The 57,404-nt window shown below is 54.6% G+C and carries 53 protein-coding genes (2 of these 53 cut by a window edge); 24 read left to right on the plus strand and 29 right to left on the minus strand.

Annotation, left to right across the window (positions count from 1 at the left end):
• Together phoU and phoB are read left to right on the plus strand one after the other, a co-directional pair.
• A protein-coding gene (gene phoU, locus ACMZ66_RS12255; protein ID WP_416937491.1) for a phosphate signaling complex protein PhoU crosses the window boundary here: on the plus strand, positions 1-221 show its end. The gene continues 502 nt to the left of window position 1, outside the view; 221 of the gene's 723 nt are visible here — the last part of the coding sequence; the start codon falls outside the window, past its left edge; its stop codon occupies positions 219-221.
• A 17-nt stretch (positions 222-238) separates the two neighbouring features.
• On the plus strand, positions 239-937 hold the full coding sequence (phoB, locus tag ACMZ66_RS12260; protein WP_416937492.1) for a phosphate regulon transcriptional regulator PhoB: 699 nt from the start codon (positions 239-241) through the stop codon (positions 935-937).
• Positions 938-1,000: 63 nt separating this feature from the next.
• Here phoB and ACMZ66_RS12265 read toward each other — a convergent pair whose 3' ends face one another.
• The gene (locus ACMZ66_RS12265; protein WP_416937493.1) at positions 1,001-3,019 is read right to left on the minus strand and encodes a cation:proton antiporter; all 2,019 of its coding nucleotides are present in this window, start codon (positions 3,017-3,019) and stop codon (positions 1,001-1,003) included.
• 314 nt (positions 3,020-3,333) lie between these two features.
• Between ACMZ66_RS12265 and ACMZ66_RS12270 the strand changes: the two genes are divergently transcribed.
• The 6 genes from ACMZ66_RS12270 to moaE all read left to right on the plus strand — a co-directional run bounded on the left by ACMZ66_RS12270 (position 3,334) and on the right by moaE (position 9,232).
• Entirely contained in the window at positions 3,334-4,296 is a 963-nt protein-coding gene (locus tag ACMZ66_RS12270) for a calcium/sodium antiporter (RefSeq protein WP_416937494.1), read from the plus strand.
• Between the two features lie 78 nt (positions 4,297-4,374).
• The gene (locus ACMZ66_RS12275) at positions 4,375-5,145 is read left to right on the plus strand and encodes an SDR family oxidoreductase (protein WP_416937495.1); all 771 of its coding nucleotides are present in this window, start codon (positions 4,375-4,377) and stop codon (positions 5,143-5,145) included.
• Positions 5,146-5,247: 102 nt separating this feature from the next.
• Complete coding sequence (gene folB / locus ACMZ66_RS12280; protein ID WP_416937687.1) at positions 5,248-5,673, plus strand: dihydroneopterin aldolase; 426 nt, start codon at positions 5,248-5,250, stop codon at positions 5,671-5,673.
• Positions 5,674-6,112: 439 nt separating this feature from the next.
• Complete coding sequence (gene uvrC / locus ACMZ66_RS12285) at positions 6,113-8,050, plus strand: excinuclease ABC subunit UvrC (RefSeq protein ID WP_416937496.1); 1,938 nt, start codon at positions 6,113-6,115, stop codon at positions 8,048-8,050.
• 151 nt (positions 8,051-8,201) lie between these two features.
• A complete protein-coding gene (pgsA, locus tag ACMZ66_RS12290) occupies positions 8,202-8,753 on the plus strand; it encodes a CDP-diacylglycerol--glycerol-3-phosphate 3-phosphatidyltransferase (protein ID WP_416937497.1) in 552 nt (183 codons plus the stop codon).
• A 23-nt stretch (positions 8,754-8,776) separates the two neighbouring features.
• Positions 8,777-9,232: a molybdopterin synthase catalytic subunit MoaE gene (moaE, locus tag ACMZ66_RS12295; RefSeq protein ID WP_416937498.1), complete on the plus strand. Its 456-nt coding sequence runs from the start codon at positions 8,777-8,779 to the stop codon at positions 9,230-9,232.
• A 1-nt stretch (position 9,233) separates the two neighbouring features.
• Here moaE and ACMZ66_RS12300 read toward each other — a convergent pair whose 3' ends face one another.
• From ACMZ66_RS12300 to metX, 4 genes are all read right to left on the minus strand, one after another.
• A complete protein-coding gene (locus ACMZ66_RS12300; protein WP_416937499.1) occupies positions 9,234-9,521 on the minus strand; it encodes a hypothetical protein in 288 nt (95 codons plus the stop codon).
• Positions 9,522-9,536: 15 nt separating this feature from the next.
• Entirely contained in the window at positions 9,537-10,379 is an 843-nt protein-coding gene (locus ACMZ66_RS12305) for a hypothetical protein (RefSeq protein ID WP_416937500.1), read from the minus strand.
• Between the two features lie 127 nt (positions 10,380-10,506).
• Entirely contained in the window at positions 10,507-11,163 is a 657-nt protein-coding gene (gene metW / locus ACMZ66_RS12310; RefSeq protein WP_416937501.1) for a methionine biosynthesis protein MetW, read from the minus strand.
• Between the two features lie 2 nt (positions 11,164-11,165).
• Positions 11,166-12,275, minus strand: a complete 1,110-nt coding sequence (gene metX / locus ACMZ66_RS12315) for a homoserine O-acetyltransferase MetX (RefSeq protein ID WP_416937688.1) — start codon at positions 12,273-12,275, stop codon at positions 11,166-11,168.
• A 257-nt stretch (positions 12,276-12,532) separates the two neighbouring features.
• On the opposite strand from metX, the gene ACMZ66_RS12320 reads away from it, so the two are divergent.
• From ACMZ66_RS12320 to ACMZ66_RS12345, 6 genes are all read left to right on the plus strand, one after another.
• On the plus strand, positions 12,533-13,405 hold the full coding sequence (locus ACMZ66_RS12320; protein WP_416937502.1) for a chorismate mutase: 873 nt from the start codon (positions 12,533-12,535) through the stop codon (positions 13,403-13,405).
• Between the two features lie 54 nt (positions 13,406-13,459).
• Entirely contained in the window at positions 13,460-14,557 is a 1,098-nt protein-coding gene (gene hisC / locus ACMZ66_RS12325; protein WP_416937503.1) for a histidinol-phosphate transaminase, read from the plus strand.
• Positions 14,558-14,559: 2 nt separating this feature from the next.
• On the plus strand, positions 14,560-15,525 hold the full coding sequence (locus ACMZ66_RS12330) for a prephenate/arogenate dehydrogenase family protein (protein WP_416937504.1): 966 nt from the start codon (positions 14,560-14,562) through the stop codon (positions 15,523-15,525).
• A gap of 89 nt (positions 15,526-15,614) precedes the next feature.
• The gene (locus tag ACMZ66_RS12335; protein WP_416937505.1) at positions 15,615-16,496 is read left to right on the plus strand and encodes a DMT family transporter; all 882 of its coding nucleotides are present in this window, start codon (positions 15,615-15,617) and stop codon (positions 16,494-16,496) included.
• A gap of 49 nt (positions 16,497-16,545) precedes the next feature.
• Entirely contained in the window at positions 16,546-17,106 is a 561-nt protein-coding gene (locus ACMZ66_RS12340; RefSeq protein WP_416937506.1) for a gamma-glutamylcyclotransferase, read from the plus strand.
• The gene (locus tag ACMZ66_RS12345) at positions 17,106-18,053 is read left to right on the plus strand and encodes a DMT family transporter (RefSeq protein WP_416937507.1); all 948 of its coding nucleotides are present in this window, start codon (positions 17,106-17,108) and stop codon (positions 18,051-18,053) included. Before ACMZ66_RS12340 ends, ACMZ66_RS12345 begins: the two co-directional genes overlap by 1 nt.
• A gap of 102 nt (positions 18,054-18,155) precedes the next feature.
• Here ACMZ66_RS12345 and ACMZ66_RS12350 read toward each other — a convergent pair whose 3' ends face one another.
• From ACMZ66_RS12350 to ftsE, 4 genes are all read right to left on the minus strand, one after another.
• Positions 18,156-18,962, minus strand: coding sequence for a lysophospholipid acyltransferase family protein (locus ACMZ66_RS12350; RefSeq protein WP_416937508.1), 807 nt, complete (start codon positions 18,960-18,962; stop codon positions 18,156-18,158).
• An 89-nt stretch (positions 18,963-19,051) separates the two neighbouring features.
• Positions 19,052-19,771 carry a YdcF family protein gene (locus ACMZ66_RS12355; RefSeq protein ID WP_416937509.1) on the minus strand — a complete coding sequence of 240 codons (720 nt, stop codon included), beginning with the start codon at positions 19,769-19,771 and terminating at the stop codon, positions 19,052-19,054.
• A 117-nt stretch (positions 19,772-19,888) separates the two neighbouring features.
• Positions 19,889-20,791, minus strand: a complete 903-nt coding sequence (locus tag ACMZ66_RS12360) for a cell division protein FtsX (protein ID WP_416937510.1) — start codon at positions 20,789-20,791, stop codon at positions 19,889-19,891.
• 65 nt (positions 20,792-20,856) lie between these two features.
• Positions 20,857-21,534 carry a cell division ATP-binding protein FtsE gene (ftsE, locus tag ACMZ66_RS12365; RefSeq protein WP_101245378.1) on the minus strand — a complete coding sequence of 226 codons (678 nt, stop codon included), beginning with the start codon at positions 21,532-21,534 and terminating at the stop codon, positions 20,857-20,859.
• A gap of 360 nt (positions 21,535-21,894) precedes the next feature.
• Here ftsE and ACMZ66_RS12370 point away from each other — a divergent pair, with 360 nt between their 5' ends.
• Entirely contained in the window at positions 21,895-22,719 is an 825-nt protein-coding gene (locus ACMZ66_RS12370) for a DUF3426 domain-containing protein (RefSeq protein WP_416937511.1), read from the plus strand.
• A 90-nt stretch (positions 22,720-22,809) separates the two neighbouring features.
• Here ACMZ66_RS12370 and ACMZ66_RS12375 read toward each other — a convergent pair whose 3' ends face one another.
• The 4 genes from ACMZ66_RS12375 to argH form a co-directional block, all read right to left on the minus strand.
• Positions 22,810-25,242 (minus strand): DUF4175 domain-containing protein, encoded by a 2,433-nt coding sequence (locus ACMZ66_RS12375; protein WP_416937512.1) that lies wholly within the window; start codon positions 25,240-25,242, stop codon positions 22,810-22,812.
• A 176-nt stretch (positions 25,243-25,418) separates the two neighbouring features.
• A complete protein-coding gene (lysA, locus tag ACMZ66_RS12380) occupies positions 25,419-26,690 on the minus strand; it encodes a diaminopimelate decarboxylase (RefSeq protein ID WP_416937513.1) in 1,272 nt (423 codons plus the stop codon).
• Positions 26,687-26,833 carry an LPS translocon maturation chaperone LptM gene (gene lptM, locus ACMZ66_RS12385; RefSeq protein WP_416937514.1) on the minus strand — a complete coding sequence of 49 codons (147 nt, stop codon included), beginning with the start codon at positions 26,831-26,833 and terminating at the stop codon, positions 26,687-26,689. Before lptM ends, lysA begins: the two co-directional genes overlap by 4 nt.
• Positions 26,830-28,245: an argininosuccinate lyase gene (argH, locus tag ACMZ66_RS12390; protein WP_416937515.1), complete on the minus strand. Its 1,416-nt coding sequence runs from the start codon at positions 28,243-28,245 to the stop codon at positions 26,830-26,832. The genes lptM and argH overlap by 4 nt, the downstream gene beginning before the upstream one ends.
• Before the next feature lie 30 nt (positions 28,246-28,275).
• Between argH and ACMZ66_RS12395 the strand changes: the two genes are divergently transcribed.
• The gene (locus ACMZ66_RS12395) at positions 28,276-28,836 is read left to right on the plus strand and encodes a redoxin domain-containing protein (protein WP_416937516.1); all 561 of its coding nucleotides are present in this window, start codon (positions 28,276-28,278) and stop codon (positions 28,834-28,836) included.
• A 21-nt stretch (positions 28,837-28,857) separates the two neighbouring features.
• Here the strand turns inward: ACMZ66_RS12395 and rbsK are convergent, their stop codons facing one another.
• The 8 genes from rbsK to ACMZ66_RS12435 all read right to left on the minus strand — a co-directional run bounded on the left by rbsK (position 28,858) and on the right by ACMZ66_RS12435 (position 37,392).
• Entirely contained in the window at positions 28,858-29,781 is a 924-nt protein-coding gene (rbsK, locus tag ACMZ66_RS12400) for a ribokinase (RefSeq protein WP_416937517.1), read from the minus strand.
• A 146-nt stretch (positions 29,782-29,927) separates the two neighbouring features.
• A complete protein-coding gene (gene xylB, locus ACMZ66_RS12405; RefSeq protein ID WP_416937518.1) occupies positions 29,928-31,394 on the minus strand; it encodes a xylulokinase in 1,467 nt (488 codons plus the stop codon).
• 167 nt (positions 31,395-31,561) lie between these two features.
• On the minus strand, positions 31,562-32,449 hold the full coding sequence (locus ACMZ66_RS12410) for a 3-hydroxybutyryl-CoA dehydrogenase (RefSeq protein ID WP_416937519.1): 888 nt from the start codon (positions 32,447-32,449) through the stop codon (positions 31,562-31,564).
• A 69-nt stretch (positions 32,450-32,518) separates the two neighbouring features.
• Entirely contained in the window at positions 32,519-33,454 is a 936-nt protein-coding gene (locus tag ACMZ66_RS12415; protein ID WP_416937520.1) for an electron transfer flavoprotein subunit alpha/FixB family protein, read from the minus strand.
• A gap of 15 nt (positions 33,455-33,469) precedes the next feature.
• Positions 33,470-34,219 (minus strand): electron transfer flavoprotein subunit beta/FixA family protein, encoded by a 750-nt coding sequence (locus ACMZ66_RS12420; RefSeq protein WP_416937521.1) that lies wholly within the window; start codon positions 34,217-34,219, stop codon positions 33,470-33,472.
• A 245-nt stretch (positions 34,220-34,464) separates the two neighbouring features.
• Complete coding sequence (locus ACMZ66_RS12425) at positions 34,465-35,037, minus strand: cob(I)yrinic acid a,c-diamide adenosyltransferase (protein ID WP_416937522.1); 573 nt, start codon at positions 35,035-35,037, stop codon at positions 34,465-34,467.
• 44 nt (positions 35,038-35,081) lie between these two features.
• Positions 35,082-35,276, minus strand: a complete 195-nt coding sequence (locus ACMZ66_RS12430; protein ID WP_416937523.1) for a twin transmembrane helix small protein — start codon at positions 35,274-35,276, stop codon at positions 35,082-35,084.
• 169 nt (positions 35,277-35,445) lie between these two features.
• Entirely contained in the window at positions 35,446-37,392 is a 1,947-nt protein-coding gene (locus ACMZ66_RS12435; RefSeq protein ID WP_416937524.1) for a sigma 54-interacting transcriptional regulator, read from the minus strand.
• 210 nt (positions 37,393-37,602) lie between these two features.
• Between ACMZ66_RS12435 and ACMZ66_RS12440 the strand changes: the two genes are divergently transcribed.
• The 6 genes from ACMZ66_RS12440 to ACMZ66_RS12465 all read left to right on the plus strand — a co-directional run bounded on the left by ACMZ66_RS12440 (position 37,603) and on the right by ACMZ66_RS12465 (position 43,455).
• Complete coding sequence (locus ACMZ66_RS12440) at positions 37,603-39,042, plus strand: CmpA/NrtA family ABC transporter substrate-binding protein (RefSeq protein WP_416937525.1); 1,440 nt, start codon at positions 37,603-37,605, stop codon at positions 39,040-39,042.
• Position 39,043: 1 nt separating this feature from the next.
• Positions 39,044-39,874, plus strand: coding sequence for a nitrate ABC transporter permease (ntrB, locus tag ACMZ66_RS12445; protein ID WP_416937526.1), 831 nt, complete (start codon positions 39,044-39,046; stop codon positions 39,872-39,874).
• Between the two features lie 11 nt (positions 39,875-39,885).
• Entirely contained in the window at positions 39,886-40,800 is a 915-nt protein-coding gene (locus ACMZ66_RS12450) for an ABC transporter ATP-binding protein (RefSeq protein WP_416937527.1), read from the plus strand.
• 38 nt (positions 40,801-40,838) lie between these two features.
• Positions 40,839-41,279, plus strand: a complete 441-nt coding sequence (gene cynS / locus ACMZ66_RS12455) for a cyanase (RefSeq protein WP_416937528.1) — start codon at positions 40,839-40,841, stop codon at positions 41,277-41,279.
• 276 nt (positions 41,280-41,555) lie between these two features.
• Entirely contained in the window at positions 41,556-42,185 is a 630-nt protein-coding gene (locus ACMZ66_RS12460) for a glutathione S-transferase N-terminal domain-containing protein (protein ID WP_416937689.1), read from the plus strand.
• A 103-nt stretch (positions 42,186-42,288) separates the two neighbouring features.
• A complete protein-coding gene (locus ACMZ66_RS12465) occupies positions 42,289-43,455 on the plus strand; it encodes an adenosylhomocysteinase (protein WP_416937529.1) in 1,167 nt (388 codons plus the stop codon).
• A gap of 100 nt (positions 43,456-43,555) precedes the next feature.
• Here the strand turns inward: ACMZ66_RS12465 and ACMZ66_RS12470 are convergent, their stop codons facing one another.
• From ACMZ66_RS12470 to ccrA, 3 genes are all read right to left on the minus strand, one after another.
• Positions 43,556-45,655, minus strand: coding sequence for a methyl-accepting chemotaxis protein (locus ACMZ66_RS12470; RefSeq protein ID WP_416937530.1), 2,100 nt, complete (start codon positions 45,653-45,655; stop codon positions 43,556-43,558).
• A gap of 234 nt (positions 45,656-45,889) precedes the next feature.
• Positions 45,890-47,557, minus strand: coding sequence for an acyl-CoA dehydrogenase family protein (locus ACMZ66_RS12475; RefSeq protein WP_416937531.1), 1,668 nt, complete (start codon positions 47,555-47,557; stop codon positions 45,890-45,892).
• 162 nt (positions 47,558-47,719) lie between these two features.
• Complete coding sequence (gene ccrA, locus ACMZ66_RS12480) at positions 47,720-49,000, minus strand: crotonyl-CoA carboxylase/reductase (protein ID WP_416937532.1); 1,281 nt, start codon at positions 48,998-49,000, stop codon at positions 47,720-47,722.
• 290 nt (positions 49,001-49,290) lie between these two features.
• Here ccrA and ACMZ66_RS12485 point away from each other — a divergent pair, with 290 nt between their 5' ends.
• Positions 49,291-51,348 (plus strand): protein meaA, encoded by a 2,058-nt coding sequence (locus ACMZ66_RS12485; protein ID WP_416937533.1) that lies wholly within the window; start codon positions 49,291-49,293, stop codon positions 51,346-51,348.
• 46 nt (positions 51,349-51,394) lie between these two features.
• On the opposite strand, the gene ACMZ66_RS12490 is transcribed toward ACMZ66_RS12485, so the two are convergent.
• Complete coding sequence (locus ACMZ66_RS12490; protein ID WP_416937534.1) at positions 51,395-52,015, minus strand: TetR/AcrR family transcriptional regulator; 621 nt, start codon at positions 52,013-52,015, stop codon at positions 51,395-51,397.
• 105 nt (positions 52,016-52,120) lie between these two features.
• Between ACMZ66_RS12490 and ACMZ66_RS12495 the strand changes: the two genes are divergently transcribed.
• Entirely contained in the window at positions 52,121-52,861 is a 741-nt protein-coding gene (locus tag ACMZ66_RS12495) for a 3-oxoacyl-ACP reductase family protein (RefSeq protein WP_416937535.1), read from the plus strand.
• 15 nt (positions 52,862-52,876) lie between these two features.
• On the opposite strand, the gene ACMZ66_RS12500 is transcribed toward ACMZ66_RS12495, so the two are convergent.
• The 4 genes from ACMZ66_RS12500 to ACMZ66_RS12515 all read right to left on the minus strand — a co-directional run.
• The gene (locus ACMZ66_RS12500; protein WP_416937536.1) at positions 52,877-53,545 is read right to left on the minus strand and encodes a DNA-3-methyladenine glycosylase I; all 669 of its coding nucleotides are present in this window, start codon (positions 53,543-53,545) and stop codon (positions 52,877-52,879) included.
• 74 nt (positions 53,546-53,619) lie between these two features.
• A complete protein-coding gene (locus ACMZ66_RS12505; protein WP_416937537.1) occupies positions 53,620-55,944 on the minus strand; it encodes a putative bifunctional diguanylate cyclase/phosphodiesterase in 2,325 nt (774 codons plus the stop codon).
• A 303-nt stretch (positions 55,945-56,247) separates the two neighbouring features.
• Positions 56,248-56,697: a ribonuclease HI gene (gene rnhA / locus ACMZ66_RS12510; protein ID WP_416937538.1), complete on the minus strand. Its 450-nt coding sequence runs from the start codon at positions 56,695-56,697 to the stop codon at positions 56,248-56,250.
• Between the two features lie 11 nt (positions 56,698-56,708).
• Positions 56,709-57,404, minus strand: the 3' portion of a protein-coding gene (locus ACMZ66_RS12515; protein WP_416937539.1) for a homoserine kinase. Its footprint extends 273 nt past the window's final position; only the last 696 of its 969 coding nucleotides appear in the window; its start codon lies off the right edge, out of view; its stop codon occupies positions 56,709-56,711.

The following is a 57,404-nucleotide window of genomic DNA, read 5'->3' on the forward strand; positions in this document are numbered from 1 at the left end:
CGCTGTTCCGCGAATTGCTGACCTACATGATGGAAGATCCGCGCAACATCACCGCATCGACCCACATGCTGTTCATTGCCAAGAACATCGAACGTATTGGTGATCACGCGACCAACATCGCCGAAACGATCTATTACCGGATCAAAGGCGAAGACCTGCCGGCACTTGACCGGCCAAAAAACGACGCCGCGAATTTCGCAGTCGTCGAACCGAATGAGTGACACTGGAGCATAGGAAGATGGACCCAACGGTTCTTATCGTCGAGGACGAAGCTGCAATCGTAACCATGTTGCGCTACAACCTCGAACGCGAGGGGATGCAGGTTGTCGAAGCCGGAGACGGTGACGAAGCGTTGAAGATTTTTGCGGAAACGCATGTTGATCTTGTTCTTCTGGACTGGATGTTGCCGGTCATGTCAGGCATCGAAGTCTGCCGTCAGATCCGCCGCAAACCGGAAAGCCGTGACCTGCCGGTCATTATGGTGACCGCACGTGGCGAAGAAGGCGACCGTATTCGCGGTCTTGATACCGGGGCTGACGACTATGTGACCAAGCCGTTCGCGATTGGCGAATTACTTGCCCGTATCCGCGCGCTTCTGCGTCGTTCGGGTCCAGCGCAACCACAAGGGCAGTTGGTTTATTCCGATATCGAGATGGATTTGGCCGCGCACCGCGTCAGCCGCAATGGCAAGGCCATCCACCTTGGTCCGACCGAATTCCGTCTGCTGCGCTATTTCCTGGAACATCCGGGTCGTGTCTTCTCGCGCGAACAGCTTCTGAATGCTGTTTGGGGTCCGAACATTTATGTCGAAACCCGTACCGTTGACGTTCACATTCGTCGCCTGCGCAAGGCACTGAATGACGTCAAAGGCACCCGCGATATCATCCGCACCGTTCGTGCGGCGGGCTATGCGCTGGATTCCGAAACCGCTGCCTGATCTGGCCGGTTTCAATTTGCCTTACGAAAAACCCCCGGTGCCATGGGCATCGGGGGTTTTTGTTTAGTTGTCCTTGGGCTTGGTTGTCCGGGCCCTTGGTGATTTTGTCGCTGTGCCGGTTTTCGCGGTTGTGCCACTTGCCGTTGTTTTGCGTGCCGTTGTCTTTTTGGCTGCACTCGACCGCACTGTCGGTGTTTTCTTCGCCGCCGTCTTTCGCGTGGTCGTTTTCTTGGCAGCCGGTTTACGCGTAGCCGCCTTCTTTGCCGGGGCCTTGGTTGCCGCCTTTGCCGTTGGTTCTGCGAGCACTTCTGGCTCCGGCTTTGTCTCTGCTGCAGGCTTTGGCACAGGTGTCGGCACTGCAGCGCTGACTTCGGCAGCTTTTCTGCGTTGGCTTCTTGGCGCCAACTCGTTCATCAATAGCATATCGGCACGGCGGAACTTGGCGATTTCGGCATCGATATCTTCTTGTGGGACGTCACAGGCTGACAGGACGTGATCGGATAACCGAAGCCCGGTTTCGAGAACTTCGGGGATTGCCGCATCCGCCCCGCTGCGCGATAGCGACCCGATATGGGTGATGTCCTGGGCACGGGCAAAGATTTTCAGATGCGGATAGTTCTGGCGCAAAAGGGCGACGGTTTTCTCGGTCGCATGCGGGTTCCCCATGGCAACGACCGCAATCCTTGCTTCGTTTGTATGCGCGGCCCGGAAGGTTTCCGGTCTGGAGCCGTCAGCAAAGTAAACGGGTAATCCCTCGGCCCGACCACGTGACACCTGTTGAGCATCGCTATCAAGAACGATGAACGGGATATCGCGGGTCTTCAAAAGACGGGCCAGAACCCGACCAACACGGCCACTGCCGATCACGAGAACATGTTGTTGAATGCCATCGGTTCCCTCGGAAATAGGGCCAAGCTGATCTTCTTCTTTGGGGTGCAGTTTTTCTTCGATCTTGTGACCGATGCTGATCAGGGTCGGGGTCAGCGCCATCGACAAAGCCACCACCGGGATCAACATCGCCGCCATATCAAACGGGATCGCCCCGTTTTGGGCGGCTAGTGCGAACATGACAAAGGCGAACTCACCCCCGGCGGCCAAACTAAGTGCCACGCGAAGGGCTGATCCGGTATCGAAACTAACCGCGCGGGCCAGAATGAACAGAACTGCCGTTTTGATCGTGATCAGCATGATCAGCCAGAAAACAACACTGCCCAGCTGATCCCAAAGCACATTGGCATTGACCGACATGCCGACCGACATGAAAAACAGCGACAGGAAAACCCCACGGAACGGGGCAATGTCGGCTTCGATCTGATGGCGGAATTCGGTTTCGGCCAGCATCACACCGGCGATAAAGGCGCCAAGCGCCATGGAAAGCCCGGACACCTCGGTCAAGGTACTGGCAGCCAGCACGACAAACAGGGTGACAATGGCAAACAGTTCCGGGTTCTTAAGCGCCGCGATATAGCGATAAAGACGTGGCAGAACAAACCGCCCGACCAGAAGCAAAAGCGCGACCGAGCCAAATCCAAGAAGGATGCTGATCCACGGGCTGGTTTCCGTGCCCGCATTGCCTGCGGCTTGCACCATAATAAGGAACGGACCAACGGCGACGTCTTGCAGCAGCAGGATCGCCAGGGCCGCGCGGCCAAAACGGGTATTAAGCTGCCGGTCGTCTGAAAGCTGTTTCAGGATAATCGCCGTTGATGACAGCGCCAACGCACCAGCAATCACAAGGGCAGTGGGCAGTGCCAGATCCATCATGGCCAGAACCCCCAAAAGGGCCGCCATGGAAACAAGGATCTGCATCAGTCCAAGGGCGGCAAACCGCCCGCCAATCACGCGCAAACGTTCACGTGACAATTCCAAACCGATCATAAACAGCAGGAAAACAACGCCAAGTTCGGCAACAGTTGAGATATCTTCGCGTTCCGTAATCAGGCCAAGCCCGAACGGACCAATAAAGAAACCACCAATCAAAAAGCCGATAATCGAATTGGCGCGCAGGCGATGCGCGATGGGGACGGCCACAACAGCAGCAGTCAGGATCAGGAACAGCTCGAACAGAACGCTGTGATGCATGGTCAAAAACGATCCGGCAGGCAGTTAAATAACTGAAACAACGAGATTAACAGGATAACGAAAATAGCCCCGCCAGTCCTGTGGAAATTTGCTGTTTATAATGCAATTAACCCGCAGGGATTTGATCTGGTTCAAGGCCAGAAGGCTTTGACTATTCTAGCGCCATTCAAAAAAGGCTGCGTAACCACTGAGGGGATGGTGGTGTGACAATTGTCATCGCCAGATGACTTGCTATTGCCTGATTCCAATGCCATGTTCCCCACGCCCTGATCCGGGCCAATTTAAAAACGTTATTCAATACGAGCACACGCATCTTGGAACAGTTCATCCCCTATATTCAGATTGTCGCTGGTCTTATTCTTCTGACCGCAGGTGGCGAGTTTATTGTTCGGGGCGCAGTTGGCCTTGCCTTGCTGCTTGGGGTGTCCAAGGTGATTGTCGGTTTGACGATTGTCGCAGCCGGAACGTCGGCACCGGAGTTTGTTGTGTCGCTGAATGCAGCTCTTAAAGACACGGCTGACATCGCGATGGGTAACGTTGTTGGATCAAACATCGCCAACATCCTTTTGATACTGGGTGCTGTTGCATTGCTTAAGCCTGTTGCGGCCGGTCGTGTGACCGTGGTGCGCGATGGCGGTACGATGTTGTTGGGAACCGTCCTGTTTATCGGGCTTTGCATGTTTGGCATTATCGAGCGCTGGGCAGGTGCCCTGATGCTCGCCGTTTTGGTGGCCATCTGGTACTTCACCTACAAGCATGACAAAAACCAACCGAGCGAAGCCAGTAGCCTTCACGAAGACGAAGTCGATGAAGTCGGCGAAGTTCCGACCGGCTGGACCAAGCCGATCATTGCGACAGTCATTGGTATCGTTGCCCTGATGTTTGGTGCGGAATGGCTGGTGGATGGCGGTGTTGCAGTTGCCCGTGAATTTGGTGTGTCCGAGGCGGTGATTGGCCTGACACTGGTGGCGTTTGGTACGTCGCTTCCGGAACTTGCGGCGTCCCTTGTGGCGGCCTTCCGTGGGCATTCCGATGTCGCACTGGGCAACGTGTTTGGCTCGAACCTTTTGAACCTTCTGGTCATCATTGGTGGCGTATCGCTGATCTCGCCGATCCCGGTTCCGGATCAGATCATGAATTCTGATCTTTGGGTCATGCTGGCGGTGACCATTGCCTTGCTGATTGTTGCCTTTGCATGGCGCAAGATTGGCCGGGTTACCGGTGTTGCCTTTGTGATTGCCTATTTGGTCTATGTTTTCCAGCTCGTCGCAGCGTAAGATATTGAACTGCGGGCCGACTTGGCCCGTACGTCATCCAATTGCGATGCGGTGTGATGTAAAAGGATCAAGGGTTCAATGACAGCTCAGTTGCCACAAACGGTTTTGATTACAGGTGCGGCAAAGCGCATTGGCCGGGCTGTGGCGCTTGATCTGGCGGGGCAGGGCTATGATGTGGCCCTTCATTGTCACAGTTCGCGCAAGGATGCCGAACAGCTTGCCGATGAAATCCGTGCGCTTGGTCGTCGTGCCTGCGTCATTTCGGCCGATCTTTCCAAAGAAGAAGACACCCATCGCATTATCCGCGAAGCACAGGCGGCTTTGGGGCCGATTGGGGTTTTGATCAATAACGCATCGACATTTGAATATGACGATGTCGGGACCGCAACGCGCGATAGCTGGGATCTGCATATGGAAGCCAATTTGCGCGCGCCATTTGTCCTGTCCCAGGAATTTGCCAAACGTCTTCCAGATGATGCGCGAGGCCTGATCGTCAATCTGATTGATCAGCGGGTATGGAATCTAAACCCGCATTTCATGACCTATACTTTGTCCAAAGCAGGCCTTTGGGCCCTGACCCAGACGCTTGCATTGGCCTTGGCACCGAAAATTCGTGTGAATGCCATCGGGCCGGGGCCGGCATTGCCTAGTACCCGACAAACACAGGAAGTTTTCGATCAGCAATGCGCGAAAACGCCTCTAAAAGTTGGGACAAACCCGCAAGAGATTTGCGACGCGGTTCGATTTTTCCTTGCCGCGCCGGCCATCACCGGGCAAATGTTAGCCCTTGACGGCGGGCAGCACCTTGATTGGGCGCCCAGTGGCGAAGATGACAAGCCAATCGAATGATGCCCGGCATTGATGTCTGACATCAATGCCAACATCGGGCCGGATATGCATGGTGCGATCCATAGGACCCATGCACGAAAGCAGCACAAGGAAGACCGGAATATGACCGCAGGCCTGAAACAGGACGCAAAAATAACGACATTGCCGTTTGCCGATTTGGCAGGCAGCCTGCGCCGCGTCTTCGTGCGTGACATGGTTATTCATACCTCGATCGGGGTTTATGACCATGAAAAGGAAGCCCCGCAGCGTGTGCGCATCAATCTTGATCTTTCCGTGCTCGAAGGCGATGGCGTTCAGAATGACGACATCATGACCGTGCTAAGCTACGAAGATCTTGTGGTTGGCACCCGTCGTATTTGCCAGGATGGTCACACCAACCTTGTGGAAACCCTTGGGGAAAAACTGGCTGATATGTGCCTGGCTGATCCCCGCGTGCGCAAGGTGATCGTTCGGGTTGAAAAGCTCGACGTTTTTGAAGACGTCTCGGCGGTCGGGGTCGAAATCGAACGGCACAATATCGCCCGTTAATTTACGTCACATTCCGGTAAAAAATTTACTTTTGTAAACGAACGTCACAAGGGACTCTGTGATTCCTCTGGGGCGAATCGCGATTCGCCTTATGCACAAGCATTTGGCGAGTTGGAATCAAAGGAAAATATTCGATTTTTACGACTGTATTACCGAATGATTTCAGGTTGACAGTATTTTTACCTAAATAAAACAATGACTTAACAGTTTTGCTCAATAATTGGGCACTTCACAGAACGTTAAGACTCTCAAGGGGTGCAGACAATAGCCCCCCTATTACCCACATAGTTATCCACAGTCTTGGTGGACATCTTTTTTCCGGGGCGATTCCCTGTCACGCTGTTGCGATGTTAATCTTTTCGGGTATGTTCCAACCCCCTTCCTGTTTGTGACGATCGTCACAACTTTGGATGTATTTGTGTGATCGCGGAGTGTCCTGATGAAGCCACCAGTTTCCCCCGAAAACCCGACCGGGGATGATGCCCCGAAACGGGAAATCGGTTTGTCACTGGATGGTGAACCGACCGAGGGCGGAGCTGCGCGTGGTGTCGAGGCGATCAAACATGCGCTTAAAACCATGCCGGGGTCGCCGGGCGTCTATCGCATGCTTGATGACAAGGACCGGGTTCTTTATGTCGGCAAGGCCAAAAGCCTGAAAAAGCGCGTGGTATCCTATACCCGCATCATGCAGCTGCCGATCCGCATTGCCCGCATGGTGGCGCAAACGGTGCGGATGGAAATCATCACCACCCATACCGAGGCCGAAGCCCTTCTTCTTGAATCCAACCTGATCAAGAAGCTTAAACCCCGTTACAACATCCTGCTGCGTGACGACAAAAGTTTCCCATATATCCTGATCACCGAGGATCACGATTACCCGCGCATCGTCAAACATCGCGGCGCGCGCGCCAAGGATGGCAGTTGCTTTGGCCCGTTTGCATCGGCCTGGGCGGTCAACAACACGATTAACCATCTGCAGCGCGCCTTTTTGCTGCGGTCCTGCACGGATGCGGTGTTTTCCAACCGGTCGCGTCCCTGTTTGCTTTATCAAATCAAGCGCTGTGCAGCACCCTGTGTGGATCGCATTTCCAAACCCGAATATGACGGGCTTGTTGATATCTGTCGGGACTTCCTGACCGGGCGCAGCCAGAAGATCCTCAAGCAGCTTGAAGCTGACATGATGGATGCGTCGGAAAAGATGGAGTTCGAACAGGCCGCGATGTATCGCGACCGTATCCGCGCGCTTAGCCAAATCCGATCGCATCAGGACATTAACCTAGAAGGTGTTGAAGAGGCCGACGTCATTTCCCTTCATCAGGAAGGCGGGCAAAGCTGTGTGCAGGTCTTCTTCTTCCGGTCAGGGTCAAACTACGGCAACCGGTCCTATTTCCCGCGCCATGAACAATCGGCCGAAATTCCGGAAATCCTGTCGGCCTTTGTCGGGCAGTTCTATGCCGACAAACCGGCCCCCAAACAGGTTTTCTTATCCCACGAGATCGAAGGGCAGGAGCTGGTTGAAAACGCACTCGGCATTAACAATAACCGCAAGATCGAACTGCTGGTGCCCAAGCGGGGTGGCAAGCGCAAGCTGGTTGAGCATGCCCTGACCAATGCCAAAGACGCATTGGGCCGCCGCATGGCCGAAAGTGCGACCCAGCGCAAATTGCTTGAAGACCTTGCTGACAAGCTTGATCTGGAAACCACGCCCGAGCGGATCGAGGTTTATGATAACTCCCACACCCAGGGCACCAACATGGTTGGCGGGATGATTGTCGCAGGACCCGAAGGCTTCATTAAAAACGCGTACCGCAAATTCAACATCAAGGGTGATATCGCACCGGGTGATGACTTTGCCATGATGCGCGAAGTCCTGACGCGGCGCTTTGCCCGCGCGCAAAAGGATGACCCGGATCGTGAAAACGGCACCTGGCCGGATCTGTGCCTGATCGATGGTGGCTTGGGTCAGCTTGGCGTCGCGCGCGAGGTACTCGAAGACCTTGGCATCGAAGACGTGATGCTGGTTGGTGTTGCCAAGGGTGTGGATCGTAATGCCGGTAAGGAAGTCCTGCATATTCCGGGCAAGGCGCCGGTGCGTTTGGATATGAAAGACCCGGTTCTGTATTTCATCCAGCGCCTGCGCGATGAAGCCCACCGTTGGGCGATTGGCACCCATCGGGCCAAACGTGCCAAGCAGATCGGCAAAAGCGTTCTGGATTCGGTGCCAGGCGTGGGTGGGGCGCGCAAAAAGGCGCTTTTGCACCATTTCGGATCTGCGCGCGGGGTGGCGGATGCAGGCTTGGCCGATCTTGAAGCGGTCGAAGGCATCAGTGCCGCACTCGCCCGAAAGATTTATGATCATTTCCACGATCAAAAGTGATCACATCAGCAATTGAATGTTCATTGGTGAACAAAGGGAACGCAGCCCTTGTGGTATGCGCTTCAAGCCTTTAATAATTGCCCGGCTTTGGGCGAAGCATTGTCCGGGCCGCAGGATCATCGCCGTAAATACCCGCTAAACAGGCCCGTTTATGAAAAACCAGATTCCCAATCTGCTGACCTTGTCGCGCATCATCGTGATCCCGGCTTTGGTCGCATCGTTTTACATCGACGGTCCGGCGGGCAACTGGATCGGCTTTGCCCTGTTTGCCTTTGCCGGTGTGACCGACTTCTTTGACGGCTATCTTGCGCGTTCGATGAATGTGGTCTCCCCTCTGGGCCGGTTCCTTGACCCGATTGCCGACAAGCTTCTGGTTGCTGCTGCATTGATGATGATGGTGGCCCATGAACGCATTGCCGGTTTTTCGGTGCTGCCGGCCGTGATCATCATGTGCCGTGAAATCATGGTATCGGGCCTGCGCGAACATCTGGCCGAGCTTAAAGTACCGCTTCCGGTCACGGTGCTTGCGAAATGGAAAACAACGGCCCAGATCCTTGCGATCGGTTTCCTTCTGGTTGGTGATGCATCGCCGGACCTGATCCCGTCGATCCTGATTGGTGATATCCTGCTGTGGATTGCCGGGATTGTGACGGTTCAGACCGGTTATATCTATCTTCGCACCGGTTTGAAGCATCTCGATTAACCCACAAGGTTCGGGCGGTATTGATGGCGCGCGTTTCAGTTCAGGAACATGATTTTGATCCGGGTGCGGAGCTTGCCGCACTGACCGATGGGCGTACCGATATTGGTGCGGCGGTCAGTTTTGTCGGGCTGGTGCGCGATATCCATGGCGGGAATCAGGTATCAAGCCTGACACTGGATCATTATCCGGGCATGACCGAACGTGAACTTGAAAAGATCGCGGATGAGGCATCAAAGCGCTGGCCGCTTGATGATGTTCGGATTGTTCATCGCTTTGGCAAAATGCTGCCCGGTGAACGGATCGTTCTGGTCATCACGCTTTCGGCCCATCGTCGAGCGGCATTTGAAGCCTGCGACTTCATAATGGATTTCCTGAAAACCCGTGCGCCATTCTGGAAGCGTGAAGAAACGCCCGAAGGCGAAAAATGGGTAACGGCAAAGGCATCCGATGATGCCGATGCCGACCGCTGGAATAGCTAACTCAGACGAACTTCATCAAAAGCGAAACAAATGATGTCAGGGCTGTCTGAAGGGCGGCGGCCTCATTGACCTTGTTGCGCAGCTCCTTCATCTCCGCCACGTCCTGATCGCTGACCGTGATTGCGCTCTGAAGCTGCTTGGTCTGAAGGCTGACCAGAAGTTCGCCCGCTTTATCAAGCATCGGTTTGGTTGCGACCTGTTGATCAATGGATGCGGATTGATAGGTTACCGCTGCCTGCTGATAGGTGCGTTCGGCATTCATGATCAGCGTTTGTAAATTATCACTCATGATATCCCCCTTCATTTACTGTGTTGCGGTTTCAAGAAGGCTGGTGCCTTCGGTTACAAGTTCCTGCGGGCTGAGCTTGTTGATGCGATCTGCAAGACTGATGCCCTGTTCGACCGCCGCAAACAGGGCGGTGGCATCAAGCTTGGTGTAATTGTCGATCTGACCTTGCAGTTTGTCGCCAAGCTTGGTCGCGGTGACAAATGCACGCAACGTGTTGGATTGCATCAGCTTTTCGGTCGCGACCAAACCGTTCCATTTCTGCCACCATATTTGATAACGCAATGTCAGGGCATCTGGTTCGCTGGCGTCGTCCTTGCGGATGCTATTTAGTTCGGCAATTAGCGCGCTTCGGCGTGCGAGATATTTTGGCGGATTGCGGGCAAAATCATTGCTGATGGAGGCCAACTGAGTGCGCAGTTTTTCGAGGATCGGGCCAGATTGCGTGACGGCGGAAGCGCCGAGAGCCGAACCTGCTTCAATATTGTCAAAGATCGCGACGAACTGCTGATATTGCTTCCGCAAATCCTGCAAGGTCGCGTTCCACTGATCCTGTACACCCGGTGCAATCTTGACTGCGTCGGGATCAAGCAAGGTGTCGATATTGGCAGGCGTCACCTGTCCGGTGAAGGCGTCCATATTGGCAACGAACTCGGACCGCTTGGCGGTTTCCGATTTGCTGAAGGGAACAAATTGCTGCTCATGTGCTTTGGCATAACCATCAAAGGCCGCTTCGGTCGCTGTGCCAAATTGCGTGACCGACAGTTTGAGTGTTTCAGCCTTTTGGCTGCAGGCGGCCAAAACTGTGACAACCGCAATTACAAGGCCGTTGCGGAAAACCTGTTTAAATCTGGAAACCATTTTTATCCCCACCGAGTTGCCGTGATGGCAATCAGACGGGATGGTTTGGGATTTGTGACGGCAATAAAAAACGCCGCACAAGGATGCGCGGCGTTAAATGCTGTTCTAAGGCGGCTGTCTGGCGGCGTTACTTGCTCAGCATGAACAGGGCCTGATTGCCAAAGAAATTGGCAAAGCCGGAATGACTGTCCATGGAAACGCGTGATCCGCTTTCATTCAGCACCATGGATCGTTCGATCTTAAGGTTCATTTCTTCGCACATCGCGACGAAATCGCGCACGGTGCAGAAGTGAATGTTGGGTGTTTCATACCACATGATCGGCAAGTTCGGGTTCTGCGGCATGCGACCACGGAACATCAAATCAAACCGTGCACGCCAATGGCCAAAGTTCGGAAAAGACACAATCGCCTTGTTACCAATGCGCAGCAATTCCGACAGGACTTCTTTCGGGCGATGGGTCGCCTGAAGCGTCTGGCTGAGGATCGCGTAATCAAACGCCCCATCGGGATAATCGCCCAGATCGCGGTCGGCATCGCCCTGCATCACCGGAAGGCCTTGGGCCACACAATTGCGCACACCTTCGTTGGAAAGCTCAAGCCCGCGACCATCAACATTCTTGGTCCGGGTCAGGTAGCCCAGAAGTTCACCGTCGCTGCAACCAATATCCAAAACTCGCGTGCCCGGTTCGACCATATCGGCAATCAGCTGAAGGTCGACACGAATCCGATCACTATGGGTCACCGGTGCTGCGCCATTGGTGGCATTTGAAACAGTATGGTTCATGATTATTTCAGCCCCCGGCTTTCAGCAGCACCTTCGATAAAGCCGCTTAGCACCATATGGAAGTCCGGCTCATCTAGCAGGAAGGCGTCATGGCCCTTGTCGCTATCAATCTCGACGCAGCTGACATTGCACGATGCCGCGTTTAGCGCATGGGCAAGGGTGCGGCTTTCAGCGGTGGTAAAGCACCAATCACTTGAAAACGAAATGATGCAGAACCGGGTTTTGCAGCCGGTGAAGGCATCGGCCAAACGCCCATCATGCTCGATCGACAGATCGAAATAATCCATCGCGCGCGTGATATAGAGGTAACTGTTGGCATCAAACCGGTCGACAAAGCTTTTGCCCTGATGGCGCAGGTAACTTTCGACCTGGAAGTCATGATCGAAGCTATAAGTAATCGACCCGCGGTTCTGAAGCTTGCGGCCAAATTTGCGATGCAGGGCAGGCTGCGACAGATAGGTGATATGTGCTGTCATGCGCGCAACCGCCAAACCACGCGCGGGCTTTTTGCCTTCAAGCAGGTAATTGCCACCACACCAGTCCGGATCGGCCATAACCGCCTGACGGCCGACTTCGTGGAAGGCGATGTTTTGTGCAGAATGGCGGAAGGATGTGGCAATCGGAGCTGCGGCAAAAACGCGCTCCGGATAGCTTTTACACCATTCAAGAACCTGCATGCCGCCCATCGATCCGCCGATAACAGCAAACAGGGTATCGATCCCAAGCGCATCAATCAGCATGGTTTGCGCACGGACCATATCGGCAATGGTAATGACCGGGAAATCCAGTCCCCAGGGTTTTCCGGTGGCCGGATTGGTGTCCTTTGGGCCAGTACTGCCAAGGCAGCCACCGATCACGTTGCTGCAAATGACGAAATATTTGTCGGTATCAATGATCTTGCCGGGGCCAACGATCTCGCGCCACCAGCCTTCCTTGCCAGTGATCGGATGGACATCATCGGCAACATATTGATCACCGGTCAGGGCATGGCACACCAGAATGGCGTTGGATTTTTCGGCATTAAGCGCGCCGTATGTCTGATAGGCCAGTGTGAAGGGGCCGAATTCAACACCGCTATCAAGGCGCAGTTTATCCGTTTCCCCAAGCACCATGTGATGGCCGGGAAGCGGTGGGCGCTTTTCTGTATTGGCAGCGGTGGACATGGACGTTTGTTTCCCTGTTTTTCGTGATTCTTCGCGCGAACGGGTATCGATTTTTGTAATTGTTACCCGGTTTGCGGAAAATTCGCCTGTTCTAGCTATGAACCAGACCCGGTTTAGTCAATCTTTTCTTTGCATTTCTGCGGCCCTGTCCTAATACTGTGCGCCGTTCCAAAGAAGAGTAGATTATGGCGTCTGACGATAAAAATTTGGCAAATCTTGACCTTGACGGGCTGCGTGGCGAGATCGACGAGATCGATCAGGCGCTGCAATCCCTGATCATCCGCCGGACCAAAGTTGTGCAGGCCGTCGGGGCCTATAAGGACCGCGTGATCGCCGCAGGTGGTAAGGTAAAGGTACCTTATCGTCCGGCCCGCGAAGCCCGTATCATGCGCACATTGGTCAGCCGTCATGATGGTGCCTTTCCGAAAACAGCCCTTATTCAGATCTGGCGCGAAATGATCGCAGCCGGCACCCGGCTTGAAGCGCCTTATACGGTGGCACTATGCCGCAATGCCGATGGTCTGGATTGCTGGGAACTCGCACGTCTTAATTTTGGTTGCCTGAACGAGATTGTCGAATTTGATACACCGCGCGAAGCGTTCAGCGCGCTTGAAGAAGGCCGCGCTGCTGTTGGTGTGTTTCCGAAGCCTGAACTGGGCGAAGCCATGCCATGGTGGACGCTTCTGACCGATGACAGTGCGGTCAAGGTTGTCTCGAAACTTCCATTTGGCGGACGCCCGGTTGGCCGGGGTGAGCAGACCGAAGGCTTTGTTCTGGCAGCAATTGATCTTGAAGACAGTGGTGATGACCGGACTCTGTTCGTTGTCAGCCTGTCGCGAGAGATTTCGATGGATACCGCGCGCAAAAAAATTGCGGATGCCATCGACGGGGCGACAATCCTTGGCTTTTCTGATGATACGGCCTCGGAACGGCGTTTTGTTCTTGTTGATGTACCGGGATTCTTTTGTAATCGCGCCGATGCGTTCGACGCCATGCTGGCCGAGCAGGGGCTTAGCCCCGAAAGCCTGCGCATTGTCGGCACCTATGCTGTGCCGATCGCCGAAGACGCACTGAGCTGAAAAAATCATTGGAAGGCCATAATGGCCGCCACTTCCTCTGGGAGAATATACGTTATGTCTGCGCCCACCCCACGCCCCGGTATCCTTGATATTGCCCCTTATAAAGGCGGTAAATCCAGCTCTGGCAGCGCCCAGCGCGTGATCAAGCTGTCATCCAACGAAGGTGCCCTTGGCCCAAGCCCCAAAGCCATGGAAGCGCTTCGCAATACCGCAAGCCGCCTGCACCGTTATCCGGATGGCGGTTGCGATTTGCTGCGCAACAAGCTTGCTGAAAAATACGGTCTTGAAGTCGACCAGCTCGTTTGCGGTGCCGGTTCTGATGAACTGCTGACCCTTCTGATCCGTGCCTATGCCGGTCCGGGCGATGAAGTTCTTTATTCGCAGCACGGCTTTTTGATGTATCCGATTGCTGCCATGGGGGTTGGCGCAACGCCCGTAACCGCACCTGAAACCAACATGACGACCAATGTTGATGCCTTGCTGGCTGCGGTGACCGACAAGACCAAGATCGTCTTTGTTGCCAACCCGAACAACCCGACGGGCACCTATATCACCGATGCTGAAATGAAGCGTCTGCGTGATGGTCTGCGCGAAGACATCGTTCTGGTGGTTGATGCGGCCTATGCCGAATTCATGACCGGTCAGGAAGATTATTCTGCCGGCGAAGAACTGGTCAAAGCAGGCAACAACACGGTCATGACCCGCACCTTCTCCAAGATCTATGGTCTTGGTGGCATTCGTCTGGGTTGGTGCTATGCGCCGCCGGCAATTGCTGATGTGTTGCAGCGTCTGCGCAACCCGTTCAACGTTCCGCTGCCGACCCAGGAAGCAGGTGTTGCCGCCCTTGATGATGATGATTTCGTCAATGATTGCGTGCGCCACAATGCGGAAACGCTGGCCTGGTTCCGTGATGAGATCAACGCTCTTGCGGGCCTGAAAGCACATCCGAGCTATGGTAACTTCGTGATGGTCGAATTCCCGACCGTTGCGGGTAAAGACGCAGATGCCGCCAATGATTTCATGATGGAACGCGGTGTGATCCCGCGTAAAATCGGTGCCTATGGCTTGCCGCAGATGCTCCGTGTATCGATTGGCACGAAGGAAGAAATGGATATCTGCCTTCAGGCCATCAAAGACTTTGTGAACCAGTAAAAATGACCAATACCGCATCCCAACCGCTGTTTGAAACTGTCGCCTTTATCGGCATGGGCCTGATTGGCTCATCCATGGCCCGTCGCATCAAGCGAGACGGCCTTGCCAACAAAGTTACCTGTGCGGTTCGCTCAGAAGCGACCCGTGACCGTGTGCTTGAACTTGGCATTGCCGATGAGGCCTATTGCGACATCAAACAGGCGGTTGGTGACGCGGATCTGGTGATGATCTGTGCGCCGGTCGGTGCCAACGAAGCCATCGGCGCACAGCTTACGGGTGTTTTGAAAAAGGGTGCGATTGTTTCCGACGTCGGGTCGGTCAAACAGTCAGTCATTCGTGATATCGCCCCGCATCTTGACGAAGGTGTTCATTTCGTACCGGGTCACCCGCTTGCCGGGACTGAGCATTCCGGTCCGGATTCCGGTTTCCCGGAACTGTTTGAAGAACGCTGGTGCATCCTGACCCCGATCCCGGGCGAAAGCGACGCGGCCAGGGACAAGGTCAAAGCCCTTTGGGAAGCGTGCGGCATGTATGTTGAATGCATGGATGCCGATCATCATGACCGTATTCTTGGCATCACGTCACACCTACCGCATCTGATTGCCTACACCATTGTCGGTACGGCAACCGATCTTGAAGATGCGCTGCGTCAGGAAGTAATCAAGTTTTCCGCGACCGGTTTCCGTGACTTTACCCGAATTGCGGCATCCGACCCGACGATGTGGCGCGACGTGTTTTTGAATAACCGCGAAGCCGTGCTTGAGGTTCTTGGACGTTTTCAGGAAGACCTGATGGCCCTGCAACGCGCCATTCGCTGGGGCGAGGGCGAAAAGCTGTTCGAGCTGTTTTCGCGCACGCGTGAAATTCGTCGCGGCATTGTTGATGCCGGTCAGTATTTCGCGAACTTCTCGGCCGAGGGTGAAGACCGCCATAGTGACGAAAAGGGCAAGAAGAAGCCCGCTGAATAATTCTGGACTGACCGGCATACTGCGGGTCATCCTGTGCGGCCTATCAAGCAGCCCCACCAAGCTTGACGGACCGATCTAAGGGGATAGTCATGTCTGCCACCAATCATCCGGCCTTTGGCCGGATTATGCCGTTTGTGTTTGTGTTTCTCTGGAGCACTGGCTTCGTTGGCGCGAAGTTCGGCCTGCCCTATGCCGATCCGTTTGTTTTCCTGTTTGTCCGTTTCGTCATTGTCCTGATCCTGATGGTACCGGTTGTTGCCCTGATGGGTGGCAAGTGGCCCAAAACCTGGCGCGAAGCAGCCCATATCGGGACGGCCGGTGTGCTGGTGCATGGTGTTTATCTGGGCGGGGTTTTCTGGGCGATTGATACGGGGCTTCCGGCGGGCTTGGCGGCATTAATTGTTGGGTTGCAACCAGTTGTCACGGCATCTGTGGTTGGATCATTGTTGGGCGAACGGGTTTCGCTGCGCCAGTGGGGTGGTTTGATCCTGGGTCTTGTCGGTGTGGCCCTTGTGCTATTGCCAAAGATTGGTGACGGGGTTGGCATCACGGCCTTTGGCATCGGGCTTGCGGTTGCGGCCCTGTTTGGTATGACGGCCGGTACCCTTTATCAGAAGCGCTTTTGCACGGGCATGGACCTGATGGGCGGTACGGTGGTGCAGTATGTTGCCGCCAGCGTCTTTGTCGGTCTTGTCGCCCTGTTTAAAGAACCGCTGACCGTGGAATGGAGCATGGACTTCATTCTGGCGATGGCCTGGTTGGTGCTGGTTCTGTCGATCGGCGCGATCATGCTTTTGATGGTGCTGATCAAGCAGGGCGAAGCCACCCGTGTGGCGAGCATGTTCTATCTGGTGCCGCCGACGGCGGCCTTCTTTGCCTGGGTTCTGTTTGATGAACAACTGGGTCTTTTGGGCTTTGCCGGATTTGCCATTGCAGCACTTGGGGTGGCATTGGTGATCATGAAGCGTTAGGTTCCCGTAAATATCAGTTCTAACGAATGCTTGCCTGCCGGAGGAAAGAGTGACTGACGCCCGCGAAAAATGGGTATTTGGATATGGATCGCTGCTGTGGCGGCCGGGGTTTGACTTTGTCGAACGGGCCCGTGCACTGCTGCCGGGATATCATCGATCCTTCTGTATCTATTCGCATCATTATCGCGGCACCCCGGAAAACCCGGGCTTGGTCCTTGGCCTGAATGCGGGTGGGGAATGCGTTGGCAATGCGTTTCGGATTGATCCGGGCAAATGGAATGCGGTGAAGGCCTATCTCGACGAGCGCGAGCTTGTCACCAACACCTATATCCCAGTCGATGTTGAGGTCGAACTTGACGACGGCCGCAAGGTGATTGCGCATACCTATGTCGCTGATCCGACCCATGAACAATATGCCGGGAACCTTCCGGTCCGAACGGCGGTCGAGATCATCGTTGCGGCGCATGGCAATGTCGGCCCGAACCTTGAATATTTGGAAAACACTGTGTTGCACCTTGATCAAATGGGGATCGTTGATCCACCGCTGCATGACCTGATGGATTTGGTGCGCCGTGAATATGGCGAGATCAATATGGGGGCTGGCATCTGATGGCGCAGTCCAACAGTTCGACCGCATCGACCCAGTCTGCGGGCGATAACACGCCGATGACGGTTGCCTATTTGATGTTGATTGCGTGCGCGATGATGTGGGGTTCAAACCATGTCGTGGCGCGTGGTGTAAACGCGACTGTTCCGTTTGAGGCGCTTTCATTCTGGCGTTGGCTGATTGCAGCGATGCTGCTGTTCCCGGTTTGCTTCAAACATCTTGGCCGTGACCTACGCGTGATGGCGCAGCATAAAATGTCGATGTTCCTGATCGGCTTTACCGGCGTGTTTCTGTTCTCTGTCGTGATTTATCTTGCGGCCTATAACACCACGGCGGTCAATACCGGTCTTCTGAATGCGACCACACCAGTCTGGGTTTTGATCTTTGCTGCGGTTCTGACTGCGGATAAGCCAAAACTTGGCCAATGGGCCGGTGTTTTGATCGCAGGTGCCGGAACTGCGACCATTATTGCCAAAGGCGATGTGTCGGTCTTTGCGCGCATGGATTTCGTATCGGGTGACGTGTTTGCCACGATCTCGGCCATGGTCTGGGCGGCCTATTCCATGTTGCTCAAGCGTGCCCCAAAGGTGCATCCGCTTAGCCTTGTTTTCGTATCTGCCCTGATCGGTCTGGTCTTCCTGACCCCGCTTTATATCTGGTCGATTGTCGTTGATGGGGAACCGTTCTTTACCCATCTTGATCCGGCATGGCCTGATTTGCTGAAAATCTTCTATATCGCGGCAGGTCCGGCATTCCTTGGTTATCTGTTCTGGAACAAGGGTGTGTCGATTGTTGGTCCGGCCAATGCGGGCGTGTTCCTGTATCTGATGCCGGTCTTTGCCAGTGGTCTTGCGATCATCTTCCTTGGCGAAGAGTTGCATCTTTACCATTTGGGCGGCATCAGCCTTATTGCCTTTGGCATCTGGCAGGCAACGCGACGCAAAGCCTGATCAAGGACCATCAAACAAACAGCAAAAAGGCCGGACTGCTTGGTGCATGTCCGGCCTTTTTGTTTATGCGATCAGTTGGTGCTGATCAGAAATGCTTTGCGCCTATTCCGCGGTCTCAGCCTTGGCCTTGCTGTCGCTCTTGGCTTCTTCAGCTTCGATATCGTCGGAGGTCAACATCGGCAGATTGAATTCATGCTGCGCTTGGTTTTCAAGTTCCTTGGTGCGCGTATCAATCCGGGTTTTGATTTCCTTCATGAAGGTCTTGCGATCAAGATCAGGCTCAATCGGCTTCATGAGTTCCATGGTCACCTGACCACCATACTTCATAAAGCTGTGACGGCCCCAGAACATGCCGGAATTAAGCGCAACCGGGATGACCTTGTAATCGGGGAAGGCCTTATAAAGCGCATAGATGCCCGGATGATACGGGCGGTTTGAACCGGGTGGGGTGCGCGTCCCTTCCGGGAAAATGATCACCTGACGGTTTTCCTCAAGCGCCTTTTGCGCCCCCTTGATCATGTCCTTAAGGGCGGAGCCACCAGCAGACCGATCAACGGCAATTTGGCCTGAAAGGGTCAGGAACTGGCCAAAAACCGGGATCTTGGTCAGTTCTTTCTTCAGGATATAGGCCGGATCCTCAACCACCGTATGGAAGGTCAGCGTTTCCCATGCGGATTGGTGCTTAGCGACCAGAATGCAGGGGCCCTTGGGCAGATTTTCAAGCCCGGTGATGCGCCGACGCATCCCGACAGAATAGCGCAGCATGAACTGGACCAACCGGCACCAGGCATGACCAACGAACTGGTTGGCTTTGCGCCCAAACAGCATCAACGGGATCAGGCTTAGGCACAGAACAGCAGTTCCGCCGAAAAACAACACGTTAAACAGTAACGCGCGGAGCGCTCTCATTCAGAAAAATCCTTCATAGGTCTCGGGTCCGTGACCCTCAGTATTTCCTGCTTTGTAACAGCAATATGGCAATCGGAAAACGTTGATTGTCACCCGTCTTTGCCCGTCGCATTCGACGCTGAATAGTCCTGCTGCTGCGGGGCTACTTCGTTGGGGCCGCGCAATGCGGAGCGGTCACCGTCGGGCAACCAGGTCAGCAAAGTGTTGCGCAGGCTGGCAAAGACATACTTGTTATATTCGCTGGCAATCAGGGCCGTGCTGCCCGGGAAACGCCACCAATTGTCGATTTTGACGTTATCGGGGAAAACCGGGTGTGCAATGATTTCGACATCGGGCATCAGGCTTCTGAATTCCAAAAGCGATCGCGGCATATGGTAATTGGCCGTGACGATACGAAGGCTTTTAAACCCTTCTTCATAGACCCAGACAGCGGTTTCAATCGCATTGCCGCGCGTGTTTTCCGCAACATGGCCCAGCACCACACAGCAGGCCACAAGGCGTGGGTCGGATTTGCCAACAGACAGAAGTTCGTCGACCTCAACCCCGCGATAGACGCCGGAGATGAAAAGCTTTTTGGCCAGACCCCGGGTCAAAAGACGGCGTCCCTCGGACAGGCGTTCGCTGCCGCCGGTCAGAACGACAATCGCATCGGTGCGCTGATCGGGGTTGTCGACCGTGGTTGGGATGTAATCAACATACCAGATGAAACCGGCCGCCCAGATCAACCCGCAAAAGATCAGGGTCGATAGCAAAAAGCGAAAACGGCGAAAGCGGCGACGTTGCTGCACACTAAGTGGTGGCTTGCTCATGAATGCGTGCCCAAAAGTCGGTGTGCTGGCATGTATTCTGATCTCCTGAGGTGGCCAAACCCATGATCCCAAAAGGGAAGATGTTTTCAAAAGGACTATACGGAGGCCGGATCGACGTTACAACATCCGGTGTAGGACACGCAGCACGGTGCGGGTGGCGGTGATGCCTGCGACCATGGCAACGATAAAGGGAATGGCGACAATCAGGGCAATGAAAGTCGGGCTTAAAACCAGTGATGGGATCGGCCAACCGGCCCGCATGCCAAGCCATGCAATCAATGCCGAAACCGGAAGCGCGATCAAAAGACCCAGAAGCGCACCAAAGAACGCCAATCGCTGATTATGACGCCCGAACTGACGCGCGATATAGCCATCCTGTGCGCCGATCAGATGCAGCAATTCAATGATGCGATGATGGATCGAAAGCCCCGAACGCGTGGCAAAAACGACAGAAAGCATGGTCGCGCCAAACAGAACAATGATCAAAACGGCCAAGGCAAGTTCGACCGAAAAGGCGACATCGGCAATCCGTTCGATCCAGATGCGATGATCATCAAGCACGGCTTCGGGCGCGATCATGCCCAAGCGGCTTTCCAGCGCATCATAGTTAAAACCGGTTTCAGGCGTGATTTCGATGATGCGCGGGATGGGAAGTTCGCTGACAACTTCATCGGGGCCCAGCCACGGCTCCAAAAGGGCTGCCATGGTATCGGGGCTCAATTCCTCGATCCGGGCGATGCCGGGCAGGGTTGAAACCTGTTCGATGATGCTATCGACTGTGCCTTGCAAAGCTTCTTCGCGTTCAATCGGGCTGCGATTGGCAAGATCAGTTGGCGGTACCTGGATCGACAGGCTGCCTTCAATCTGGCCGGACCACTGGCCGACACTGTCATGCAACGCAGCCAGGCCGACGATGGAAAACGTCAGCAGGGCAACCATCAAAGCAACGATACTCGGCAAAAAGCGCGAGGATGAATTGCTTTCAAGCGGTAGATGCGATGGTGGTGCGCGAAAAGCCATGATCGTGTGTTGGTCCTGATGATCTGGTTGATCTTGTTGTCGCGAAACTCGGGTACCGAAAGTCTTCAGCCGCTATGGGTGACGTCGTGTAACGTGCCACCTTCCAGCAGCCACTGGGTATGACCAAACCGTCTGACCAGTTGCCGGTTATGGGTGGCAATCAGAACGGTCGTGCCCAGCTTGTTCAGTTCTTCAAACAAATATAGCAAACGCATGGCGATTCGATCATCAACGTTCCCGGTTGGCTCATCAGCCAGAAGAAGGGCCGGGCGACCAATCACGGCGCGCGCGATGGCAACACGCTGCTGCTGACCACCCGAAAGCCTGGATGGTTGCGCATTGATGTGATCGCCAAGACCAACCCATTCGAGAAGCTCGGTCACGTTTTTGCGGATCTGAAGGTCTTCGACCCCGGCAACGCGCAATGGCAACGCGACGTTTTCAAACGTTGTCAGATGGTTGATCAGACGGAAATCCTGAAACACGACGCCGATCTTGCGGCGAATTGCCGGCAATTCTTCGCGCGGGATGCGGATGTTATCGCGGCCAAATATGTTGATCTCGCCGCGCGTCTGGCGAAGTGCCAGATATAAAAGACGCATCAGTGTCGATTTACCCGCACCCGATGCACCGGTCAGGAAATGGAAACTGCCGCGACCCAGCGAAAAATTAAGGTCGCGCAGAATTTCCGGTCCGGATTCGTATCGGACCCCGACATTCCTGAAACTGACAACTTCGGTCAAAATCGGTGCTCCATCTGGCAGAATGACGGTTTGCTTGGGCCGTGGCCTTTGCAATTGTTAACGGGTTTCTAAATGGTTTGACAGGGGGATAGGCCCTTGCTGTCATCACATTATCGAATATGAATGTAGCAGATTGGCTGGCTTTTCCTTTGCTTTGCGATGCCATGATCGTGGCATTTAGGCAATGGTTTGACACCCAAATCCGGGCAGCTTCTGTTATCTGTGCTTAACAGTCTGTTAAATCGCGGCTATTTACATATAGTGTAGATCACAACTGACGGGTTTGGGGGAACGTCAGTCGGTGATAGTTTTATGCCCTCCCATGTTTGATGCCGCTGTCATCGAAATGCCAGGTTTGCAATGATCATTACTTGCCCAGAGTGTTCCAAGAAATACTCAGTTAAGACAGAAGCCATCGGCCCCAAAGGCCGAACCGTGCGCTGTAAAAGCTGCGGCAATAGCTGGTATCAGGACCCGCCCGGCGTAAAGAAAGCTGCGCCAAAGCCCGCACCGCAGAATGATCTTCCGCCGCCGTTCAACGAAGACGGCGCGCTTGGGGCTGATTTCAATGCCGACCAGATGGGGGGCGGTCAGGTTGACCCGGGCTTTGAAGATGCAGACAAAATTCCAGATCCGCCTCCCATTCCGCAGCAGCTGATCCGCAATAATCCGAAGCCGGAACCCAAAAAGAAAAAGGGTATCATCGGCTGGCTCATCTTCCTGCTTTTGTTGGGCGGGATTGGTGCTGGTGGTTATTTTGCCAAGGATCAGGTCATCGAAATGTGGCCGCCAATCGCCAAGGTCTATGACATGGTGGGCCTTGATGTTCCCCATGTTGGTGAAGGTCTTGATATCCGCGAATTGCCGCCGACCCGTGAAGACGAGGACGGTGTCGATGTTCTTGTTGTCCGTGCCGAGATCGTCAATATCAGCGAAGAGCCGCGTGCTCTGCCCTATCTTCTGATCGAACTGCTTGATCCGCTCGATCGTGTGGTTCAACGCAAGAAAGTCCCGCTGATCTATGATGAGACGATGGTCAGCACAGGTGCAGAAATGCCGATGGAACAGCAGTTCCTGCCGGTTGGTGAAACGCTGACGGTGGAAACCAAAATCCGCCGTCCGAACCCGACCGCGACCCGCTTGCAGGTTACCTTCCTTGATCCGCGTGAAGCGGTCGAGCCATAAGGTCAGACCCGATATTCATCAAAAAGGCAGCGTTTGAAATGCTGCCTTTTTTGTTGATGACGTTAGGATGGTTCGTTCCGGGAAAGGGCATCAGAACCGTTTTAACAGCCGGTCGATATATTCCTGTTCGATCTGCGGGCGATCCGGGTCGCCGGACCGACGACGAAGTTCCTGCAAGATGCGCCAGGCGCGTTCGAGCGTGTTTACATCCGGGATGATTGTTGTGCCATCGCCCCCAACCGGACGACCCAGTGGGTCACGGCGACCAGATCCTTCAAGGTCTTCAAGCATCGGTGCCATCTGGCTCAGCCCTTCAAGCGCGCGGCTGATTTCACCAATACCTTGTTGCAGGGCATCCATGGCTTGGCGCTGATATTGAAGGGCCTCGTGCGATCGGTTGTGTCCTAAGGCCTCTGCCGCGCCGCGCATCGCATCAATGACCGAATTCATGCCACTGACGTCACCAAATTGGCCGAGGCCTGGATTCTGCATGATGTCACTAGCGTCATCTGCCAATCCTTGTTGCTGATTGGCGCGTGGGCCGGGGCCGCTCTGATTGTTTGAAACGTCACCCTCATTCATCAAATCTTGCTGGCGGCGTGACAGATCGCGCATGCCATCAAGCATCTCACGAAGTGTGGATGTGATATCCATGCCGCCTTCACCCGTGGTGACCTGCATGTTTTCAACCAGTTCCCGCAACCGGTCGATCAACTGGCGGGCTTCATCACGTGCACCGGCCCGCATCAGGGCATCGATCTGATCAATGATGCGTGACAGGTCTTGTTGTTCAAGGGTGGCGGCTGCCTGTGGTTGGTCCTCAGATGCCTGCGGGCTTTCACGGGTGAGTGCTGCCAGATATTCGTTCAGGGCTTGGCGATATTCATCAATCAGGCGGGCAATTTCGGCTTCGGTCACATCCGGGTTGGCCAAAGCTTCAAGCAGGCGTTCTTCGGCCTCCATCAGATTGCGTTCAGCAATGCCATAGCTTCCACGTTCAATCTCTTCGGCGATATGCCACAGAAGCCCTGCAACATCCTGATGGACGGCGCGGTCATACATATTGGCAGCCAACCGGTTCTCGGCCACCGACAGGGCCAAAAAGACGCCGATATGGCCATTAAAGGCCTGCGGGGCATAGAGGACGGGCAAGATCGCCTGATGCATCTCCAGCGCCCGGTCGGGATAGCGCAAAAGCCCCCGACGAATGGCAATCAGCTTTTGCGCGACCGGGTGGCTAAATTCCCGCTCAGGCAACATCAGAGATCTGACATCACTTTCGGCACTTTGATCGGCATTGTCGCGCGATACCATCTGGATATTGACCGGAAGGCCCGCCCATGGATGGGCCACCAGATCGACAAAGCGCGGTCCTTCAATCCGGGTTGGCATCGCCGATGAAGAGGTACCTTCGCCCTTCAGATCAATCGAGATCTGCTCAATCGGGCCATATTGGCCAATCGCACCGTCTTCCGGGGCGGGGGTAATGATCAGATCAAGCTCGGCCAGGCCGTAATCGTCATTGGCAATGTAATCAAGGCGCAAATGATCGCGGCGGGTCACTGTGGGTGGGCTAACGAATGACAGGCTGGGTGCCTTATCTGCCAGAAGCTCGATATTCAGTGTCAGGCGGTCATTGCCCCAGACCGATATCTTCCATTCACCCGATTGTTCGATCGCGGTAGACAGCACATAGCTGTTCTCACTGCTTTCGGTAAAGGCACGTTCGCCATCCGGTGCGGTCAGGGTCGGGGCCCAGATGCTTGAGATACTGCCATCAAGTGTCGATCCGGCGGGAACCTGAACCGAAATTACCTCGCTGGTTTTGCCATTTTGACCGTCGGTGGTGTCGGTCGTGCCGGTTTGCGGCGTATCACCTGATAAGGCACTAAAGCGTAAAACACGCGGTACCTGCCCTGTATAAGCCGGTGGGGTCACCCAAAGGGTTGCGCTGAAGTCCGCTGCCCCAAGACGCTGAAGCGGGCTGAAGGCCTTTGAAAAGCGTTCCGAGACATGGTTAGCACCCGCCATCAGACCAACAAACAGCAACAACACCGGAATGGCGGTCAGGCCAAACCGGTCAATGCGGGTAATCGCCGGGATCGGATGGGGCAGGCGCAGTTTGGCAATTGCTGCTTCATGCAGGCCAAGCTGGCGTTGCCACAAATAGCTGGTCAGCGGATCATCGGTATCCTGAATATGGTCTTCAAGACTTTGCAGCGGATTGTTTTCAAGGCGGTTTTCAATCTCGATCCGGTGCAGGATGTCACGTCTGGTGGGCCAGCGGAAATTGCGCCATGGGGCAACCACCGTCACCATCGTTGCCACCGACAGGACCGAAAGCAACATTATATGACCGGTCGCAGGTAGGAACTCAAACGCCCCGGTCAGCGTCAAGCCAACCGTGAGCACCACAACAGAAAGCGACGGAATCAAGCAGGGCCAAACCGATTCCCACAGCATAATCATGCGCGTCTTGCGCACATGACGTTCCATTCCGGGATACGGTGGTATCAGCGACATGCGTTAGCTGGCCCTTGATTGCCAATGCGCTGCGCGGGTAATCGCAACGCTTACCCTTTAAAACTTGGGGTTTTGACAGGGCGGGTCAAGCTGTTCGATGCGGGGACGGTCAAATAAAAAGGGCAGCTCAGATGGTCTGAGCTGCCCTTTTTGAATTTTAAAATGCGCGGCAAACGTTATTCGTTGCTCAACCATGCCGGGACCTGATCCATTTTGATCAGATCTTCGATTTCCTGACGCGGACGGACGATGGCAAAATTATTGCCCTTCACCAGAACTTCCGGGGTCAGCGCACGGGTGTTGTAAGTCGATGACATGACAGCGCCATAAGCACCCGCCGACATCACAGCAACCAGATCGCCAGCCTTCAGGCTATCGGGAAGCTTGCGGTCCTTGCCAAACGTGTCACCGGTTTCGCAAACCGGGCCAACCACATCGACAACTGCCTGTTCTTCGCCTTCGACCAGCTCATCCACCGGGATGATTTCGTGATAGGCGCTATAAAGGGTCGGGCGGATCAGATCGTTCATCGCCGCATCAAGAATGACAAAGCGTTTTGCTTCACCGTCTTTGATATACATAACGCGCGAAACCATGATCCCGGCATTACCGGCAATCAGACGACCCGGCTCAAGCGTGATGTGACAACCAAGATGGCCGACCGTTTCACGCACCATCTGCCCATAGGCGTCTGGAAGCGGCGGGGTTTCACCCTGATAGGCGATGCCAAGACCACCACCAAGATCAAGATTGCGGATTTCAATGCCTTCGGAACGAAGCTGTTCCACCAGATCAGCAAGGCGGGTGAACGCTTCGCGGAACGGTGCCAGATCGGTCAGCTGTGATCCGATATGCATGGCAATACCGGTAACCTCGATACCGTCCATGGCGGCGGCATCACGGTACACTTCAATCGCACGGGTCCAGTCGATGCCGAATTTGTTTTCAGCCTTTCCGGTTGCGATTTTCTCGTGGGTTTTGGCATCCACATGCGGATTGACGCGCAATGCAATGCGGGCCTTTTTGCCCATATCGATGGCAACGCGGTTTACTTCCTGAAGTTCAGGAATGCTTTCAACGTTGATCTGCGCGATATCGGCTTCAAGTGCCTCGCGAATTTCGGCTTCGGCCTTGCCAACGCCCGAAAAGATCACTTTGCTGGGGGGCATGCCTGCACGCAATGCGCGGCGCATTTCACCAACCGAAACAACGTCCGCACCCGCACCCTGATTGGCAAGAGTCTTCAGAACAGCTTGGTTGGAGTTGGCTTTAACCGCAAAGCATACGGTCGCATCCAGTCCTTCGAACGCATCAGCATAAACATGATAATGGCGTTCAAGCGTTGCCGTCGAATAGCAGAAGAACGGAGTGCCGACTTTCTCAGCCATCTCCGGGATCGAGACACCTTCAGCGTGAAGGACGCCATCAATATATTCAAAATGGTTCATTTTGCCGGGTAGTCCCTTGGATATTCGTAACCTTTGTCGGTCGGCGGTTCGAGCGGACCTTTTTTGCCGCAGGCCGCAACCGAAAGACCCAGCATGACTGCCAGCGTGATCACGGTGCCGCGTTTAAGCAAAGCGACGTTCATTTCAGAAACCTTTCCTTTGCTGCCACAACGGATTCCTTCACGCGAACCGGTGCAGTACCGCCAAAGCTTTGGCGGGCGGCAACCGATGCTTCGACGGTCAGGACGTCATAAACCGCATTGGTGATTTTCGGCTCAATGCCCTGAAGGTCTTCAAGGGCAAGCTGATCAAGATCGCAACCTTTGCTTTCTGCCAGTTTCACGGTCGCGCCAACCACATGGTGCGCATCACGGAACGGCATGCCAAGTTCGGCCACCAGCCAATCGGCAAGATCGGTTGCGGTGGTGTAACCGGCACCGGCTGCAGCGCGCATGTTATCGGCATGGACCTTCATATCGGCAACCATGCCGGTCATGGCAGCAACGCACAGACCCAGATGGTCATGGGCTTCAAAGACCGGTTCCTTGTCTTCCTGCATGTCCTTGGAATAGGCCAGCGGAAGGCCCTTCATCGACAGCATCAAGGAATTATAGCACCCAACGATGCGGCCGATCTTGGGGCGGATCAGTTCGGCGGCATCCGGATTACGTTTCTGCGGCATGATCGAAGAGCCGGTCGAAAACTTGTCAGACATGCCGATGAAACGGAACTGGGCGGAGCACCAGATCACCATTTCTTCGGCCAGACGCGACAGATGCATGGCGGCGATCGATGCGGCATTGAGGTATTCCAGCGCAAAGTCACGATCCGATACCGCATCCAGCGAGTTCGCGGTCGGGCGATCAAAGCCAAGCGCGCTTGCCGTCATGTGACGATCAATCGGATAAGGCGTACCGGCAAGGGCGGCCGAGCCCAGCGGGTTTTCATTCACACGCGTGCGGCAATCGGCAACGCGTCCACGGTCACGACCAAACATTTCAACATAGGCCAGAAGATGATGGCCAAAGGTGACCGGCTGGGCTGCCTGAAGGTGGGTGAAGCCCGGCATGATGGTTTCAGCATGGGTTTCAGCCTGCGTGATCAGGGCATCCTGAAGGCCCTTAAGACCTGCTTCAAGATCGCCCAAGGCAACGTCACGCACCCACAGTTTGAAATCAGTTGCGACCTGATCGTTACGCGAACGTGCGGTATGCAGGCGGCCTGCCGCCGGACCGATCAGCTCGCGCAGGCGGCTTTCAACATTCATGTGGATATCTTCAAGCGCGCTTGAGAACTGGAAATTGCCACTCTCGATTTCTTGAAGAATTTGGTCTAGACCGTTGGTTATCTTTTCGCCATCTTCTGCAGGAATGATGTTCTGCTTGACCAGCATGGCGCAATGGGCTTTGGAGCCCTGAATATCCTGGGCGTAAAGGCGCTTGTCGAAACCGATGGAAGCATTGATTTCTTCCATGATGGCCGACGGGCCAGCTTCGAAGCGGCCGCCCCAAAGGGAGTTTGCGTTTTTCTGGTCGGTAGCGTTTTGATCGGTCATTGTGATCCGCAGTCTGGAAAGGTGGGTGTTGTGAAGGCTTTGCTTCGTTACGTAAAACTTGGCGTGATTGTCGCGATATCGGGCATTTATGCAACCCCTGCCTTTGCAGATACGCAATTCCCACAAGAACTTTCAAAGATGGTTGCCCCATCCGATGATGGTTCTTTGCCCCAAGACATCATCTTTGTCGACGAAAATGATCAGCAAGTCCCCCTTAATAGCCTGAAAGGGCAGGTTATTCTGGTCAATCTGTGGGCGACCTGGTGCGTGCCATGCGTCAAAGAAATGCCCGAACTTGATCAGCTGGCCGCCGAGATGGAAGGCAAACCGTTCAAGGTGCTGGCACTTAGTCAGGATCGCGGTGGGGCTGCAGCCGTGACGGAATTCTTTGAAAAGAATGGAATTGGCAATCTTGACGTCGCCCTGGACCCGCGCGGCGCCATTGCGCGCAAGATGGGTGCACGCGGCCTTCCGACCAGTTTTGTGATTGATGGGAATGGTTTTGTTCAGGGCAAGCTTGAAGGCATCGCAAAGTGGGATGCGCCTGCCGTCATCGATTACTTCGATGCCTTGATCGCCCAGACGTCCTGATCGGATTTTATCAGCCGGGTATTAAGTCCGGCCTTCAATCAGTTCCAGAACCTGTTCAAGGTTTGGCGCGGCATCCGCCGCCCCGTTGCGTGTCGTTGCCAATGCGCCGGTTGCGCAGGCAAAACGCACAGCATCTTCCAGGGACTGACCGCCATGAAGCGCAACCGCAAGGCCACCGTTAAAGCAATCACCGGCTGCCACCGTATCAATTGCTGTGACCTCGAAGGCCGGAACCAACCCGGTTTGACCAGCGGATGAATAGAACGCGCCGTGACGTCCCATTTTAATGATCACGGTTTCCGGGCCCATGTCATGCAGCTTCTGGGCAGCGGCACGTGCGGTTGGCATATCAACCGGTTCAATCCCGGTCATGGCCAGACATTCGCTGCTATTAGGCGTTACGATGTCGCTGATCGCCAAGAGATCGCGCATCACGACATGATCCTGCACCGGGGCCGGATCAAGAATGATCTTGGCTTTGCCTTCGCGGGCATATTTGATTGCGCAATCAATCGCGACCACCGGGCATTCCAGTTGCAGCAGCAAATAATCGCATTCGCGCAGCAGATGCTGTTTTTCATGCAGGTCCGCGCGCGTCATGGTCATGTTCGCCCCGCCAACCACCGTGATCATGTTTTCACCGGCATCATCGATTGATATCAAAGCCGTCCCGGTCTGGGACTCCTCGGCAATGATCAGATGATTGGTATTCAGGCCCTCGGAACGTAGCGTATCAATCAGCTGCCGACCCAAAAGATCATCGGCGATTTTGGAAATGAAGGTCGGGGAAACGCCAAGCCGTGCGACCGCAATCGCCTGATTACAGCCTTTGCCACCGGGGCCGGTTTTATATTCGCGGGCCGAAACCGTTTGGCCGGGTTGTGGAAACTTTGCCACGCGTGCGGCGAAATCAACGTTCGAGCTTCCAACGACTGCAATACTCATGGTCTATCCAAATGGCGTTAAACTAATACCTCATGCTAATATGAGTACTAGATCAGTGGTTTAAATAGGGTAAGCGTCCAAAATGCTGTGCGTGCAAAATTGGATCATTGAAAGGTCAAAGCTAAGGGATTGATATGCAGGGCTGCTCAGTCAGGGGTGAATTCATCTGACAGGGCAGCATAGATGCGCTGGAATTTGGCAAAACGCGGCGCATAGGATGCATGGCGGGCCTGATCGGGTTCGATCACTTCCTCGATTGCCGGTTTCTGACAGACATCTTCTACCGCCTCGTTGGTAAGTGCCAAGCGCCCCAATCGCGCCGCACCGAATGCGGGCCCCTTGGCGGCCCCTTCATAACGGGCAAGCGGGGTTCCCATGATGTCGGAAATCAGCTGGATCCAGTATCGACTGCGTGCACCGCCGCCAATCACACCAGGCAAATCACAATGTGTGCCTGCGGCATGCAGGCGAGATTGCGCATCGCTGAGCGCAAAGGCAACACCTTCAAGCACCGCCTGAACCATGGTTTCACGCCCTGTGTCACTGCCAAGGCCAAAGAACACACCGCGCGCATAGGGATTGTTATGCGGGGTTCGCTCCCCATTCAGATAAGGCAGGAACAAAACGTTGGACGGTGCCTTATGCTGGGCTTCAACACGGCTCAGCAACGCACCGATATCCGTTTCCCCCAGAAGTCCCGCCGCCCATTGCAGGCAACTTGCGCCGTTCAGCAAAACCGCCATCTGGAACCAATGTTCGGGCACGGCATGGGTAAAGCTGTGAAGGAGTTCTTCGGGTTTGGGGCGATATTTGTCCGAGGCGACAAAAATCTGTGACGACGTCCCAAGCGAGATAAAGCCATCCCCATGGCGCACAGCCCCGACCCCAATGCCACCGGTCGCGGCATCCCCGCCGCCACCCGCAATGACAACAGTGCTGCCCATGCCCCAGCGCTCCGCCAATTCAGGGCGCAGTATGCCGGTTGGGTCTGATCCTTCGACCAATTTTGGAAGCTGCGCCATATCAAGACCGCAGGCCGCAATCGCATCTGCATTCCAGCTGCGGCTTTCTTCATCCAGCCACAGCGTGCCAGCAGCATCAGACATCTCGGTCGCCTTGTCGCCCGAAAGGTGAAGGCGGATATAGTCCTTGGGCAGCAGGATGGTTTTGATCTTGGCGAAAAGTTCGGGTTCATGCTTGCGCAGCCAGATCAGTTTGGGTGCGGTCATGCCGGGCATGGTGGCGACCCCGGCGCGCATCCCAAGGTCAGGCAAGGCAGCATCAAGTTCCGCACATTCACGCATGGCGCGGCCATCATTCCACAAAATGGCGGGGCGCAATGGTTTGTCATCATCGCCCAGCAAGGTTGCCCCATGCATCTGCCCCGATAGGCCAATCGCGCGGGTCGCGGCAATGGCGGCGGGATTTTGGGCATGAAGGGCGTCAATCGCGCGTAAGGTAGCATCCCACCAATCGGTCGGGTTCTGTTCGCTCCAGAACGGTTTGGGGGAAGATAGCGACAAAGGGATATCTGCCTCGGCACGGGTAGCCGAGTTTTCGTCGATCAGCAGTGCCTTGACCGCTGATGTACCGACATCAATTCCGAGAAACATATTCGGACAGCCTCCAGACGCCTTTTGTCATTTAATCCCGGCATCACGATTGTGCGGGTTGAAGTGTTCTATATTCCAGATGGTTGGCGAGCTGATTGCAACAGAAAAAAGCCGCTGCGATCGGCAGCGGCTTTAATTTCAAAATGCGAATATTTTCAAGCAAGTCCTTAACGGGTCGGGACCGGCTCATCCCCGCTATAGTCATAGAAGCCGCGGCCGACCTTACGGCCAAGCCAGCCTGCTTCGACATATTTGACCAGAAGCGGGCAGGGACGGTACTTGGTATCGGCCAGACCATCATGCAGCACATGCATGATCGAAAGGCAGGTATCCAGACCAATAAAGTCTGCCAGCTGCAGCGGGCCCATCGGGTGGTTTGCACCCAGACGCATTGCGGTATCGATGGATTCGACGTTACCCACACCTTCATAAAGCGTGTAGATCGCTTCGTTGATCATCGGAAGCAGGATGCGGTTGACGATGAAAGCCGGGAAATCTTCAGCACTTGCCGTGTCTTTGCCCAGTTTCTTCACCAGTTCATGAATGGTGCGATAGGTGGTTTCGTCCGTGGCAATACCACGGATCAGTTCCACCAGCTTCATCAGCGGCACCGGGTTCATGAAGTGCATGCCCATGAACTTCGACGGACGGTCCGTATAGGACGCCAGACGAGTTACCGAGATCGACGAGGTGTTGGTCGCGATAATGGCTTCGGGGCCAAGAACCGGGCACAGAGCTTTAAAGATCTGTTTTTTGATCTCTTCATTCTCGGTTGCCGCTTCGATCACCAGATCGCAGTCCGAAAGGAACACATATTCCGTTCCGGTTGAGATGCGGGCAATCGCCGCGTCTTTTTGCGCTGCGGTAATCAGCTCTTTTTTGACCTGACGGTCCATGTTCTTTTCCATCACGCCGATGGCCTTATCGAGGGCATCTTGCGCAATGTCGAGAATTCGGACGTCGTAACCGGCAAGTGCGATCACATGTGCAATGCCATTGCCCATCTGACCGGCGCCAATTACGCCAATGGTTTTGATATCTTCCAACGAAGCCATTTGTTCCCCACTCGTCCCCTTAGGGTCAAAACAATAGAATTCACTGCTTTGACCCTAAATGGGATCAGATTATTTGTCGAGTTCACTCGCCAGAGCGGGAAGGGCCTCGAACAGGTCCGCGACAAGTCCGTAATCAGCTACCGAGAAGATCGGTGCTTCTTCGTCCTTGTTGATCGCGACAATGACCTTACTGTCCTTCATGCCGGCAAGGTGCTGAATAGCACCCGAAATGCCTACAGCAATGTATAGCTGCGGTGCAACAACTTTGCCGGTTTGACCGACCTGCCAGTCATTCGGGGCATATCCGGCATCAACTGCAGCGCGTGATGCGCCAATGGCAGCGCCGAGTTTGTCAGCAATCGGTTCGATCAGGTGGAAGTTCTCACCCGAACCCATGCCACGACCGCCAGAGATCACAACGCTTGCCGCGGTGAGTTCCGGACGCTCCGACTCGGTCAGTTCCTGACCGACGAAGCTCGACTTGCCTGCATCAGATGCGATGGAAACGTCTTCGATCGATGCAGAACCACCTTCGCCAGCAACCGGATCAAAGCCCGTGGTACGAACAGTGATCAGTTTCAGTGCGTCAGAGGACTGCACGGTCGCAAGTGCGTTACCGGCATAGATCGGACGAACAAAGGTATCGGCACTTTCAACATCGGTGATGTCGGAAATCTGTGCGACGTCCTTCATGGCCGCAACACGCGGCATGAAGTTTTTGCCCGAGGTTGAAGCCGGAACCAGAACGTGGCTGTAATCGCCAGCCAGTTCGCTGACCAGGCCAGCCAGGTTTTCAGCAAGGAAGTGGCCATAGGCTGCGTTATCAGCAACCAGAACCTTGGCAACGCCAGCAACCTTTGCGGCTGCTTCGGCAACACCGCGGCAGTTTTCACCAGCAACGAGGATGGTGATGTCGCCACCGATTTTCTGTGCAGCAGCAACGGTGTTAAGCGTGCCACCCTTCAGTTCGGTATTGTCGTGTTCGGCAATAACAAGAATGCTCATTTGATTGATCCCCGCTTAGATTACTTTTGCTTCGTTGCGGAGCTTGTCGACAAGCTCAGCCACGTCGGCAACTTTGACACCTGCCTGACGAGCCGCCGGTTCGGTGACTTTCAGGGTTTTCAGGCGCGGCGCGGTATCAACACCAAGATCAGCCGGGGTCAGGGTATCGAGCGGCTTTTTCTTGGCTTTCATGATGTTTGGCAGCGACGCATAGCGCGGCTCATTGAGGCGCAAGTCGGTGGTCACGATCGCCGGAAGATCGAGCTTCACGGTCTCAAGACCGCCATCGACTTCACGGGTGACATCCATTTTGCCATCAGCAATGACGACCTTGGATGCGAACGTACCCTGCGCCCAACCAAGCAGAGCTGCCAGCATCTGGCCGGTTTGGTTGGCATCATCGTCGATTGCCTGTTTGCCGAGGATCACAAGATCCGGGCTTTCCTTGGCAACGACTTCTTTCAGAAGTTTTGCAACGGCCAGCGGCTGCAACTCGTCCTCGGTTTCGACCAGAATGCCGCGATCGGCACCCATGGCAAGGGCGGTGCGCAGAGTTTCCTGGCACTGTTTAACGCCGAGCGATACAGCAACCACTTCGGTGGCGGTACCAGCTTCTTTGAGGCGGATGGCCTCTTCAACGGCGATTTCGTCAAACGGGTTCATGGACATTTTGACGTTGTTCAATTCAACGCCAGACTGGTCCTGTTTGACACGGATCTTGACGTTGTAATCCACAACGCGCTTAACGGCGACAAGAACCTTCATGACAGACCTGTTCGTTTTTGTTGTCGAAACTATGGGCTTTCCGCTTCCTGCCGCGGGGCAGGTTGCCAAAGGCCCGGATGTTACTGTTTTCCCCGCGATGCACAATAGGGGGTGCATTACGGGTTGTCAATTTACGTAAAGAGGTTGACGTTAACGATAACTTCTTTACTGAAATTTTGATGCCCTTCGAAACCTTGATACGGCACAAATCCGCCAATTAACAGGGATTTGTCCAATATTTTTCCCTAACGGGTCAGGCCCGGCTGCCACAAAATATCGTCTTTGCCGCCATTATTGGCGTGACGGGCCAGCACAAACATATGGTCTGAAAGCCGGTTGATATAGCGGACTGCCTCGGGATTGATTGCCTCGATTCCGGCAAGCTCGACAATTAGACGTTCGGCGCGGCGCGACACAGTACGGGCAATATGCAATTGAGCCGAAAGCGCGCTGCCACCCGGAAGAACAAATGATTTCAACGGATCAAGGTTGGCGTTGATCTGATCGATCTCATGCTCAAGCCGCTCTGTCTGCTTGGCTGTAATGCGAAGGGCGGGTTGTTCGGGATTGTCATCCGTACCGTCACCGGGCGTACAAAGGTCCGCGCCCAGATCAAACAGATCGTTCTGGATTTGCGCGAGCATCGCATCGACCTCGCCTTCGGAATGCAAACGGGCAACACCAATCACGGCATTGGTTTCATCAACGGTGCCATAAGCCTCAACCCGGACCGAGTTTTTCGGAACGCGCGTGCCATTGCCAAGGGCGGTTTTGCCCTTGTCGCCTGATTTCGTATAGATGCGTGTGAGCTGAACCATATGCTGTCCGTCTTATTCAAATATCGGTTTTGGGTGGCGTTGCTTTATTTGCCAAGCGCCATCAGGGAAAGAATGAAAAGCAGCACCAGTGCAACGGCTTGAAGCAATACGCGCAACTGCATCAGCTTGTTTGATTTGCGCGCATCCTTGCCGCGCGCCATGGAAATGATGCCCATCACAAGCACCGCGGCAACCGCCACCATGGCAATCAAAACACCGATTTGTAAAAACGCAGTCATTCTTGTTCTTCCCTGTTCCTGCCCATGGATTTATCGCGTCAGACCCGCTTTGCAATCATGATTGGGTCCAAAGACCTTCACTGCTTGCAGGTGGTTGGCATTGTTTAAGGCGGCGACATGCTGCGCCAATCTGATCGCGCAGGCAACCAGACGATGGAAATTTTCGCAATTATTGCGTGGTTTCAGTGCTGCCAAAGCTGCGGCGATCGATTTTGAGCTTCTTGATACGCGAGGCAAGTGTGGTTGGTTTGACATCCAAAAGCGCGGCGGCACCATTTGCGCCAAAGATTTTGCCCTGCGTCGTTCTAAGAGCCTCGACGATGTTGTCATACTCGGTCTTGCGCAATTCATCGCGGGTCAGAATGCCTTTTTCCGTCTGTCCAGATGCTTTTGTATCGGCATTCGCCATGCTGCGTTGATCGCGTCGGCCAAGGTCGGGCAGATCAAAATGAAGCTTGCCATCCCGTGCGAGAATGGCTGCACGTTCAATGACATTTTCCAATTCGCGGGCATTGCCCGGCCAGCCATAGTTTTGCAGATTTTGGACCTGTCCCTTCGTCAGGGTCGGCTGGGCAATATTCAGGCGCTGACAAATGTTGCGCAGGAAATGTGATGCCAATGGCGGGATATCATCGGGGCGTTCGCGAAGTGGGCGGCATTCGATGGGGAAGACATTAAGTCGGAAATAAAGGTCTTCGCGGAACCGGCCCAGACGCACTTCTTCGCGAAGATCGCGGTTGGTTGCGGCAATCAGGCGCACATTGACTTCACGTGTACGTTCTTCGCCGATGCGTTCGAACCTTTGATCCTGCAAAACGCGCAGCAACTTGCCCTGTAGTTCCAGCGGGATTTCGCCGACCTCATCCAAAAACAGGGTGCCGCCATCGGCCAATTCAAACCGCCCGACACGGTCGCGCACGGCCCCGGTAAAGGCCCCGCGCACATGGCCAAAGAACTCGCTTTCGAACAGTTCATGGGGGATGGCCGCACAGTTCACGCGGACCAGCACGCGATCAGATCGCGTGCTGGCCTGATGAATGGCGCGCGCAATCAGTTCCTTGCCCGTACCAGACTCGCCCGTGATCAGGACGTTGGCGTCGGTCGGCGCGACAAGGTCGATCTGCTTCAATGCACCTTGAATGGCGTCGGACTGGCCAATGATCTCGTGGTGATTGTTGGTCGACAGGATTTCTTCCTGCAGATAGGCATTTTCAAGTTCAAGACGTTCCCGAAGCCGGTCAACTTCGGCTAATGCGGCATGCAGCTTTTCCTCGGCGATTTTACGTTCGGTGATGTCGCGGAAAACGATCACGGCGCCAACGACAAGGCCATGATCACGAATGGGGGTGGATGTATATTCAACCCGGATCGGTTTGCCGTCGCTGCGCCAGAACACTTCATCATCAACCCGTCTGACGATGCCTTCGCGAAACGCGTTGTAAATCGGGCAATGTTCAGCGTGATAGGGTTCGCCATCGACATGGGAATGGTGAATGATCGAATGAATTTCGCGACCAACCAGATCCTCGGCCGTCCAGCCTAGCATGCGCTCGGCCGCCGGGTTCACAAAGGTCGTCACCCCGTCGCTATTAACCCCATAAATACCTTCGCCAGCAGCCCCCAGAATCAATTGGTTTTCGCGTTCGATCTCGCGAAAGAAGCGCTCAGCACGTCGCCATTCGGATATCCCTTCGCGCAGGTAATCATCTGCTTCGGAATCCACATCGCGGCGATGGCGGGCATCCAGATCTGAAATCGTCACGGTCAGATATTCCTGATCGTTCAGGATGACGGACCTTGCTTCGTGTTCGAGCTTAAGTTCCGTCCCGTCCGGACGCGTCAGATCAAGTCCGCGCGTCCAGGCAAAGCCGTGATAAAGGGCGGCCTCGCTAAACACCACAAGGCTTGGAACCTGTCCCTTGTGCAATGCACTCACAGAGCTTGATTTCAGCTCCTCGATCGAGCGTCCCAGAAGTGCAGCAGCGGCTTGATTGGCAAAGACAATGCTGTCGGTTTTGGGGTGAATAAGCAGTGTGGGATGAGTATGTGCCAAAAGTGCCTGCAAATGCAGGTTGTCGATGATTGCCTCTATCGGCTTGATTTCACTCGGGCTCATCACGCATTCCTACGAAATTTCGTAATAAGTGTTACGACTTTTCGTAAATTACGAAATTTCGTATTTACTAACGTTCTCACCCTGTGAACCAAGAGTCCAGCATTTTCAACGAAAACTGCTGCGTTGCACAAACTGGCACGTCGGTTGCTGTTGTTGATCCGAACATCTGGTGCTGCCAATGGGCGGCTTAACAACACAGGGGGTGATCACATGTCAGTCAAAAGTCTGGGCGATCCGTTTAGTGGTGATGTCGATTTGCGTCATAGCAAATCATGCGGCTGTGAAGTTTGCGCATCGAAAGGGGATCACAAACACGCGTCCCATGCTGACCACGATCTTGCCAGCATGCCAGCGCACAGCGACATGGTCGCGAAAACGCCGGAAAGCAGCGAAGAAATTCTCGACCGCGCCATCGACAGCGCAATTGTCCGATCCGTTTTCGGTCATAACGAGATTTCACGTCGATCCTTCGCCAAGATGGTTGGCGGCGGCACCATGATGGCGGCCTTGGCATCGGTTCTGCCGATCGACAAGGTTAAGGCAGCCATCCTTGATGATCTGGGGACGCCGGAAAAGGCAAAGCTCAATATCGGTTTTGTTCCGATTACCTGTGCAACACCGATCATTATGGCCCAGCCGATGGGCTTCTATGAGAAATACGGCCTTGATGTTGATGTCATCAAGACGGCTGGCTGGGCGGTTGCCCGCGACAAGTCGCTGAATAATGAATATGACGCGTCACACATGCTGACCCCGATGCCGCTGGCCATTTCGATGGGGGCGGGTTCGACCGCAACGCCGTTCCTGATGCCAGCTGTTGAAAACATCAATGGTCAGGCCATCGTTCTGCATAACGACCATCTGGACAAGCGCGATCCGAAAGACTGGAAAGGCTTCAAGTTCGGTGTGCCGTTTGAATATTCGATGCACAACTTCCTGCTGCGCTATTACGTGGCCGAGCATGGTCTGGACCCGGATAAAGACATCCAGATCCGTGTCGTTCCGCCGCCCGAGATGGTCGCAAACCTGCGTGCGGGTAACCTTGATGGCTATCTGTCGCCAGATCCGTTTAACCAGCGTGCGGTTTGGGAAAAGATCGGCTTCCTGCACACCCTGACCAAGGATATCTGGGAAGGTCATCCGTGCTGTGCGTTTGCGTGCTCCAAGGCGTTCTCTGAAGAACTGCCAAACACCTATGGCGCGCTTTTGAAGTCCATCGTTGATGCGACCCAATACGCTGCCAAGCCGGAAAACCGCAAGGAAATCTCGGCTGCCATCGCACCGGCCAACTATCTGAATCAGCCGGTTCCGGTGATTGAGCAGGTCCTGACCGGCCGCTACGCCGATGGTTTGGGCGAAGTGAAAAACGTTCCTGATCGCATCGATTTCGATCCGTTCCCGTGGCATTCGATGGGTGTCTGGATCCTGACGCAGATGAAACGCTGGGGCTATATCGAAGGCGACATCGATTACAAGAAAATCGCCGAAGAAGTCTATGTCGCGACCGACTGCGCCAAGATCATGAAAGAGCTTGGCTACGAAGCACCGACCGAGACTTACAAAAGCTATTCGATCATGGGCAAGACCTTCGATCCGGATCAGCCTGAGGCCTATGTCAACAGCTTCGCCATCGGCAAAGGGGTAAGCTGATATGCTGGCATCCTTGAATGCCAGGGCTTTGCTTTTGTCGCTCGTGCTTTTGGCGGTCTTCCTCGGATTTTGGGAGGCCGCCAGCCCAAAGCAGGAGCTTGCTGGCGAACTTACCGAATATGAACTTCTGATGGGTGGGGCAGAGCCAAAAGCCGCTGTGCCCCCGCCCTCAGCCGTCATTGCCAAGGCATGGGAAGAACTCAGCAATCCATTCTATGACGCCGGTCCCAACGACAAGGGTATTGGCATCCAGATTGGCTATTCGCTGTATCGCGTTCTAAGCGGTTATTTCCTTGCAGCGGCAATTGCCATTCCGGTCGGGTTCCTGATCGGGATGTCACCCCTGATGTACAAGGCGCTTGATCCGTTTATTCAGGTCCTTCGCCCGATTTCCCCGCTGGCATGGATGCCTTTGGCCCTGTTTGTCATTCAGGACAGTCAGGCATCGGCGATCTTTGTGATTTTTATCTGCTCGATCTGGCCGATGTTGATCAATACGGCCTTTGGTGTGGCCGGGGTCCGCAAGGACTGGGTCAATGTGGCCCGCACCCATGAATTGGGAGCGTTCAAAACCGCCTGGATCGTCATTCTTCCGGCAGCAGCGCCAACCATCCTGACCGGCATGCGGATTTCAATCGGCATCGCATGGCTTGTGATTGTGGCAGCCGAGATGCTCGTGGGTGGCACCGGGATTGGCTACTACGTCTGGAACGAATGGAACAACCTTGATCTGACCAGCGTGGTGTTCTCGATCTTGATGATCGGCGTTGTCGGCATGTTGCTTGATACCGCCTTCGCCTATTGCGCACGTCTTGTGCAGTACCAGGAATAAGGAGACCTGATATGTCGACACCATTCCTGAGTTTGCAAAATCTCTCGAAACGTTTTCAGGCGCCAAAGGGCGGCGAGCCGCTCACGGTGTTTGAAAACGTCAATCTGGGGATTGAGAAGGGCGAGTTCGTTTGCATCATCGGCCATTCTGGCTGTGGCAAATCAACCATCCTTAATATCCTTGCTGGTCTTGATGAGCCATCCGATGGCGCAGTCATCATGAATGGCAAGGAGGTCTCTGGCCCCAGCCTTGATCGCGGGATCGTGTTTCAGAACTATTCCCTGCTGCCATGGTTATCAGCGCTTAAGAACGTCACCTTTGCCGTTCAGGCCCGCTACAAATCATGGAGCAAGAAGCAGGTCCACGAACATTCCATGAAGTATCTGGAAATGGTCGGGCTGGCTGGCGGGGCGGAGCTTCGCAAGCCATCGCAACTGTCGGGCGGGATGCGCCAGCGTGTGTCGATTGCCCGTGCCTTTGCCATTCAGCCGGAATTGCTGCTGCTTGATGAACCGTTTGGTGCACTTGATGCCCTGACCCGTGGCAGCATTCAGGATGAGTTGATCCGCATCTGGTCGGGGTCTGATCAGACGGTCTTCATGATCACCCATGATGTGGATGAAGCCATTTTGCTGGCCGATCGCATTTTGCTGATGACCAATGGGCCCTATGCCCGGGTGGCTGAGTTCGTTCAGGTCGATATCCCGCGCCCGCGCGAACGGGCCAACATTATCCACCATTCCGATTACTACGACATCCGAAACCATCTCGTCGAATTCCTGGCAACGCGTTCCAAGGCGCTTGCGGGCAAGCAGGAAGATGGTGTGGCGACCGAGCCGTCCATTGTGCGGTTCGGGGCCCATGGTGACGGTGTCATTGCCGGCAAGTCCGACAATCGCAAACCCGCAACAAGCCGCGCGAAATAACCCGATACGCACGCTGATTACAGAGTAGGAGAAAAGCTGTGAAAAAAGCAGATGTCAAAGAACTGATCATCGAAGCCAAAAAAGCCAAAGGCCTTGGCTGGGAAGAAATCGCCAGCAAGATCGGCATGTCGCCGGTCTGGACGACGTCCGTATGCTTTGGCATGAATTCCGCGCCAAAGGACAAGGCCGACATGCTGGTTGCCTTGTTTGATCTGCCACCAGAAGCATCGGCCGTGCTGCAGGAGTGCCCGATGAAAATCTGGGATCAGGCGGTTCCGACCGATCCGGCAATCTATCGCCTTTATGAAATCGTTGGTGTGTACGGCGAAACCATCAAGGAAATCATTCACGAGAAATTTGGCGATGGCATCATGAGCGCGATCGATTACGAGATGTATATCGAACACAAGGAAGACCCGAAAGGCGACCGCGTTGTCATCACCCTTGATGGTAAATTCCTGAAATACCGCGCCTGGTGAAATGATGGCCTGATGTCAGGCCCCATATTTGGTGCAGCCCATTTGCACCCGTCAAACCGGTCTGCATCGCGCAGGCCGGTTTTGCTGTGATGTCACAAAGAAACAGTTCGTTGACCGATTACCGCTGGCGGAATTGCAAACATGGGCTAAATGTTATGGTCAATGATACTTGTTAATCTATTGACCCGAAAGGAACCTTTCATGGCCGACCTGTCAACGTTCGACATCACAAAGCGCTGGCCTGCGAAGAATCCCGATGTGATTTAGCTCTATTCCCTGCCGACCCCGAACGGGGTGAAGGTATCGATCATGCTTGAGGAAACCGGCCTTGCCTATGAGCCGCACCTGATCAATATCGGCGAGGACGAAACCTGGACGCCTGAATTCCTGTCTTTGAACCCGAACGGCAAAATTCCGGCGATCCTCGATCCGAATGGTCCGGATGGCGAGCCTTTTGCCCTGTTTGAATCCGGTGCGATCTTGCAGTACCTGGCCGAGAAATCGGGCAAGTTCCTGTCGACCAATCCGGTCAAGCGCATGGAAACCGTGCAGTGGGTCTATTTCCAGATGGCGGCAATTGGTCCGATTTTTGGCCAGCTTGGTTTCTTCCACAAATTCGCTGGCAAGGATATCGAGGACAAGCGCCCGCGCGACCGCTATGTCAATGAAAGCAAACGTCTTCTGGGCGTGCTTGAAACCCGTCTTGATGGCCGTGACTGGATCATGGGCGATGAATACACCATCGCCGATATCGCAAGCCTTGGCTGGGTACGTAACCTGATTGGTTTCTATGATGCTGGTGATCTGGTCGAGTTTGATCAGTTTCCAAAGGTTGCAGCATGGCTTGAACGCGGTCTTGCCCGTCCGGCGGTTCAGCGTGGCCTGAACATTCCGGCGCGCGACTGATCTGAATTTTAGTTTGACCGGATGGTCAGAAATGCTTTCCATCCGGTCAGGCTGGCTTTAACTAGTGGGGCATTATTCGCCCACGAAGTTAAGAGACATACCCATGACCAGCCGCATCAAGGACCCATCCCTTGCCCAACAGATCAATGACGAGACGCTTGTATGGCGCGAAGTCATCTGCCCGGTAACGGCGAAATACGGCAATTACGTCGCCAAGCGCGACCTGCGCGACAAAACCATCGTCAGCTTCCAGCATGTTCTTGAAGACACCATTCCGACCCTGCTTCCGTTCGTAAAAGCCGGTGCAAAGGTCAAGGTGGGTGCGTGTAACCCGGACAGCACCGATGACGTCGCTGCGGCCTATCTTGCGGCCAACGGGGTTGAGGTCCATGCATTTTCCGGCATGACGCCTGAAGAATACGCCAAAAGCATCGATATCCTGTCGTCCGAACCTGCCGACATTGTCGCCGACATGGGCGGGGAGCTGATCGAGGCGTTTGTCAAAAAAGGCCACAAGGTCGATGGCGCGCTTGAAGCCACCACGACGGGTGTGCACCGCGTTGAAAAGCTCGATTACTCCTTCCCGGTGTTTAACTGGAACGACATCGCCATTAAAGACCGCCTGCATAACCGCCACCATGTGGCACAGGAAATGTGGCCGGTCTTCTCCAACGTCACTGGATTGGCGCTGTATGGTCGTTCGGTTCTGGTGATCGGTTTTGGTCCGGTTGGACGCGGTGTTGCCGAACGTGCACGCAATCTGGGTGCGGTGGTCTCGGTTGCCGAACGCGATCCGGTCCGCGCCCTTGAAGCACAGCACCATGGTTGCCGCGTTGTTGCCCTTGAAGACGGGCTTAAGGAATGCGCGATCATTGTCACCGCGACGGGTCTTTCGGGCATTTTGGGCGAAAAACAGATCAAACAGTGCCGCCGTGGCGCTATTCTGGTCAATGTCGGCCATTCCAATACCGAGATCGATGTTGCGTGGCTTGATACCCAGAAACAAACCAAGATGCGCCGCTATATCGAACGGTTCGAGTTCGATAACAGCCGCGAAGTTTACCTGCTGAACCGTGGTAGCCTTTTGAATCTCGCACCGGGCATGGGGGGATCGGGCAAGGATCTGTTTGATCCGTTCTCAGCCATTTTGATCCGGGGTATTGATTGGCTGGCATCAGGTGGTGCGGCATCGTTCAAGCCTGGCTTCTATGATTACCCGGTGGAGATCGAACGCGAAATTGCCGAAGCCATCCTGCATTCGCACAGCTAATACCGCCCATAAGGGCATGGCCCGTTGAATGCCAAAATTGAAACACCCCAGCCAGATGACCGGGGTGTTTTCTTTTTATCGTTTGCTCGGTTCCGAGGCCTTACGCGCGGTAGCCGATCCGCAAATTGCCCCACTGTTCCCCATTCACCATGATCGGAACGTCACATTCCTTCATAAAGACGACACTGTCGCCCATATCACGGAAATAGGTTTGCAGCAGATGGGGCTTGGTGTTTCGGGCTGCCATCAAACCGGCACGGTCATCAAAGATGCGGCGGTTGCGGCAATTACCCATGTTCCATGCCGGTTCACCCGGACGCTGCGGCTGGCTATAGACCTTGTTATGGGTCGGAAGGAAGCCGTTGAAATCGACCCCGGCGGCAAAGACGATATGTTTGTCTTTTTCAAGAATGGCTTCCTGAAGCGGGGTGAAGTTGCGGTCCGTGAACGCGATATAGGGCGTCATGAACTGTTTCGGATCACTATTTGCAATTGGCTCATAGCGCGGGCTGAACAGGTCTTCGCGTTTGATCTCGTTGTTGCGAACACCGGTCTCAAGAACCTTGCCCAGATCAATCGCCAGCTGTTTGCCAAGCTCGGCAATCTTGCCATCATGATCATGGGTTTTCTTGAGGTTGCCCAAAATCACCTGGGTTGCCCGTTCATCAACTTCGGTAAACTGGATATGCGTGCCAAGGGTCGAAATCGCCTTGATGATGCCCTTAAGGGTCGTGCCATCATCCATGGTGATCTTGATCGGTTTGCCGCGATCCTTTTCCTTGGCATCAATGCGGGCCAGAAGGCCTGCCAGTGACATATCCGCAGAAACGCCCGAACGGATGTCCCCGCCGCCAAAATCGACCTTGATGTCGACAGCAATCGGAACGCGTTCTTCATTACGTCGGTTGGCACTGTCCGTACTGCGCAGAACCGTGCGGAACCGGCTTTCCATTTCGGCAATGTCATTGCGGATATTGGACGACAGGATGCGCAGGTTCTCTGCTGTCTCGCTGGCATTCTGCGATTTCGCACTGGCCAGTTCAATATCGCCCGAAATGCCCTGCATATGGGTCGACACTTCCTGTGCGCTTGCGGAAATCTCGGCAATGGCGGCGGTTTGCTGCTCGACCGAGGTGGAGATATCCGATGACAGCTGGCTGACTTCGTCAATCGCGCCACCGATGCCCTCAATCGCGGTTACGGCTTCGGAGGTTGCGCCCTGAATTGCGGTGATCTGGGAATTGATGTCCTGGATCGCTTTTTCAGTCTGGGTCGCAAGGTTTTTGACCTCGTTTGCGACAACGGCAAAGCCTTTGCCGGCATCACCGGCACGGGCGGCCTCGATGGTGGCGTTCAGTGCCAGCATCTTGGTCTGATCGGAAATGCGTTTGACGATATCGACAACCTTGCCGATCTCGCTTGCGGTTTCCGACAGGCTGTTCATCGTGTGCGAGGTTTCCTGCGCGCGGATCACGGCCTGACCGGCAATGTCATTGGTTTTGTGAATGCGTTCCGCAATTTCGTGGCTGGATGCCTGCAGTTCCTCGGTTGCGGATGCGACTGTGGCGACATTGTTGCTGGCGATGTCCGTGGTTGCGGTGATGCGTTCCACCAGTTGTGACAGCTCGCTGGCATCATTTTCCATCGCCTGGGCGACGTCATTGGTGCGCCCGGCCTGGAAACCGACTTCGGAAATGATGTTGTCAGTCTCACGTTCGATGATTTCCGACATCGACTGAATTTCAGACGCAGACCGCTGGCGGGCAAACTGCTTTTGCTGGGCGGACATCAGGCTGGCCATATCGGCCATCAGGACAGACCGTGCAGCTTCAAGAAGTGTCGGGGTTGAACGAACCCCTTTGGTGCGTGATACCAGTGCCGCACAGCTTGCCGCGGCCTTGTGATAAGCATAGACAAGACGATCTGGCGTGATGCCGGTAATCGACGTTGCCAGCACATGGTCATCAAAGCATTTGTTAAACTCGGTTGCAGAGCCAGCATTGGCCATGGTGCGGAAACGCAGGGCAAGGCCATCGGCACGGCTTCGCGGATCGCTTGGATCGGCGCTGCTTTGTCCGGACCCAAACAATTCTGCGACAATGCTTTCTGCCAACTGAGCAGCATGTTCATCAAATAGGCCTTTGGCTTCGCCTATTCGCGCATAAATTGTATTTTCCGACATTGTAGAGGCGTAATTCATTGAAACGTCTCTCCCTTTTTCCCTAGAGGCATTCCAGCCTGTTTTCCACAGATTGTAGGGTTTCTGTGTGTTTATCCGGGCAGTTTATCACTAGTGGATAATGTAAAATATATCATACTTTAGGTTGATATTGAAAAGAGGCCCGTCAAGGGTGACGGGCCTAGGTTACCCTTGTTTTTCACATGGGCCACGGTTCGCAATGAGAATATGTTCGGCTTTCAACCCGTTAGCTGGTCATCGGCCCAGAAGACCACGGGTTACAACTTGTGCCTGGATCTCGGCGGCACCTTCGAAAATATTCAAAATACGGGCGTCACAGAGCACACGGCTGATCTGATATTCCAGCGCATAGCCATTCCCGCCATGGATCTGAAGTGCGTTATCGGCATTCGACCAGGCAACACGTGCGCCCAGAAGTTTCGCCATACCGGCCTCGATATCGCAGCGGATATCCTGATCCTTTTCAATCGCCGAGAAATAGGTCAGCTGACGGGCGATCATGGTCTCAACCACCATCCATGCAACTTTTCCGTACACACGCGGGAAGGCATAAAGCGGCTTGGAAAACTGAATACGATCCTTGGCATAGCGCATGCCGATCTCAAGCGCGTTCTGGGCAACACCCACAGCACGCGCTGCAGTCTGGATACGTGCGGATTCAAAGGTTGCCATCAGCTGTTTGAAGCCCTGACCTTCTTCGCCGCCCAAAAGGTTCGCGGTCGGGACCTCAAACCCGTCAAAGGACAGCTCGTATTCTTTCATGCCGCGATAGCCAAGCACCTCGATCTCGCCGCCGGACATGCCATTTGCCGGGAACGGATTGTCATCCGTGCCGCGCGGTTTTTCCGCCAGCAGCATCGAAAGACCGCGATAACCTGCTTCATCGGGATTGGTGCGGGTCAAAAGCGTCATCAGATCAGAACGTGACGCATGGGTGATCCAGGTTTTGTTGCCCGTCACCTTATAGCTGTCACCATCCTTGACCGCGCGGGTGCGCAAATGCGCCAGATCCGATCCATTGTTAGGTTCGGTAAAGACCGCCGTTGGCAGGATTTCACCCGATGCCAGTTTTGGCAGGTAATGTTCCTTTTGCGCGTCCGTGCCGCCAAGGCGGATCAGTTCGGCGGCAATTTCCGAACGCGTGCCAAGCGATCCGACACCGATATAGCCACGCGACAATTCTTCGGTCACAACGCACATGGCGGTTTTGCCCATGCCAAGGCCACCGAATTCCTCGGGGATGGTCAGGCCGAAAACGCCAAGCTCGGACATTTCATTGACGATCTCGATCGGGATCAATTCATCGCGTTCGTGCCAACCATGCGCGTGGGGCGATACTTTTTCATCAACGAACCGGCGGAACTGATCGCGGACCATATCAAGGGTTTCGTCCTCAAGCCCAGTTTCACCAAAGCGACCGGTATCAAGGCTGTCTTCGATTTCCGCAGCAATGGCGCGACGGGTCGCATCGGAATTGCCATATGTCGACAGGGTGATGACGGCCGGATTGGCACACAGCGTTTTGATGGCGCTATCAGGCACACCAAGGGTCGAAAGACGGATGATTTCGCCCTGTGACATCGGAATGCCACCCTGGATCTGTGCCAGATATTCGCCAAAGGCTGCTTGCAGGATCAGTTGTTCCAGATTGCCAAGCTTGCCCTGATCTTTAAGGCGGTCCGACCATGCCTTCATCTGACCAAGGGCCGTGACATAGGTGGTGAACCAGGCAAAGCCATGGGCGGCAAACTGATTGTTATCAAACGCATCGGCATTGATGCGGCCATCGACCGTAACAGAAGCACGCAGCGCATTTTCAGCCGCATCGTAAACCGGGGCCAGTGCAGCCAGCGCATCGTCGCACAAACGTTCGAGGTCAGGCAAAAGTACGGTGTCGGTCATTTTCTTTGTCCTCGGGTCGGCAATCGTGTGGGGCGATTGCACCGGTCGATCACGTATCGATCATATTAATAGTGTTGGCAAAAGGGTGGTGGCACCCCGTGCGCGGATCGGGCGAGAACGCGCGAGCGGGGTGCCAGCTATCAGTTGAGGATTAATGTGGGACTAGCCCTCAACTGCTTCTTCAAGGGTCCGCATGCCCGGGCGTTTGGCCTGAACCAGAACCGCCATGTTGCCGGGCTTGTGTTCGTTACGCATCATTTTCATGTGCGCGCGCGGAATGTCTTCCCAGCTAAAGACCTCGGACATGCTTGGATCAAGACGACGCTCGATCACGAGCTTGTTGGCCTGTGCTGCCTGTTTGAGGTTGGCAAAGTGGCTGCCCTGAATACGTTTCTGACGCATCCAGACAAAGCGCGCATCAAAGGTCAGGTTAAAGCCGGTGGTACCGGCACAGAACACAACCATGCCACCACGTTTCACAACGTTGCACGATACCGGGAAGGTTTGTTCGCCCGGATGTTCAAAGACGATATCAACGTCATTGCCCTTGCCGGTGATTTCCCAGATCGCCTTACCAAACTTGCGGACTTCTTTCATATAGTCGCCAAATTCCGGCCCGTTCACGGTTGGAAGTTGACCCCAGCAATTGAAATCCTTGCGGTTAATGACGGCTTTGGCACCCAGTCCCAAAACAAAGTCGCGCTTTGTTTCATCGGAAATAACGCCAATCGCATTGGCCCCGGCGGTGGTGATCAGCTGGATCGCCATGGATCCAAGGCCACCTGAAGCCCCCCAGACCAGAACATTGTGACCCGGACGCAGGATGTGCGGGCGATGCCCGAACAGCATGCGATATGCGGTCGCAAGCGTCAGCGTGTAGCACGCACTTTCTTCCCAGGTCAGATGTTTGGGACGCGGCATCAACTGCTGTGCCTGCACACAGGTGAATTGTGCAAACGATCCGTCTGGCGTCTCATAACCCCAGATACGCTGGGTCGGGGACAGCATCGGGTCGCCGCCGTTACATTCTTCGTCGTCGCCATCATCCTGGTTGCAGTGAATGACGACTTCATCACCGACTTTCCAGCGGGTGACTTTCGACCCAACCGCCCAAACGATGCCTGATGCGTCCGATCCGGCAATGTGGAACGGGCAATCATGGGAATTGAACACCGAGATCGGTTTTCCAAGCGATGCCCAGATGCCGTTATAGTTAACGCCAGCCGCCATCACGAGAACAAGCACCTCGTGGCTGTCAGGCTGGGTTACCGGCAGGACTTCGCACTGCATGGCGGTATCGGGTTCGCCGTGGCGTTCCTCGCGAATCGCCCATGCATACATATTCTTCGGCACATGGCCCAATGGCGGGATTTCGCCGATTTCATAAAGATCTTTTTCTTCCTGACCGCCACGGAAAGGCAGCACTTCAGCAGTGGTATTCATGGCCTTCACTCCTTGTTCGGGTCGATCCGGTTAGCAGGGTAATGAAATTACCTTTGCTGCGTTGCGGTCGACGGATCCTCCAAGCCACGGAATTCGTTTTATTTTCCCTGGTCATCTCCCGGTTTTCTGCGGTTTGTGTGCAGTTATAACCTGGGCGATATTTGTTTTCGCTTTTATCGCGTTGCACAAATTGTTATATAATTACCCAAGTGATGTCTAGTAGATAATTTAATAACGTTCAGGCGTAATTATCGTAAAGACATAGGGTAATAAAAATACAAGAGGTCGCGATGTCGATGGAGAACAAGCGCAGCGCAGCAAAGCCGGAACGCGATCGCCCGTGGCTGATCCGCACTTATGCCGGGCACAGTTCGGCTGCTGCATCCAATGCCCTGTATCGTCAGAACCTGGCAAAAGGGCAGACCGGATTGTCCGTGGCGTTCGATTTGCCAACCCAGACCGGTTACGATTCGGACCATATTCTGGCCCGCGGCGAGGTGGGGAAGGTCGGTGTGCCGGTCGCCCATCTGGGTGACATGATGACATTGTTTAATGGCATCCCGCTTGATCAGATGAATACGTCCATGACGATCAACGCGCCTGCGGCCTGGCTTTTGTCACTTTATATAGCGGTCGCTGAAAAGCAGGGGACGGCACGTTCAAGCCTGCAGGGCACGACCCAGAATGACATCATCAAGGAATATCTGTCGCGCGGGACGTATATCTTCCCGCCTGCACCCAGCTTGAAGCTGATCACAGATGTCGCGGCCTTTACCTATCGCGAGGTTCCCAAATGGAACCCGATGAATGTGTGCTCGTACCATTTACAAGAAGCTGGTGCGACGGCAGAACAGGAACTGGCCTATGCGCTGGCAACCGCGATTGCGGTTCTTGATGCCGTGCGCGATTCGGGTCAGGTGCCCGAAGAAGACTTTGCCAAAGTGGTCGGGCGCATTTCGTTCTTTGTGAATGCCGGGATTCGCTTTGTCACCGAGATCTGCAAAATGCGCGCGTTTTGCGAACTGTGGGATGAAATCACGCGCGACAGATACGGCATCGAAGACGAGAAGTACCGCCGATTCCGCTATGGGGTTCAGGTTAACTCGCTTGGCCTGACTGAACAGCAGCCCGAAAACAACGTCTACCGCATCCTGATCGAGATGCTGGCAGTTGTTCTGTCCAAAAATGCCCGTGCGCGTGCAGTTCAGCTTCCCGCCTGGAACGAGGCGCTTGGTCTGCCGCGCCCTTGGGATCAGCAATGGTCACTGCGCCTGCAACAGATCATGGCCTATGAAACCGATCTTCTGGAATATGAAGACCTGTTTGATGGCAACCCGGCGATTGAACGCAAGGTGGGTGCGCTCAAAGAAGGTGCGCGCGAAGAATTGGCCAAGATTGACGCCATGGGTGGTGCGATTGCCGCTGTTGATCGTGGCTATATGAAACAGGAACTGGTGCGCTCCAACGCGCGTCGTCTGGCTGATATCGAATGTGGCCTGACCCGGGTGATTGGTGTGAATGCCTTTACCGAAACCGAACCATCGCCGCTGACATCGGGTGAAAAATCGATCCTGACGGTTGATGACATGGCCGAACAGGAACAGATCGAAAAGCTGAAAGCCTGGCGCTCTGATCGTGATCAGGCTGAAGTCGCCAAAAGCCTTGCGGACCTAAAATCGGCTGCGTCCGAGGGGCGCAACATCATGGAAAGCTCGATCGCGTGTGCCCATGCCGGTGTCACCACCGGTGAATGGTCCGAGACACTTCGCGATGTGTTTGGTGAATATCGGGCGCCAACCGGTATCACATCAATGATCGTCACCGGGGATGAGGAAAACATTCTGGAACTCCGCAACCGGGTCGATGAAGTATCCGAAAAGCTTGGCGAACGCATGAAAATGCTGGTCGGCAAACCGGGCCTTGATGGCCATTCCAACGGGGCAGAACAGATTGCCGTCAAAGCAGGCGATGCCGGGATTGAGGTCCTTTATAAAGGCATCCGTTGGACGCCACAGGAATTGGTGCGCAATGCGATCGACGAAGGCGCGCATGTCATCGGTCTTTCGATCCTGTCGGGATCACATGTGCCACTGGTGCGTGAAGTGGTCAATGGCCTGCGTGCCCAAGGGGCCGGTCATATCCCGGTCGTGGTTGGCGGCATCATCCCCGAAGCCGACATGCTAGTTCTGCGTCAGATGGGGGTTTCGGAGGTCTACACGCCAAAGGACTATCAGCTTGTTCGCGTGATTTCCGAAATCGTTGATCTGGTCGATCGCAAATCATCGGATCGACCGGTGGGATCACAGACCAACCATGAAGATGCGGTTGGCGAGACATCCGTCTACTAGGGCAATGTGAAAGCTGAGCCGGATTTTGAAACTGGTGGCAGGCAGATCAGCTTGCCGCCAGTGACGTTCTGATCAGGCTGGGCCAGGTCGCCATGGCCGCATCGGCCACAGCCATCAGGGCGTCACGATCCACCCCGTCGCGGGTCTGGATCGAAATGCCGTGTTGCATGGTTACGTAATAATTCGCCATGCGTTCAACATCGGCACCGCGCGGGATTTCACCGCGCCGGATCGCATCAAGGTAAATCTTTTTGAGTGCTCGTGCATTGTTCTGACGCCGATCGCAAAGTGATTGGGAGACTTGGGAATGTTCAGAATCGGGCTGCGGTGCAGCCAGAACGATCATGCAGCCATGCGGGTTTTCGCCATTGCTGAATGTATCGATGGTCGACACCAGCAAATGGCGGGTGGCTTCCTTGGCGGATTTGAACTGGTCAAGATCACCCCAGATACCGCTACCGATCCGTTCGATATAGAGATCAACAACCTCTTCAAACAGGCCTTCTTTGCTGCCAAAGGCGGCATAGATGCTGGGCGGGCGCAGTTCCATAGCGGCACTTAGATCCGCCATGGATGTGTTGTCATAGCCATGCTTCCAGAACAGGTCGAGTGCCCTGTCCAGTGCATCATTCCGATCAAAATTCCGTGGTCTGCCGCGCGCTGCCATATCGGTCTCATTTATTTATGTAGTGATCATTAAATAAATTAATTGACGCCAGAAAGCAAGTCTGCCAGCATTTATGTAATGATCACTACATAAATGGAGTTTATGATGCAGAACCTCGCAGGAAAGGTCGCATTTGTTACCGGTGGAAGTCGCGGCATCGGAGCCGCTATCGTCAAACGTCTGGCGCGCGATGGGGCGGCGGTTGCCTTCACCTATGTTCAGTCTGACGAAAAGGCACAGGCGATTGTTCGTGACGTTGAAGCTGGTGGTGGCAAGGCTGTCGCGATCAAGGCCGATAACCGTGATGAAGCTGATATCGTCAATGCGCTTGGCGAGGCAGCCAACGCCTATGGCAAGGTCGATATTCTGGTGAACAATGCCGGTATCTTTGATGCGGCCCCGATTGATGATCTGACGATTGATCGATTTGATGCAACGATGGACATCAATGTCCGTGCTGTGTTTGTTGCGGTCAAAGCGGTTCTGCGTCACATGCCCGAAGGCGGCCGCATCATTACGATCGGCAGTAACCTTGCCCATAAAGTGCCTTGGCCGGGTATTAGCCTGTATGCCATGTCGAAAGCCGCCCTGATCGGTTTTACCCGCGGTCTGGCACGTGATTTGGGTGGGCGCGGTATCACGGCAAACATCATTCATCCGGGATCAACCAATACCGATATGAACCCGGCGGACGGTCAGATGTCCGATGCGCAGCGCGGTTTGATGTCGATCCCGCACTATAGCCATCCTGATGACACAGCAGGCCTGATCGCTTGGTTGGCCGGGCCGGAGGCAAAGGTTGTCACCGGGGCCGAGTTCACCGTCGATAGTGGGATTAACGCCTGATCACAGCTGGCGTTCTTAGCCGACAGACCATGCAAGAATCTGGCTGATCTGGGTTAACGATCGGCCGGATTCCCTATGCCACTGATCAAATGCTGTCTGAACCGCTGCGAAGTCCTTGTTCGAGGACGGCATTTTGCCAACCACACCTTCGGCATCAAGCGCGTTTAGTACGTCACCAGAAAAGATCGGGGTATCGACCCCCAGACGGCGTAACGCCACCTGACCGGTTTTCCCGCCAAGGCGCGATCCACCTTTTTGAACGATGCGCAGATTGTCGCAATAATCACTAGTCTTCCAATTGGCAAAGAACGCGCCAACACTGCCGTGCTCAGCGGCGAGTGACAGCAGGAACCGGGCATTATCACCGACCGATTTGATCTTTGGCCCGTGCGCAACGATGCCTTCGGCCTTCAGCAGATGTTCGACATCCTCGTCATGCATCATTGACCAGCGCCCTACATCAAATCCTTCGAACACTTCTTCAAAGCGCGGCCATTTGGCATCGATAACTTTCCAGCTAAAGCCCGCCTGAAAGACACATTTGCTCATTTCCGACAGAAACCGATCGGGCGCGATTGCACCGATGTCGTCTGCGGATTTTGGCGTTTGCAGCAGGGCTTCAAGCGCCTGTTGGCTTCCTTTGCGTGCAATGGCGGCTTGTTCGATGTCATGAAACGGGCGCATGGGGCGGGTCGTCCTTTGAAATAAGAAAACAGCCAAAGCGGGGCTTTGACTGTTTTGCAAAAATTCTGACCGGATCAGGATTTGGCAGCGATTGCTTCGAGTTCAATGCCGTGCCGCTCGCAAACCCAACTTTCAAACGTTGTCGCCGGAAGCGGTTTGGAGAACAGGAAGCCCTGAATGAAGTCGCAACCCTTTTCCTGTAGATAGACCAGCTGTTCGACTTCTTCCACGCCCTCGGCAACCACTTCGAGGTTAAGGCTGTGGCCAAGGCCGATGACGGCATCAACGATGGCCTTGTCATCAACATCAACATGGATGTCGTTTACAAAGGAGCGGTCGATCTTGATCGAGCTGACCGGGAAACGTTTGAGATAGTTCAGCGACGAATAACCCGTGCCAAAGTCATCAATCGCGATCATCACGCCAAGCGCCTTGAGCTCCTTAAGCGTCGAGACCGCTTTTTCCGGGTTGTTCATCAGGATGGATTCGGTGATCTCAAGTTCCAGCGTGCCTTCTGGAAGGGCCGTGTCTTTGACGATCTTGGTTACACTATCGACCAGTTCGGCATCCTGGAACTGTGCCGGCGACAGGTTCACCGCAATGCGCATGCCTGCAAGCGAGGTTTCACGCCAAGCTTGCGTCTGTTTACAGGCCTTTTCAAGAACCCACGCACCCAGACGGTTGATCAGACCGCATTCTTCAGCGACCGAGATAAACTCGCCCGGCAGGATCAGGCCGCGTTCCGGGTGATGCCAGCGCACAAGGGCCTCGGCACCAACAACGCGTTCGGTGCGGCAGTCGATTTTCGGCTGATAGTAAAGTTCGAGTTGATCCTGTTCGAGCGCGTTGCGCAGATCTTCCTCGATGGTTTTGCGTTCCTTGACCCGCTCGTGCATGGACGGCAGGAAGAAGCGGTAATTGTTGCGGCCCTCGGCCTTGGCGGCATACATCGCCATATCGGCGTTTTTGACCAGCTGTTCGGGGTTTTCGCCATCTTCCGGGAACAAGGTGATGCCGACACTGGCGGTCGAATGCAGGCGAATACCACGGCAATCAAACGGCTGGGACAGCTCGTCGATGATGCGCTGGGCAAGGGCGATGGTGTCTTCGATGTTTTGAACGTCGGTCTGAATGATCGCGAATTCGTCGCCACCCAGACGGGCCGCCGTATCCGAATCGCGGATAATACGCGATAGACGCTGACCCATTTCCTGGATCATCAAGTCGCCGACATCATGGCCGAAGTGGTCGTTGATGTCCTTGAACCGGTCAAGGTCAACAAACAGAACCGTTACACCGCGCTGGAAGCGACGTGCGGACAGCAATGCCTGACGCAGGCGGTCAAGGAACAGGGTACGGTTTGGAAGACTGGTCAGAACGTCATGGACCGCAAGGTGACGCATGCGTGCTTCGGTTTGTTTACGTTCGGTAATGTCGGTATAGGTCGCAACGTAACCGCCACCCGGCATCGGGTTGTGATCAACCTGAATGACGCGGCCATTCGGGCGAGTACGTTCCATGCGATAGGGTTCACGACGACGCGCAATCGCAACACGGTCGGAAATAAGCGCCTGAATGCTGACATCGCCATATTCGCCGCGCTCCCCATTATAGCGCAGGATATCGGAAAGCGGCGTGCCTTCCTTGACCAGATCGCGCGGCAGGTTCAGCAATTCGATGTAGCGTTCGTTCCAGACCATCAGGTTCAGGTCCTGATCGAACAGACAGATGCCCTGACCGATATTGTGAAGGGTTGCTTCAAGAAGGGCCTGCTTACGTTGGGCTTCTTCCTGTGCCTGACCCTGAAGGGCGACCATTTCGTTATATTCGCGAATCAAAAGGCCCAGTTCGTCCGAGCTGTTCCATTCAACCGGACGACGCAGTCGGCCGTGCTTGGTCATTCGAATGGAATGCAGCAGACGGTTCAGCGGTTCCTTGATCGAACGTTTGTTTGCAATCAAAAGGCTGGCTGCCACGACAGAGATCAGCAAGCCAAACAGGATCATGTCAATCGCGATACGGCGGAACAGCAGGTCCTGAACACGCGCATCGGTGAAGTAAATCACCAGTTCGCCAACATCGTGGCGGACATTGTTGCGTTCGAAGTAGACCCGGCGCGACAGACGCAGCGTATCAGCCAGTTCGGATTGGGAAACGCCCGTATGGGCAAATTCGGTGCCGTCTGCGCCCAATGCCTGCACGGCGACGATGTCGCGGTCACGTGCCATGGCGTTCAGCGCAGATTCGATATTGTCGACGTCAAGATACCAGAACGGGGTCGCCAGCACGCGTGCGTTAATGTCGGCGGTTTGTTCGACCTTGCCGTTCAGGTCGTCACGCAGAACCTTGTAGCTGACATAGCCAAACACCACGAACAGCGCGAGCGAGAACAGCGACACCAGCGGCAATGCTATGAAAAGCAGCCGGCTGCTGAGGGACTTCCGTTGTAAAAAGCCGTACGATCCGCGCGACAAGCGTTCTCTCCTAGGCACCTACTTTCGATTAGTCGAATATACTGTACTCGACGTTTGTATGGGTGCCAACACCCCTATGATAAACTCAAATCAACCCGGAAGTTGCTCAAAACGCAAGTTTCATTTCACGATATTGATAAATAAACGATTGCTGCTTCCAGACCCATCTATTTTGGAGCGAAGTGGTTAAGCTTCAAGCAGTTGGCAGATATTGCACCAAAAATTTCATTATTTTGGTACGGCCATTCTGGCAAGTTCATCACACCGTTCATTTTCCGGGTGACCGGCATGGCCCTTAACCCAGTGCCATTCCACCTTGTGCGGGCGCAATGCTTCAAGCATCCGCTGCCACAATTCGACATTCTTGACGGGTTTCTTGTCGGCGGTTTTCCAACCGCGCTTTTGCCAGCCAAAGATCCATTTCGTGATCCCGTCGCGGACATAGCTGCTGTCGGTGTAAATATCGATAACGCAAGGACGTTTCAGCGCTTCGAGTGCGCTGATTGCCGCCATCATTTCCATGCGGTTGTTGGTGGTTTCGGGATCACCGCCGGATAGTTCCTTTTCAACGCCTTTAAAGCGCAGGATCGCACCCCAGCCACCTGGACCGGGATTTCCGCTGCATGCGCCGTCCGTGTAAATCTCGACGTGGTTCGCACCACCGGTATTCGAAGTCATATGCTCTGACCTTAATCCAAACCATAGGCCGATGCGTTTTCCACCCGCTGATGGAATCGCAACTTATTGATATATTCGCGCGGGTTTTTCGGTGTGACCAGTGCGTCCTTGGGTGTATTGACCCAATCATAAAGACGGGTCAGCAAGAACCGCAGGCTCGCCCCGCGTGCCAGGATCGGAAGGGCATTCATTTCCGCATCGCTCAATTGGCGGACCTTGCTGTATTGCGACAGAAGGTTCTTGGCCTTGGTGACGTTAAAGCTGTTATCAGGCTCAAAGCACCAGGCATTCATGCAGATCGCGACGTCGTAGCTCAGCAAATCATTGCAGGCGAAATAGAAGTCAATCAGGCCCGATACATCTTCTTTGCCCAAAAAGAAGAACACATTGTCCGGGAACAGATCGGCATGGATCACGCCCTTTGGCAGATCATGGGGCCAATTGGCTTCAAGATAATCAAGCTCATCGCCCAGCATCTTGCCAAGACCCGGCTCGACATCATCGGCATGTTCCTGACAACTTTCAAACAGCTTGCGCCAGCCTTTGACACTGAGCGCATTGGGCAGATGCATCTCGAAATCGAGGCCCGCATTATGCAGCTTGGCAAGGGCAGCACCCAATCCCGCGCAATGGTGGGGCTGAATGCGGCGTGGCGACATGCCGTTTAAGAACGATGTGATTGCGGCCGGGCGACCGCACAGGCGACG

Source organism: Thalassospira sp. (genome assembly GCF_048059015.1).
In the GTDB taxonomy this organism is placed as follows: Bacteria; Pseudomonadota; Alphaproteobacteria; order Rhodospirillales; family Thalassospiraceae; genus Thalassospira.

Excerpts from the sequence above, each read along its gene's own strand:
- ACMZ66_RS12470 (WP_416937530.1), bottom strand. The coding sequence starts at position 45,655 with ATGAATTACGCCTCTACAATGTCGGAAAATACAATTTATGCGCGAATA.
- ACMZ66_RS12435 (WP_416937524.1), bottom strand. The coding sequence starts at position 37,392 with ATGAGCCCGAGTGAAATCAAGCCGATAGAGGCAATCATCGACAACCTG.
- ACMZ66_RS12425 (WP_416937522.1), bottom strand. The coding sequence starts at position 35,037 with ATGGTTCAGCTCACACGCATCTATACGAAATCAGGCGACAAGGGCAAA.
- ACMZ66_RS12500 (WP_416937536.1), bottom strand. The coding sequence starts at position 53,545 with ATGCGCCCGTTTCATGACATCGAACAAGCCGCCATTGCACGCAAAGGA.
- ACMZ66_RS12410 (WP_416937519.1), bottom strand. The coding sequence starts at position 32,449 with ATGGCTTCGTTGGAAGATATCAAAACCATTGGCGTAATTGGCGCCGGT.
- moaE (WP_416937498.1), top strand. The coding sequence starts at position 8,777 with ATGGCGCGCGTTTCAGTTCAGGAACATGATTTTGATCCGGGTGCGGAG.
- metX (WP_416937688.1), bottom strand. The coding sequence starts at position 12,275 with ATGGTGCTTGGGGAAACGGATAAACTGCGCCTTGATAGCGGTGTTGAA.
- ACMZ66_RS12335 (WP_416937505.1), top strand. The coding sequence starts at position 15,615 with ATGTCTGCCACCAATCATCCGGCCTTTGGCCGGATTATGCCGTTTGTG.
- ACMZ66_RS12440 (WP_416937525.1), top strand. The coding sequence starts at position 37,603 with ATGTCAGTCAAAAGTCTGGGCGATCCGTTTAGTGGTGATGTCGATTTG.
- lptM (WP_416937514.1), bottom strand. The coding sequence starts at position 26,833 with ATGAACGTCGCTTTGCTTAAACGCGGCACCGTGATCACGCTGGCAGTC.
- ACMZ66_RS12375 (WP_416937512.1), bottom strand. The coding sequence starts at position 25,242 with ATGTCGCTGATACCACCGTATCCCGGAATGGAACGTCATGTGCGCAAG.
- ACMZ66_RS12350 (WP_416937508.1), bottom strand. The coding sequence starts at position 18,962 with ATGAGAGCGCTCCGCGCGTTACTGTTTAACGTGTTGTTTTTCGGCGGA.
- rnhA (WP_416937538.1), bottom strand. The coding sequence starts at position 56,697 with ATGACTTCGAATACCGGTGGTGCGAACCACGTCGAGATTTACACGGAC.
- ACMZ66_RS12275 (WP_416937495.1), top strand. The coding sequence starts at position 4,375 with ATGACAGCTCAGTTGCCACAAACGGTTTTGATTACAGGTGCGGCAAAG.
- ACMZ66_RS12305 (WP_416937500.1), bottom strand. The coding sequence starts at position 10,379 with ATGGTTTCCAGATTTAAACAGGTTTTCCGCAACGGCCTTGTAATTGCG.
- xylB (WP_416937518.1), bottom strand. The coding sequence starts at position 31,394 with ATGTTTCTCGGAATTGATGTCGGTACATCAGCGGTCAAGGCACTGCTG.
- ACMZ66_RS12450 (WP_416937527.1), top strand. The coding sequence starts at position 39,886 with ATGTCGACACCATTCCTGAGTTTGCAAAATCTCTCGAAACGTTTTCAG.
- ACMZ66_RS12490 (WP_416937534.1), bottom strand. The coding sequence starts at position 52,015 with ATGGCAGCGCGCGGCAGACCACGGAATTTTGATCGGAATGATGCACTG.
- ACMZ66_RS12485 (WP_416937533.1), top strand. The coding sequence starts at position 49,291 with ATGTCGATGGAGAACAAGCGCAGCGCAGCAAAGCCGGAACGCGATCGC.
- ACMZ66_RS12415 (WP_416937520.1), bottom strand. The coding sequence starts at position 33,454 with ATGAGCATTCTTGTTATTGCCGAACACGACAATACCGAACTGAAGGGT.
- phoB (WP_416937492.1), top strand. The coding sequence starts at position 239 with ATGGACCCAACGGTTCTTATCGTCGAGGACGAAGCTGCAATCGTAACC.
- ACMZ66_RS12370 (WP_416937511.1), top strand. The coding sequence starts at position 21,895 with ATGATCATTACTTGCCCAGAGTGTTCCAAGAAATACTCAGTTAAGACA.
- lysA (WP_416937513.1), bottom strand. The coding sequence starts at position 26,690 with ATGAACCATTTTGAATATATTGATGGCGTCCTTCACGCTGAAGGTGTC.
- folB (WP_416937687.1), top strand. The coding sequence starts at position 5,248 with ATGACCGCAGGCCTGAAACAGGACGCAAAAATAACGACATTGCCGTTT.
- uvrC (WP_416937496.1), top strand. The coding sequence starts at position 6,113 with ATGAAGCCACCAGTTTCCCCCGAAAACCCGACCGGGGATGATGCCCCG.
- ACMZ66_RS12495 (WP_416937535.1), top strand. The coding sequence starts at position 52,121 with ATGCAGAACCTCGCAGGAAAGGTCGCATTTGTTACCGGTGGAAGTCGC.
- pgsA (WP_416937497.1), top strand. The coding sequence starts at position 8,202 with ATGAAAAACCAGATTCCCAATCTGCTGACCTTGTCGCGCATCATCGTG.
- ACMZ66_RS12330 (WP_416937504.1), top strand. The coding sequence starts at position 14,560 with ATGACCAATACCGCATCCCAACCGCTGTTTGAAACTGTCGCCTTTATC.
- ACMZ66_RS12430 (WP_416937523.1), bottom strand. The coding sequence starts at position 35,276 with ATGACTGCGTTTTTACAAATCGGTGTTTTGATTGCCATGGTGGCGGTT.
- ACMZ66_RS12420 (WP_416937521.1), bottom strand. The coding sequence starts at position 34,219 with ATGAAGGTTCTTGTCGCCGTTAAGCGCGTTGTGGATTACAACGTCAAG.
- ACMZ66_RS12265 (WP_416937493.1), bottom strand. The coding sequence starts at position 3,019 with ATGCATCACAGCGTTCTGTTCGAGCTGTTCCTGATCCTGACTGCTGCT.
- ACMZ66_RS12465 (WP_416937529.1), top strand. The coding sequence starts at position 42,289 with ATGACCAGCCGCATCAAGGACCCATCCCTTGCCCAACAGATCAATGAC.
- metW (WP_416937501.1), bottom strand. The coding sequence starts at position 11,163 with ATGAACCATACTGTTTCAAATGCCACCAATGGCGCAGCACCGGTGACC.
- hisC (WP_416937503.1), top strand. The coding sequence starts at position 13,460 with ATGTCTGCGCCCACCCCACGCCCCGGTATCCTTGATATTGCCCCTTAT.
- ACMZ66_RS12345 (WP_416937507.1), top strand. The coding sequence starts at position 17,106 with ATGGCGCAGTCCAACAGTTCGACCGCATCGACCCAGTCTGCGGGCGAT.
- ccrA (WP_416937532.1), bottom strand. The coding sequence starts at position 49,000 with ATGAATACCACTGCTGAAGTGCTGCCTTTCCGTGGCGGTCAGGAAGAA.
- rbsK (WP_416937517.1), bottom strand. The coding sequence starts at position 29,781 with ATGAGTATTGCAGTCGTTGGAAGCTCGAACGTTGATTTCGCCGCACGC.
- ACMZ66_RS12355 (WP_416937509.1), bottom strand. The coding sequence starts at position 19,771 with ATGAGCAAGCCACCACTTAGTGTGCAGCAACGTCGCCGCTTTCGCCGT.
- ntrB (WP_416937526.1), top strand. The coding sequence starts at position 39,044 with ATGCTGGCATCCTTGAATGCCAGGGCTTTGCTTTTGTCGCTCGTGCTT.
- ACMZ66_RS12300 (WP_416937499.1), bottom strand. The coding sequence starts at position 9,521 with ATGAGTGATAATTTACAAACGCTGATCATGAATGCCGAACGCACCTAT.
- ACMZ66_RS12475 (WP_416937531.1), bottom strand. The coding sequence starts at position 47,557 with ATGACCGACACCGTACTTTTGCCTGACCTCGAACGTTTGTGCGACGAT.
- ACMZ66_RS12360 (WP_416937510.1), bottom strand. The coding sequence starts at position 20,791 with ATGGCTTTTCGCGCACCACCATCGCATCTACCGCTTGAAAGCAATTCA.
- argH (WP_416937515.1), bottom strand. The coding sequence starts at position 28,245 with ATGACCGATCAAAACGCTACCGACCAGAAAAACGCAAACTCCCTTTGG.